This window comes from Ancylobacter sp. 3268, from assembly GCF_031456575.1.
In the GTDB taxonomy this organism is placed as follows: Bacteria; Pseudomonadota; Alphaproteobacteria; order Rhizobiales; family Xanthobacteraceae; genus Ancylobacter.
In genome coordinates, this window is sequence record NZ_JAVDUX010000023.1 from 1 (window position 1) to 57671 (window position 57671).

General features: G+C 62.6%; 50 protein-coding genes, 3 tRNA genes and 1 pseudogene. 27 read left to right on the top strand and 27 right to left on the bottom strand.

Annotated elements, in window-relative coordinates; translation table 11 throughout:
- Positions 1 to 89 precede the first annotated feature (89 nt).
- Both J2X65_RS24225 and J2X65_RS24230 read right to left on the bottom strand, forming a co-directional pair.
- Positions 90 to 1082 carry a helix-turn-helix transcriptional regulator gene (locus J2X65_RS24225; RefSeq protein ID WP_310207146.1) on the bottom strand — a complete coding sequence of 331 codons (993 nt, stop codon included), beginning with the start codon at positions 1080 to 1082 and terminating at the stop codon, positions 90 to 92.
- Positions 1083 to 1736: 654 nt separating this feature from the next.
- Positions 1737 to 1811: transfer RNA gene (locus J2X65_RS24230), tRNA-Thr, on the bottom strand.
- Between the two features lie 298 nt (positions 1812 to 2109).
- Here J2X65_RS24230 and J2X65_RS24235 point away from each other — a divergent pair.
- From J2X65_RS24235 to J2X65_RS24245, 3 genes are all read left to right on the top strand, one after another.
- Positions 2110 to 2304, top strand: coding sequence for a hypothetical protein (locus tag J2X65_RS24235; RefSeq protein WP_310207148.1), 195 nt, complete (start codon positions 2110 to 2112; stop codon positions 2302 to 2304).
- Between the two features lie 150 nt (positions 2305 to 2454).
- A complete protein-coding gene (murA, locus tag J2X65_RS24240; RefSeq protein ID WP_310207150.1) occupies positions 2455 to 3744 on the top strand; it encodes a UDP-N-acetylglucosamine 1-carboxyvinyltransferase in 1290 nt (429 codons plus the stop codon).
- Between the two features lie 101 nt (positions 3745 to 3845).
- Entirely contained in the window at positions 3846 to 4346 is a 501-nt protein-coding gene (locus J2X65_RS24245; RefSeq protein WP_310207153.1) for a DUF2948 family protein, read from the top strand.
- A gap of 84 nt (positions 4347 to 4430) precedes the next feature.
- Here J2X65_RS24245 and J2X65_RS24250 read toward each other — a convergent pair whose 3' ends face one another.
- A complete protein-coding gene (locus J2X65_RS24250; protein WP_310207156.1) occupies positions 4431 to 5357 on the bottom strand; it encodes an SHOCT domain-containing protein in 927 nt (308 codons plus the stop codon).
- 522 nt (positions 5358 to 5879) lie between these two features.
- On the opposite strand from J2X65_RS24250, the gene hisD reads away from it, so the two are divergent.
- The 6 genes from hisD to J2X65_RS24280 all read left to right on the top strand — a co-directional run bounded on the left by hisD (position 5880) and on the right by J2X65_RS24280 (position 9516).
- On the top strand, positions 5880 to 7172 hold the full coding sequence (gene hisD, locus J2X65_RS24255; protein WP_310207161.1) for a histidinol dehydrogenase: 1293 nt from the start codon (positions 5880 to 5882) through the stop codon (positions 7170 to 7172).
- Between the two features lie 10 nt (positions 7173 to 7182).
- The gene (locus J2X65_RS24260) at positions 7183 to 7680 is read left to right on the top strand and encodes a UPF0262 family protein (protein WP_310207164.1); all 498 of its coding nucleotides are present in this window, start codon (positions 7183 to 7185) and stop codon (positions 7678 to 7680) included.
- Between the two features lie 72 nt (positions 7681 to 7752).
- Positions 7753 to 8157, top strand: a complete 405-nt coding sequence (locus J2X65_RS24265; protein WP_310207323.1) for a low molecular weight phosphatase family protein — start codon at positions 7753 to 7755, stop codon at positions 8155 to 8157.
- A gap of 94 nt (positions 8158 to 8251) precedes the next feature.
- The gene (locus J2X65_RS24270; RefSeq protein ID WP_310207166.1) at positions 8252 to 8875 is read left to right on the top strand and encodes a Maf-like protein; all 624 of its coding nucleotides are present in this window, start codon (positions 8252 to 8254) and stop codon (positions 8873 to 8875) included.
- A complete protein-coding gene (yacG, locus tag J2X65_RS24275; RefSeq protein ID WP_310207169.1) occupies positions 8872 to 9087 on the top strand; it encodes a DNA gyrase inhibitor YacG in 216 nt (71 codons plus the stop codon). Before J2X65_RS24270 ends, yacG begins: the two co-directional genes overlap by 4 nt.
- A 353-nt stretch (positions 9088 to 9440) precedes the next feature.
- Positions 9441 to 9516: transfer RNA gene (locus tag J2X65_RS24280), tRNA-Phe, on the top strand.
- A 232-nt stretch (positions 9517 to 9748) separates the two neighbouring features.
- On the opposite strand, the gene J2X65_RS24285 is transcribed toward J2X65_RS24280, so the two are convergent.
- The 5 genes from J2X65_RS24285 to J2X65_RS24305 all read right to left on the bottom strand — a co-directional run bounded on the left by J2X65_RS24285 (position 9749) and on the right by J2X65_RS24305 (position 17160).
- Positions 9749 to 9973, bottom strand: coding sequence for a hypothetical protein (locus tag J2X65_RS24285; protein ID WP_310207173.1), 225 nt, complete (start codon positions 9971 to 9973; stop codon positions 9749 to 9751).
- A 169-nt stretch (positions 9974 to 10142) separates the two neighbouring features.
- The gene (locus J2X65_RS24290; protein ID WP_310207175.1) at positions 10143 to 12572 is read right to left on the bottom strand and encodes an AAA family ATPase; all 2430 of its coding nucleotides are present in this window, start codon (positions 12570 to 12572) and stop codon (positions 10143 to 10145) included.
- Complete coding sequence (locus tag J2X65_RS24295; protein WP_310207178.1) at positions 12569 to 13141, bottom strand: hypothetical protein; 573 nt, start codon at positions 13139 to 13141, stop codon at positions 12569 to 12571. The genes J2X65_RS24290 and J2X65_RS24295 overlap by 4 nt, the downstream gene beginning before the upstream one ends.
- Positions 13138 to 14850, bottom strand: a complete 1713-nt coding sequence (locus tag J2X65_RS24300; RefSeq protein ID WP_310207181.1) for an SIR2 family protein — start codon at positions 14848 to 14850, stop codon at positions 13138 to 13140. Before J2X65_RS24300 ends, J2X65_RS24295 begins: the two co-directional genes overlap by 4 nt.
- 663 nt (positions 14851 to 15513) lie before the next feature.
- Positions 15514 to 17160: an AAA family ATPase gene (locus tag J2X65_RS24305; RefSeq protein ID WP_310207184.1), complete on the bottom strand. Its 1647-nt coding sequence runs from the start codon at positions 17158 to 17160 to the stop codon at positions 15514 to 15516.
- A gap of 411 nt (positions 17161 to 17571) precedes the next feature.
- Here J2X65_RS24305 and J2X65_RS24310 point away from each other — a divergent pair, with 411 nt between their 5' ends.
- Positions 17572 to 18036 (top strand): hypothetical protein, encoded by a 465-nt coding sequence (locus J2X65_RS24310; RefSeq protein ID WP_310207187.1) that lies wholly within the window; start codon positions 17572 to 17574, stop codon positions 18034 to 18036.
- Complete coding sequence (locus tag J2X65_RS24315; RefSeq protein ID WP_310207190.1) at positions 18023 to 18697, top strand: hypothetical protein; 675 nt, start codon at positions 18023 to 18025, stop codon at positions 18695 to 18697. Before J2X65_RS24310 ends, J2X65_RS24315 begins: the two co-directional genes overlap by 14 nt.
- A gap of 351 nt (positions 18698 to 19048) precedes the next feature.
- On the opposite strand, the gene J2X65_RS24320 is transcribed toward J2X65_RS24315, so the two are convergent.
- Positions 19049 to 19276, bottom strand: coding sequence for a helix-turn-helix transcriptional regulator (locus tag J2X65_RS24320; RefSeq protein WP_310207193.1), 228 nt, complete (start codon positions 19274 to 19276; stop codon positions 19049 to 19051).
- An 80-nt stretch (positions 19277 to 19356) separates the two neighbouring features.
- Here J2X65_RS24320 and J2X65_RS24325 point away from each other — a divergent pair, with 80 nt between their 5' ends.
- On the top strand, positions 19357 to 19734 hold the full coding sequence (locus tag J2X65_RS24325; protein WP_310207197.1) for a hypothetical protein: 378 nt from the start codon (positions 19357 to 19359) through the stop codon (positions 19732 to 19734).
- 37 nt (positions 19735 to 19771) lie between these two features.
- Complete coding sequence (locus tag J2X65_RS24330; protein WP_310207200.1) at positions 19772 to 19942, top strand: hypothetical protein; 171 nt, start codon at positions 19772 to 19774, stop codon at positions 19940 to 19942.
- Between the two features lie 73 nt (positions 19943 to 20015).
- Here J2X65_RS24330 and J2X65_RS24335 read toward each other — a convergent pair whose 3' ends face one another.
- The 7 genes from J2X65_RS24335 to J2X65_RS24365 form a co-directional block, all read right to left on the bottom strand.
- Positions 20016 to 20693, bottom strand: coding sequence for a plasmid pRiA4b ORF-3 family protein (locus J2X65_RS24335; protein WP_310207203.1), 678 nt, complete (start codon positions 20691 to 20693; stop codon positions 20016 to 20018).
- Positions 20694 to 20988: 295 nt separating this feature from the next.
- On the bottom strand, positions 20989 to 21855 hold the full coding sequence (locus J2X65_RS24340) for a hypothetical protein (protein WP_310207206.1): 867 nt from the start codon (positions 21853 to 21855) through the stop codon (positions 20989 to 20991).
- Positions 21856 to 22266: 411 nt separating this feature from the next.
- The gene (locus tag J2X65_RS24345; protein WP_310207209.1) at positions 22267 to 24051 is read right to left on the bottom strand and encodes an AAA family ATPase; all 1785 of its coding nucleotides are present in this window, start codon (positions 24049 to 24051) and stop codon (positions 22267 to 22269) included.
- A gap of 168 nt (positions 24052 to 24219) precedes the next feature.
- Entirely contained in the window at positions 24220 to 24492 is a 273-nt protein-coding gene (locus J2X65_RS24350; protein ID WP_310207212.1) for an AlpA family phage regulatory protein, read from the bottom strand.
- 78 nt (positions 24493 to 24570) lie between these two features.
- Positions 24571 to 24969 (bottom strand): hypothetical protein, encoded by a 399-nt coding sequence (locus J2X65_RS24355; protein ID WP_310207215.1) that lies wholly within the window; start codon positions 24967 to 24969, stop codon positions 24571 to 24573.
- A gap of 416 nt (positions 24970 to 25385) precedes the next feature.
- A complete protein-coding gene (locus J2X65_RS24360; protein WP_310207218.1) occupies positions 25386 to 26555 on the bottom strand; it encodes a tyrosine-type recombinase/integrase in 1170 nt (389 codons plus the stop codon).
- A 197-nt stretch (positions 26556 to 26752) separates the two neighbouring features.
- Positions 26753 to 27691, bottom strand: a complete 939-nt coding sequence (locus J2X65_RS24365) for an AEC family transporter (RefSeq protein WP_310207222.1) — start codon at positions 27689 to 27691, stop codon at positions 26753 to 26755.
- Between the two features lie 438 nt (positions 27692 to 28129).
- Between J2X65_RS24365 and J2X65_RS24370 the strand changes: the two genes are divergently transcribed.
- The 8 genes from J2X65_RS24370 to J2X65_RS24405 all read left to right on the top strand — a co-directional run bounded on the left by J2X65_RS24370 (position 28130) and on the right by J2X65_RS24405 (position 35100).
- The gene (locus J2X65_RS24370) at positions 28130 to 28864 is read left to right on the top strand and encodes an alpha/beta hydrolase (RefSeq protein ID WP_404977792.1); all 735 of its coding nucleotides are present in this window, start codon (positions 28130 to 28132) and stop codon (positions 28862 to 28864) included.
- Positions 28865 to 28951: 87 nt separating this feature from the next.
- Positions 28952 to 30634, top strand: a complete 1683-nt coding sequence (gene mdcA / locus J2X65_RS24375) for a malonate decarboxylase subunit alpha (RefSeq protein ID WP_310207229.1) — start codon at positions 28952 to 28954, stop codon at positions 30632 to 30634.
- Between the two features lie 10 nt (positions 30635 to 30644).
- Positions 30645 to 30962, top strand: coding sequence for a malonate decarboxylase acyl carrier protein (gene mdcC / locus J2X65_RS24380; protein WP_310207232.1), 318 nt, complete (start codon positions 30645 to 30647; stop codon positions 30960 to 30962).
- Positions 30955 to 31884: a biotin-independent malonate decarboxylase subunit beta gene (locus J2X65_RS24385; protein WP_310207234.1), complete on the top strand. Its 930-nt coding sequence runs from the start codon at positions 30955 to 30957 to the stop codon at positions 31882 to 31884. The genes mdcC and J2X65_RS24385 overlap by 8 nt, the downstream gene beginning before the upstream one ends.
- Complete coding sequence (locus J2X65_RS24390; protein ID WP_310207237.1) at positions 31871 to 32602, top strand: biotin-independent malonate decarboxylase subunit gamma; 732 nt, start codon at positions 31871 to 31873, stop codon at positions 32600 to 32602. The genes J2X65_RS24385 and J2X65_RS24390 overlap by 14 nt, the downstream gene beginning before the upstream one ends.
- The gene (mdcG, locus tag J2X65_RS24395) at positions 32595 to 33299 is read left to right on the top strand and encodes a malonate decarboxylase holo-[acyl-carrier-protein] synthase (RefSeq protein WP_310207240.1); all 705 of its coding nucleotides are present in this window, start codon (positions 32595 to 32597) and stop codon (positions 33297 to 33299) included. Before J2X65_RS24390 ends, mdcG begins: the two co-directional genes overlap by 8 nt.
- Positions 33275 to 34162, top strand: a complete 888-nt coding sequence (mdcB, locus tag J2X65_RS24400) for a triphosphoribosyl-dephospho-CoA synthase MdcB (RefSeq protein ID WP_310207243.1) — start codon at positions 33275 to 33277, stop codon at positions 34160 to 34162. The genes mdcG and mdcB overlap by 25 nt, the downstream gene beginning before the upstream one ends.
- Positions 34159 to 35100: an acyltransferase domain-containing protein gene (locus J2X65_RS24405; protein WP_310207246.1), complete on the top strand. Its 942-nt coding sequence runs from the start codon at positions 34159 to 34161 to the stop codon at positions 35098 to 35100. Before mdcB ends, J2X65_RS24405 begins: the two co-directional genes overlap by 4 nt.
- A 71-nt stretch (positions 35101 to 35171) precedes the next feature.
- Here J2X65_RS24405 and J2X65_RS24410 read toward each other — a convergent pair whose 3' ends face one another.
- The 7 genes from J2X65_RS24410 to J2X65_RS24440 form a co-directional block, all read right to left on the bottom strand.
- Entirely contained in the window at positions 35172 to 35855 is a 684-nt protein-coding gene (locus tag J2X65_RS24410) for a nuclear transport factor 2 family protein (protein ID WP_310207250.1), read from the bottom strand.
- A 158-nt stretch (positions 35856 to 36013) separates the two neighbouring features.
- On the bottom strand, positions 36014 to 38902 hold the full coding sequence (locus tag J2X65_RS24415) for a winged helix-turn-helix domain-containing protein (RefSeq protein WP_310207253.1): 2889 nt from the start codon (positions 38900 to 38902) through the stop codon (positions 36014 to 36016).
- A 60-nt stretch (positions 38903 to 38962) separates the two neighbouring features.
- Complete coding sequence (locus J2X65_RS24420; RefSeq protein ID WP_310207257.1) at positions 38963 to 40168, bottom strand: HlyD family secretion protein; 1206 nt, start codon at positions 40166 to 40168, stop codon at positions 38963 to 38965.
- Between the two features lie 9 nt (positions 40169 to 40177).
- Positions 40178 to 40381 carry a DUF1656 domain-containing protein gene (locus tag J2X65_RS24425; RefSeq protein WP_310207260.1) on the bottom strand — a complete coding sequence of 68 codons (204 nt, stop codon included), beginning with the start codon at positions 40379 to 40381 and terminating at the stop codon, positions 40178 to 40180.
- On the bottom strand, positions 40378 to 42345 hold the full coding sequence (locus J2X65_RS24430; RefSeq protein WP_310207263.1) for an FUSC family protein: 1968 nt from the start codon (positions 42343 to 42345) through the stop codon (positions 40378 to 40380). The genes J2X65_RS24425 and J2X65_RS24430 overlap by 4 nt, the downstream gene beginning before the upstream one ends.
- A 56-nt stretch (positions 42346 to 42401) precedes the next feature.
- Positions 42402 to 43289, bottom strand: a complete 888-nt coding sequence (locus J2X65_RS24435; protein ID WP_310207266.1) for a HAMP domain-containing sensor histidine kinase — start codon at positions 43287 to 43289, stop codon at positions 42402 to 42404.
- 110 nt (positions 43290 to 43399) lie between these two features.
- On the bottom strand, positions 43400 to 44695 hold the full coding sequence (locus J2X65_RS24440; protein ID WP_310207269.1) for an MFS transporter: 1296 nt from the start codon (positions 44693 to 44695) through the stop codon (positions 43400 to 43402).
- A gap of 739 nt (positions 44696 to 45434) precedes the next feature.
- Here J2X65_RS24440 and J2X65_RS24445 point away from each other — a divergent pair.
- Together J2X65_RS24445 and J2X65_RS24450 are read left to right on the top strand one after the other, a co-directional pair.
- Positions 45435 to 45558, top strand: a tRNA-OTHER gene (locus J2X65_RS24445).
- Positions 45559 to 45734: 176 nt separating this feature from the next.
- Complete coding sequence (locus J2X65_RS24450) at positions 45735 to 46013, top strand: Arm DNA-binding domain-containing protein (protein ID WP_310207272.1); 279 nt, start codon at positions 45735 to 45737, stop codon at positions 46011 to 46013.
- Here J2X65_RS24450 and J2X65_RS24455 read toward each other — a convergent pair.
- The 4 genes and pseudogenes from J2X65_RS24455 to J2X65_RS24470 all read right to left on the bottom strand — a co-directional run.
- Positions 45997 to 46505, bottom strand: a pseudogene (locus J2X65_RS24455) (transposase); the annotation flags it as partial. The gene J2X65_RS24450 and the pseudogene J2X65_RS24455 overlap by 17 nt on opposite strands.
- 133 nt (positions 46506 to 46638) lie before the next feature.
- Positions 46639 to 50070, bottom strand: a complete 3432-nt coding sequence (locus tag J2X65_RS24460) for a DEAD/DEAH box helicase family protein (RefSeq protein WP_310207275.1) — start codon at positions 50068 to 50070, stop codon at positions 46639 to 46641.
- A 9-nt stretch (positions 50071 to 50079) separates the two neighbouring features.
- A complete protein-coding gene (locus tag J2X65_RS24465) occupies positions 50080 to 51255 on the bottom strand; it encodes a restriction endonuclease subunit S (RefSeq protein ID WP_310207278.1) in 1176 nt (391 codons plus the stop codon).
- Positions 51252 to 52787 carry a class I SAM-dependent DNA methyltransferase gene (locus J2X65_RS24470; protein WP_310207281.1) on the bottom strand — a complete coding sequence of 512 codons (1536 nt, stop codon included), beginning with the start codon at positions 52785 to 52787 and terminating at the stop codon, positions 51252 to 51254. Before J2X65_RS24470 ends, J2X65_RS24465 begins: the two co-directional genes overlap by 4 nt.
- A gap of 537 nt (positions 52788 to 53324) precedes the next feature.
- Between J2X65_RS24470 and J2X65_RS24475 the strand changes: the two genes are divergently transcribed.
- From J2X65_RS24475 to J2X65_RS24490, 4 genes are read left to right on the top strand one after another with little or no spacing between them, the layout of a single operon-like run.
- Positions 53325 to 55436 carry a catalase gene (locus J2X65_RS24475; RefSeq protein WP_310207284.1) on the top strand — a complete coding sequence of 704 codons (2112 nt, stop codon included), beginning with the start codon at positions 53325 to 53327 and terminating at the stop codon, positions 55434 to 55436.
- Positions 55437 to 55446: 10 nt separating this feature from the next.
- Complete coding sequence (locus J2X65_RS24480) at positions 55447 to 56055, top strand: isochorismatase family cysteine hydrolase (RefSeq protein WP_310207287.1); 609 nt, start codon at positions 55447 to 55449, stop codon at positions 56053 to 56055.
- 15 nt (positions 56056 to 56070) lie between these two features.
- Entirely contained in the window at positions 56071 to 56703 is a 633-nt protein-coding gene (locus tag J2X65_RS24485) for a DUF6766 family protein (protein WP_310207290.1), read from the top strand.
- 35 nt (positions 56704 to 56738) lie between these two features.
- Positions 56739 to 57632 carry an SDR family oxidoreductase gene (locus tag J2X65_RS24490; protein WP_310207294.1) on the top strand — a complete coding sequence of 298 codons (894 nt, stop codon included), beginning with the start codon at positions 56739 to 56741 and terminating at the stop codon, positions 57630 to 57632.
- Positions 57633 to 57671: the final 39 nt, after the last annotated feature.

The window sequence follows — 57671 nt, forward strand, 5'->3', positions numbered from 1 at the left end:
AACGCCACGCCGACCTCTATCGCGCTTTCCTCACAATCGCCGCCGCCATCATCGCTTTCAGGGCCCGCACGAGGTTTTGTTAGGCGCTCTTAGTCCGTGGATGGCCGCGCCTGGTGCGGCGCGTAGCCGAACAGCGCGCGGAACTCGGCGGCAAAGCGGCCGAGATTGCTGAAATGCAGAGCCACCGCCGCTTCCGTCACGTTGCGGTAATGGCCGGTGCGCAGCCGGGCCTCGGCCGCCTCGAGGCGCAGCTTCTTCGCCATGCCCATCGGCGTGGTGCCGAGATGCTTGCGGAAGACCAGCTGCAACTGGCGCGGGCTGCAGCCGGCGCCGATGGCGATGGCCTCCAGGGTCAGCGGCCGCTCCAGATTGGCGTGGATGTAGTCCAGCGCCCGATTGACATGCTGCGGCTGCCCGCCCTGGCTGGCCCGCCGCAGCTGGTCGCTCAGCGAATGCGGCACATGCAGCAGCAGCAGGCTGGTCATCACATCCTGATATTGCCGCATCAGCAGGTCGCGCACCCGCGGCGGGGTGGTCTTCGGCAGGGCGCCGATATCCTCGATAACCCGCTGCGCCAGATGCCGCAGGCCATGGCCGGGGTGCCGTTCCGAGAGGAGCTGCGCCTCGAAGCTCGGGCCATCGGCCGGCAGGTGGAAATGGCGAGCGAGCACGTCGATGATCAGCTCGGTCGGAAAGCTGAGGAACAGCGTCGACGAGCCAAAGCCGCGCCAGATCTGGCTGCCCGGCCGGTAGGGCGTGACCAGCATCTCGTTCTCGGCCATCACCAGCCGTCGGCTGCCGGGTGGCTCCAGCATCAGTCCCTTGGCCAGGGTAAAGCCGACCACCGCCAGCGCCTCCGGCGCCGCCCCCGGCTGGTGGTCGGTGCGCGACCAGCCATTGTAATGACGCTCGGTCTCGATCAGGCGGATCGCGCCGACCTGCCGGGCCAGCAATGTCATGCTCACCGGCTCGCCGTCGGCCGGCTCGATATGCCGCGTTTCCCATGGGAACAACGTGTCGAGGGCGTCGCTCACGGGATCAAGGCCGGAAATATGCTGCGGGTCGGGGTCAGCTACGGTCATGCCCGCCCTCCGGCGCGTCGGCCCGCCGCCCGGGCGCTCTCCCGCGCAGGCACGACGCCTCCGCGCCGCCTGCCCTTGCGGAACCGCAGATCGCTCGCGTCAGGCATGGCGCGGGCAGCCGCAGTCGCCACTCGGCTACGATCGCGCCCCTTTCCGGAATGATCGCCGCGCCGCTGCGGCAGGAACCGACGCTGTCCACTCCTTGCGGGCAGCCGCGCCGGATAACGCACCCTACGCACCACTTCTCCTTCGGGGCGACCGTTCGGCGAGGCGGGAAAGCGAGCTTCGCGCGCCTACGCCGGTTTCGACGCCCGAAGACCACCGGCCGCATCGCCGATGGTCTGCTTTGGAGAGGTATTATCGCAAGGTCGCCCTGGGAATACAGCCTGATTCTTGCAGCTGGTCCTCACCTCGCGTTCTTGTGCTCGCCGCTTCCCGGCGACGACCGGCGGCCTCCGCGCCCGCGCCCCGCCCGCGTGCCAGGGCGACATGCACGATGATGCCGGCTCAGGCGCTGCGGGCTTCCACGCAGGAAGTACCGTTGCTCCGACACCGGATGTTTTCACGCCACGGTCCGTCGCCTCGCGCGGAACCAAAGCCGGTCTAACGGTGAAATGGATTTTCTAAAGATTTGAACTTTGCTTCCGGATGAACTGGTGCTGCGAGAGAGGATTGAACTCTCGACCTCTCCCTTACCAAGGGAGTGCTCTACCACTGAGCTACCGCAGCCCATCGGGGAGGTGGCTCCCCGAAAGCGGGGCGACGTTTGCCACAGCCGGCCCCCGGGCGCAAGCCCGGTATGCGGTCATTCACACCCCATATGCCGCCCCTCCCCAACTCCGCCGCCCCCAACCCGCTTCCGCCGCGCCGGCCCGAGCTTGCCGCCTCACCCCTCCTCCAGGCCCTGTCACGACACCCCGTGCCTCCAGCGGGCCAAGCGTCGGCGCCCCGCCCCGATGCCGACTGGACAGCGCCGCCCCGGCGATGCGAAACACGGCGGCGATCCGTTGCCGTGGGAATGATGCCGATGCGCCGCAAGGACGATGCCGAAGCCGAGGAGCGCGCCCGGCGCCTCGCTGCCGCGCTGCGGGAAAATCTCAAGCGCCGCAAGGCACAATCCCGCGGCCGCGATGCCGCCGGCCCGCCCGCGCCGCCCTCCGATACCCCCGCCGGCTCGGACGCGCCCTCCCCGCTATCCCCCGCCGGCGAGGCGGAGGACTGACGCCGGCCTCCGGCGAATTGTCTCGCCGCCCGCCACGCGCTATGGCTGACGATCGACGCGGGGGCCGCAGCGTGAATCGCGCGCTCCCTCATGAGAACCACGGCCGCAGCGAGCGCACCGCGCAACGCCCGGCGAGGGAGCACGACATAGATGGACCGCATCCGCATCGTCGGCGGCAACCCGCTCAACGGGTCGATCCCGATCTCCGGCGCCAAGAACGCCGCGCTGCCGCTGATGATCGCCGGCCTGCTCACCGATGAGAAGCTGGTGCTGGAGAATGTGCCGCGCCTTGCCGATGTCGCGCTGCTGCAGCGCATCCTCGGCAATCACGGCATCGACATCACGGTGAACGGCAAGCGCCGCGGCGACGATGCCTATGCCGGCCAGACGCTGGAAATCGATGCCCGCGTCATCGTCGACACCACCGCCCCCTATGATCTCGTCTCGCGCATGCGGGCGAGCTTCTGGGTCATCGGCCCGCTGCTGGCCCGCATGGGGCAGGCCAAGGTGTCGCTGCCGGGCGGCTGCGCCATCGGCACCAGGCCGGTGGATTTCCATCTCGACGCGCTGCGCGCGCTCGGCGCCGAGATCGAGATCGACGCCGGCTATGTCCTCGCCCGCGCGCCGAAAGGGCTGAAGGGCGCGCGCATCGTGTTCCCCAAAGTATCGGTCGGCGCCACCCACACCGCGATCATGGCGGCGAGCCTGGCCGATGGCGAGACCCTCCTGGAGAACGCCGCCTGCGAGCCGGAGGTCGTCGATCTCGCCGATTGCATCAACGCCATGGGCGGGCGCATCGAGGGCCAGGGGAGCCCCACCGTGCGCATCCTCGGCGTGCCGCGGCTGAAGGGGGCCCGCCACGCCGTGCTGCCCGACCGCATCGAGACCGGCACCTATGCGATGGCGGTGGCGATGACCGGCGGCGACGTGCTGCTGTCCGGCGCCCGCGCTCATCTCCTCGATTCGGCGCTCGACACGCTGCGCCAGGCCGGGGCGGAGCTCACCGTCTCCAATGAAGGCCTTCGGGTGAAGCGCAACGGCGCCGGCATTTCGCCGGTCGAGGTGTCGACGGCTCCGTTCCCCGGCTTCCCGACCGACCTGCAGGCGCAGCTGATGGCGCTCACCACCCGCGCCGCCGGCACCTCGAAGATCACCGAGACGATCTTCGAGAACCGCTTCATGCATGTGCAGGAGCTGGCCCGGCTCGGCGCCCGGATCCACCTCGACGGCGACACCGCCACCATCGAGGGCGTGGAGCGTCTCACCGGCGCCCCGGTGATGGCGACCGACCTGCGCGCCTCGGTGTCGCTGGTCATCGGCGCGCTGGCGGCCGAGGGCGAGAGCATGATCCACCGCGTCTATCATCTCGACCGCGGCTTCGAGCGGCTGGAGGAGAAGCTCTCCGCCTGCGGGGCGCAGATCGAGCGGATCGCCGGCTGAGCCCGACCTCGCGCCGGGCTGGCCGCGTGAAGCCGCTACCCACTTGAAGCCGGCGGGGGGCGGCGCCATCTGTGCGCCGTGAGCCACACGGAGAACGAGAAATGGGCAGCGGCCTCAAGCTGATTGCGCTCGACGACGAAGATCTCGCCGTCGTGTCGGTGCATCTCCAGGATGCGGTTGTGACGGTCGGCGACATGACCTTCAAGCCTGCCGACCGCCGTTTCGTCATGCTGGCGAGCCGCTTCGACTGGGAAGCCGCGGTGCAGAAGGAGCTGCTGGCGGAAGGTGCGGGCGCGGGCTCCGCCCCACTCGATCTCGGCCCCTCCGGCAAGGCGCCGTCGGGCTGCGTGCGCCGCCGCGCCGGCATCCGTTTCGAGCATGTGCTGGCGGCGCGGGTGCGCGGCATCGATCTGAAGCGCAAGCGCGACGTGCTGAACCTGCTGCTCGTCACCTTCGAGCCCACCAATTCCCCATCCGGCACCGTCACCTTCACCTTCTCCGGTGGCGGCCAGCTTCAGCTCACGGTGGATTGCCTCGAAGCCGGCGTCGAGGATCTCGGCCCCGCCTGGGACGCCAGGGGCACGCCCTGCCACGACGCCTGATGCGACAGGGCGGCCACGCCCCGCCGTCAGGTCCCGTCGCGGCGTCTCGGCACCTCATCCGGCGTCGGCGCTTCCGATATGCCTTTACAGGCGCGCCAGCAGCTCGGTCTTCTTGGCGAGGAACTCCGCTTCGGTGAGGATGTCCTTTTTCCGTAGCTCTCCCAGCCGTTCCAGCTTGTCGAAGATGTCGTCATGGCCGGCGGGCGGCACCGGCCGCGACGGGGCCGATGCCGCGGCTTCGCCCTCCGCGGGAGACGTTCGCGCCGCAGCTCCGGGCAGCGCAGAGGACGGCACGCTGACCTCCGAGGATGCCGGGGGCGCCGGGGCGGCGATGTCGGCAATCGTCGGCGTGCTGGCCGTATCTGCTGCCGCGAGGGCGGTCGCTTCGGGTGCCGCAGCAACGGCTCCGGGCTGCGGCAGGTCGGCCGGCACGGCCACGCGCTCCGCTTCGTCCGCCATCGCCGGCACCCGACGGAGCGAGGCGAGATCGACCTGCCCGAACTGGCTGGAGAAGCTCAGATTATAGCCGCCGCCCTGCTGCTGGGACACGCCGGAAATCATGTGCTGGTCGGTGTCGTAGACGGTGAGCTCGCCATGCTGGCTGATCACCAGCCGTCGATCGGAGGGGAAGAAGGCGTAGCGCATGTCGTTCTGCGCGCCGGTGGTGCTGGGGTTGCCGAGCCCCTCGGGCCACCAGCGGTAACCGCCGCTGAACCAGCCGCCGCCTCCCGTCACCGGCGGCGGCTGCCGGGCGGCGAGATCGGACAGTTCATGGCACAGCCGGTCGACCTTGGCCTTGAGCCCGTTGTTGAACATGTCGCCGATCATCAGCATGCCGCCGAACGACCACTGCCCCATGCCGCCGAGTTCGGGATGGCTGAATTGCGCCATGCGGCCGCCGCCGGCGCAAATGGCGTTGAACAGCGTGCGCGCCGCATCCGTGCTCACCCCGTTGGCCGCGGCGATCTGGCTTAGCTCCTGCTCGGTCGACGAGGCGTCGGTCATGGTCATGTTCATTCCTGATCCAGAGGAAGCGAAGCGCCGGCGGCAACGCCCGAGCCATCACGCGTTCGGCTTTATCCCACGTTTGCGACGGAGGAGCCATGCAGCCGGCACATTGCCTGCTCATGAGCAGCGGGCTGCCCATTTTCGGCGGCTGCCCATGAGCGGCGGCGGCGGCGCAGGCCGGTATAACCGCCAGCCGTTGGGACGCGACGGGGGCGGTGGCGAATCCGAGCCGGCCATATGGACCGGCCGGCTTTTCGCGCCCGGTTGCCGCGGCCATCAGGGAAAGGCCGGGACACCCCGGCAAGGCGCCCGCCACGGCGGCAATGTTGAATGCCCCGCCTGGTGTGCATCACATATCGAAGCACGAAAGCCAATCCCTGCCAGAATGCGGGGAGGCCGCGTTCGACAGCCAGATGGTCCGGCATCACAATCGTCCGGCAGGGAAAGGCACGTATTGCCATCCCGGCGGGCGATTGCGATAGGACGGGCGTTGATTGTCTGGCCCACGCTTGCAGGACCTTGCTCATGCCGCTCCACCTCGACATTCGCTCGCCCGACTTTGCGGAACGCTTCGAGGCCTTCCTCGGCACCAAGCGGGAGGTGTCGGAGGATGTGAGCCGGGCGGTCGCCGACATCATCGCCGAGGTTCGAGCCCGCGGCGACGCGGCGCTGATCGACTATTCGCGGCGCTTCGACCGTATCGACCTCGCCGAGGCCGGCATCCGCGTCACGGAAGACGAGATCGACGCCGCTCTCGCCATCGCCGATCCGAAGACGCTGGAGGCACTTTCCCTCGCCCATGAGCGCATCCGCTCGCACCACGCCCGCCAGCTGCCTTCGAGCGGCCGCTATGTCGATGCCATCGGCGTCGAGCTCGGCCATCGCTGGACACCGGTGGATGCGGTCGGGCTGTATGTGCCGGGCGGCACCGCCGCCTACCCCTCTTCTGTGCTGATGAATGCGGTGCCGGCCAAGGTTGCCGGCGTCGATCGCCTCGCCATGGTGGTGCCGGCGCCGGATGGCGTGCTCAATCCTCTGGTGCTGGCGGCCGCCCGCCTTGCCGGTGTCGATGAGGTCTACCGGGTCGGTGGCGCCCAGGCGGTGGCCGCCCTCGCCTATGGGACGCAGACCATCGCTCCGGTGGCCAAGATCGTCGGGCCGGGCAATGCCTATGTCGCCGCCGCCAAGCGGCAGGTGTTCGGCACGGTGGGCATCGACATGATCGCCGGCCCTTCGGAAGTGCTGGTGATCGCCGATGGCGAGCAGAACCCGGATTGGATCGCCGCCGACCTGCTGGCGCAGGCGGAACACGATACCGCCGCGCAGTCGATTCTGCTCACCGACAGCCCGGCGCTGGCGCACGCGGTGGAGGCTGCGGTCGAGCGTCAGCTCGCCACCCTGCCCCGGCGCGACATCGCCGCCGCCAGTTGGGCCGATTTCGGCCTCATCATACATCTCACCGCACTCACCGACGCTCCGGCGCTGGCCAACCGGGTCGCCCCCGAGCATCTCGAGATCCTGTGCGCCGATGACGAGGGCCTGGCGGCGCAGATCCGTCACGCCGGGGCGATCTTCCTCGGCGCCCATACGCCGGAAGCCATTGGCGATTATGTCGGCGGCTCCAATCACGTGCTGCCCACCGCCCGCTCCGCCCGCTTCTCCTCCGGGCTCGGCGTTCTCGATTTCATGAAGCGCACCTCCATCCTCAAATGCGGACCCGACCAGCTGCGCGCCCTCGGCCCGGCCGCCATCGCCATTGGCGAGGCGGAAGGCCTCGGCGCCCATGCCCGCTCGGTTGCCATCCGCCTAAACCTTTGAGATATCAGGCATGGTGGACAGCGAAGACCCTCATGCCGATACGCGCCGCCTGGTGGCGGTGCGGCTCGATCCGGCCTCGATCGGTCGCTCCACCCGCGACATCGAGCACGAGCGCGCCATCGCCATCTACGACCTGATCGACGAGAACAGCTTCGCGCCGCTCGGCGATCCGCACCCCGGTCCCTATGCCCTGGTGGTGTCGCTCGCCGACAACCGTCTGGTGCTGGACATTACCCGCCAGGACGGCGAGCCGGTGGTTTCGCATCACCTGTCTCTCAGCCCGCTGCGGCGGGTGGTGAAGGACTATTTCCTTGTCTGCGAAAGCTATTATGACGCCATCCGCCGCGCGAGCCCCTCGCAGATCGAGGCGATCGACATGGGTCGCCGCGGCCTCCACAACGAGGGTTCCGAGCTGCTGCGCGAGCGGTTGAAGGATAAGGTCGCCTGCGACTTCACCACCGCGCGACGGCTGTTCACCCTCGTCTGCGCCTTGCACTGGAAGGGCTGAGCGGTGGTGGAAACCGTGCAGCCTTCCTTTGGCCCAGTACGCAGCAAGGCGCGCCCGCAGGCGGTGTTGTTCATGTGCGGACAGAACAGCGTGCGCTCGCCCATGGCCGCCGCACTGACCCGCCACCTGTTCGGACGCTCCATCTATGTCGGCTCGGCCGGGGTGATCAAAGGCGAGATCGACCCGTTCGTTACCGCCGCCATTGAGGAGATCGGGCTGGACATCAGCCGTCACCGGCCGCAGACGCTCGAAGAACTTGAGGAGAATGAAGGACTTGCGTTCGATCTCGTCATCACTCTTTCTCCCGATGCACATCACCGGGCCTTGGAGTTGACCCGCAGCAACGCCCTCGACGTCGAATACTGGCCGACACCGGATCCAACCCTCACCACCGGCAATCGCGAACAATGTCTCGATGCCTACCGCACGGTACGCGACGAGTTGGAGACGCGTATCCGTGCGCGTTTCCGGCCATGAGAGGCGCTTGCGGGCGTTCACATGGACGCGGGTTTCCAGTAGCGTGCCGGCCGTTCGGACCGTCGGATTCTCCGGCGGAACAAGGAGTTCCCGCGTGAGTCCCCGCCCCGCCTTGGTTCTGGCCTCCGCCTCGCCGCGCCGTCTGGCCCTGCTCGCCCAGGCCGGCATCGAGCCCGACGCGCTGCTGCCGGCCGACATCGACGAAGCCCCCGAGCGCGCCGAGTTGCCGCGCCGGCTGGCCTTGCGCCTGGCCCGCCAGAAGCTGGACGCCGCCGATGCCAGGCGTCGCGCGACCGGCGAATATGACGGCGCCTTTCTGCTGGCGGCCGACACCGTGGTCGGCGTCGGACGGCGCATTCTGCCAAAGCCCGATCTGGGCGAGGAGGCGGAGGACTGCCTGCACCTGCTCTCCGGCCGCGCGCATCGCGTCTATACCGGCGTGGCGCTGATGACGCCGAAGGGCGGGGTGCGCACGCGGCTGGTGGAAACGCGGGTGCGCTTCAAGCGTCTGGCAGGCGAGGAGATCGACGCCTACATTGCCTCGCGTGAGTGGCTCGGCAAGGCCGGCGGCTACGCAATCCAAGGCCTCGCCGGCACCTTCGTGGTCAAGATGGTCGGCTCCTACACCAATGTCGTCGGCTTGCCGCTCGCCGAGACGGTCGCTTTGCTCGCCGGCGAGCGTTTCCCGGTCCATGAGCGTTGGGGTAATCCGAAGTGACGGACGAGCCGATCGACAAGGCTGGAGCAAAGCCCTGCCCCATCTGCGGCAAGCCGCCTGTTACCCGCTATCGGCCGTTTTGCTCCAGCCGCTGTGCCGATGTCGACCTGCACCGCTGGCTATCCGGCAGCTATTCCATACCCGGTGACGCCGCTGAGGATGAGGACGGCGAAGAAATACCGCTGGCGCCCAGGCCGCCGAAGGCGCGCTGAGTCTTGTCATCGGCGAAAGCGCACCCGACTTGAAAAGCGGTCTACTCAGCCGACGAGGCCAGCCATTAACAGCAGTCCTCGTGCCGATCTGCGCGAACGGAACCGACCTTTCATTGATGCGGCTCCTCCGCGCTTTTCGCACGGCAAAGCCGCCCCGCACCCCATCCATGGGTGTTACGCATGACGATCTGCTTCCGCGTGCGTTGCAAAAAGCCGTTTCAAAAATTGGGGTTAGCCAACGGCGAGCGCGAATTGGGGATAGCTTGATTTTTCCTTCGCCCCTTATGGACATGCCGAGAGCGAGACTCTATAAACCGCCCCGCTCCGCACGGTTTGACGCCGTTGCCGGCTACGCCCAGGTAGCTCAGTTGGTAGAGCATGCGACTGAAAATCGCAGTGTCGGCGGTTCGACTCCGTCCCTGGGCACCATTTTTTCAATAAGAGCAATAACTTAGGCGCGTCAACGGGATGCTGCGCAAGCGCACCCTGAGCCTTGGGTTGCGCCGGGGTGCTGAAAGTCGTGCGCTTGAATGAAACGGGGTGTATCGGACTGAAGGAGTCGAGCTCGCCCGGTAATCCTCAAAATTCCCTCCGTATGAATTTTGAACACGAGAAAGGGCGAGGATCTCTCCCCGCCCTGCGCTCTTCACATCTACCGCGTTCACTCAGCTAGCGCTGCTCTCGCCTGCTTCTCGGCTTCGGAGCCTTTCGGCCACTCCCAAGCACCACGCGGCTTATGGGTCTTCGCGAGCTCGGGGTATTTCTTCGGCTCTCGGGAAGCGATGCGCAGCTTCTCGCGTGCAAGACGCGGATCGAGCTTGAGCTCTTCGCAGATCGCCTTGAGACTCACCATGGCACTTGGGTCGGCAACGGCTTTGATGATCATGATCGTCCCTCCTTCTCGGACGATCAGTTCAATAAGACCCTACCATCCGGGCTGTCAGGAAAAATCCCATCGCATCTGGCGACGCGTGAGCACCATTTCCGGACCGCGGGATCGCTCCCGTTTCCGGACCTTTGGCAGGCCGTTCCCTTCGAGACTACTCCGACTGCCCCTACGCTGCGACAGCCTGGTCCGGCTCGAATACCGTCAAGGCCCAAGGCGCGGTCGTCATACCGTCCGCAGTCCGGCCGAGTTCTATGGTGATGAGGCGGTCGCCGTTGAACGCCGGGCTCAATTCGAGCGCGAGATAGTCGAACAACTGACGATCATGGACTGCGAGGAAGACCTGCCTGCCCTGATGCTTGAGAGTCCGAAGGAGCGCCGCAAACTGCACGATGTGGACGTCGTCCATGCTTTGGACCGGGTCGTCGATGATCAGCCATGGAAGCAAGGGCTTGGCCGAAAGGTTGAGCGCCAGGAAGAGAGTCAAGGCGGCGGTGTTGAGGTTGCCCGCGCTTAACATAGATCGCGGGTTCCCACCCTTTCCGCCAGAGCGGTAGAGCGTTTCTAGCACGGCCTCGACTTTACCCGACCCAGCCTCAGGCACTGCAAACGCTGGGACAAACTCCTCATCGGGCGCAAGTCGGATGAAAAGCTCACGCCAGACGCTATTCAGTTCGTCATTGAAGACCTGGCGCACCTTTTCGGTCCGCAATACCTGAGCCCTACCAGCGAGTTCGCGTACAGCGGTGATCCTGCGATCCGCCTCCTCCCGCTGCTTCGTCAAAAGACTCTGCTCCTCGGTGACCTCCCTTAATTCGGCCTCCGCGTCGGCGACATTTTGACCGGCGTCTGACAGCACCTCGAACGTCGTCTCGATTGCCCCTAATTTCTCAAGCCGCTCCTCAGCAGCCGCAATTTCACGCTGGACGAATTCGGTCAGATCGGACAGGACGACTTGGAGCGGAGTGTCGTCAGGCGACCTAGGGCGGCCGAGTTCGTCTGCGTGGCGCGTAAGCTCAGCGCGCAATCCGCTCAGGCCTGACCGCCGAGAGTTGAGCGTCGATAAGGTGCCGGCAGCACTCTGGGCCTGACGCTGGAGCGAACTTCCATCCCCTGCCGTTGCCTGCAGCGTGCCCAGACTCGTCCGCCACTCCACGAATTGAGCTAGATCGATCTTGTTCGCATCCCGTTGGTCAACCGTCAGCTGCCGGGATGCGAGTTCGCCTCGGCGCCGCTCAGCTTGGGCGACGGCACCTGAAGTTGTCGAGCGATCGCGGACAAGCCCCTGGACCCTGCTGGCGGCGGCAACAAGCCGCTGAATTTCCTCAGACACGTGTGAGCCCAACGGGGTATCGGATATTTCTCGATAGTCCCGACCACACACAGGGCAGTTCTCGTCGTCGATATAATTCGAGATCGCCGTCAGCGCCTGGGCGAGCTCCTGATTAGCGCCTTTGTCCTGTTCAAGTTCGACGTCAATGTTCTTCACCCGGGCGTTACCCTGTCTGATGGCCTCGTCGACCTCGCCCAACTCCTTCACCGTGGCGGCGTCGGACAACTCGACGGTTTGCAGCCGCTCCACTTCTCGATTGACCGCCTTTGCTGCACGATCATGGGTAGCGGCTGGATTACTCGCAGCATCCGGCAGATCTGGAAACCGTGTCCGGATAGCCGCGAAGAGATCGTGCAGCATTTTGCCGGGACCGGCCTGCCACCTCTCCAACGCTGCTCGCGCCGTACTGGCCGCCGCCTCCGCCTGTTCGACTTGCCCCCCGATGTCGGCGGATAGGGCGGACGCAAGCTGGCTTGCAGCGGCGCTAAGATCGCGGCGCCGGCGAGCCAGTTCCTGAAGGCGCGATTCGAGGCCATCCCTCTCACCACCTAACTCGTCCGCGAAAGCGTCGGCGGTAAGAGGCGTCTCCGGAGGGACGAACCCTTCAAGCAAGATTCGTAGCTCGCGCTCCACCTCAACAACCGCGGCGCGCGCATCCATCGCCGCCATCTGCGCAGCGGTCACCCTAGTGTTCAGCGTCCCTGCCCCAGAACGCGCCGCGGTATAAAGCGGCGCGGGCGCCCGCAGTCGGCGAACATCGCCGCTGGCGTGCAAGCCGTCGATAAGGGAGTCTAGAGGTTCGAGCCCAAGAAGTTCTTTCACGAAGCGCGTCAGTGGCGAGTCCGACCGGCGGCTGTCCTGGTGTTCGTAGATCTCCAGTAGGCGCCCAAGTGCGGCCTGCGGCAGATAGCACCGCTCGGTGAAGAAGCGAGACAGACCGTCCGTCAGCAAGCCGGTTCCCGTAATTCCCGTCTCGTTCCCGATCAACTCGGCTCGCGGATCCTTGAGGCCTTCGCCCTCAAGGACTACACGGCACTTTCCACCGCTGCTCTTCTTATGCGGTAGGTACTTCAAATAGTCGGGATCGAAACGGCCGAGCGACGCCACGGCCCCGGTCAAACCAAGCTCGATCGCGGATAGGAGGCTGGTCTTTCCTGTTCCGTTCGGTCCGTGAATGAGAACGGCGGGCGCGTCGAGCGAAATACGCTGCGGCCCGCGGATGCTGCGGAAGTCTTCGACGAGGATGGACGACAGGCGGATACTCATGGCGCATCATCCATGTCAGGCTCGTCGGTCTGAGCGAACGGCTCCTCCACCAGCTCGGCAAAACGAGCACCGACAGCCGGCGCACCGGCTCTCGCAAGGTCGATCAGTTCATGGGTGAGAGGGTCGGCGCCGGCCCGGAGCTGTTCGAGGCTATCGAGCCCTCGCGCCTCAACGGGTTCTGGAAGACTGAGCGGCAAGAGGACAGCGAGCCAGTTCCCCAAGCTCGCCTCGTCCGCGGACTCGCCAACCGGCAACACGCGGGCATATCGAGACAGTGCAGTGATCGATTTCGACTCGGGCCTCGGGCCCACGACGATGAGCGTGAGCGGCCGACGCGATCGAACCACGTCCAACGCGCGACCCACGCCTTCCACGGTTCGTTGGAGATCACGTGCGGACTGGACGGTGGTGTCTCCCACGACGACCAGATCAGGCGATGGGGGCACGCCGACGAATGCGGCCGGAACGTCAAAGGCCAGACCGGCGATCTGCAAAGGCAGTGGCATGCGCCGAAACTTGGCAGTCTCCAGCGCCTTGGCGACACGCTCAACAGGGGTCGTCGTGGTCAAAGCGCCGCCTCCGTCTTGAAGCGCTGCAGGAGATCATCGAGACTCATGGCGCCGTCCTTGATCGACGATACGCTCAATTCCCGCAGTTGTAGTCGCCCCGTTCGACCAGGGGCGCTTGTGGGATGGCGAGCCCCTTTGACAGGAGTCGCGAAGCTATGCACGACCACCGCGTCATCATCATCGCTGACGTGACCTTCAGCGAACATCTGGGCGGCGGCGTGCGCACTCGCCGCGAAAAAGACCTGCGACGACCTCGCTCCTCGGGCCACCGACAAGGCGCCGGTTTTCACGTTTGCCGCATCGCCGACGCCGCAGCTCCAATGTCCTTGAACCTCGCCGCGCCCCACCAGCGCCAACCCGAGCGCGAGCTCGACCAGCCCCTCTGAATCAAGGTTTGGCGCTGCCAGTGTTCGGGCGATCCCGACGTCCGTTAGAGGCGCGTAGACGCCCTCGTCCGGTCCCGCAATGCGACCGCGGCGGAACAACCGCATAGCCCTTCCAAACATGGTCAGTGCAGCGGTCATAAATGCCTCGTGCTGGTTCACGATCGCGCCTCCAGCGACTAGGTCACGCAACTTGGCGAGCCCCAGACGGAGTTCGTCGCGATCCGCTGCAGGCAAGCCAGCGGCCGCAGTGTCGATCATCGATGCGAGCTTGGCACACACAATGTGGAGCCAAAGCGCCGGCAAGAGCGCGTTCGCATAAGCCCGGACCAACGAGGCGGCGTGAATCGCCGGTGACTGGGTTGGATAGTCGTTACGGTAGAAGTTATGGAGGAGATTGCGTTGACGTGCACGAACTTGGTCCTCCGACACGATCACTGCCGGGGGATGGGTTGGAAAGGTCGCAGGAAGCTGCGTGTTCGCATCGACGAACACGCTTTGGATGTTGGTGTCCTGGGCGGACAAGCCAAGCATGAGCGTGGCCTTGGAGATGGCCAGGTCGACAAGCTTGGCGGCGATAACCCTGTTTTCGGGTTTCGCGGCCCAACCGTCGATCTGCGACTGGCGGGCGACAATTTTCGGCCGATAGGCGGTTTCGTTCTGGCCAGCCAGGAGCGCGCAGCCGTGAAACTTGTAGAGCCTCGCGCGACGAAGATTGTTTTGCACGTCAGTTGGTAGAACACGAACCTGCAAGACTGCGGAATTGGCTCCGTCGAGAATCTGCATCGCCTTCTCGATCAGATCGTCCCAGTTGGCGCTTGCACAGTCCGAAGCCACCCCCTCCATAATGAGGGCCGCAAGACCGAGATGTTCAGGTCCCGGGGTTGTTGCCGGATCGGCGTACCGAGCCACCACACTAACGCCGTTCCACACCAGATAGTCAGGCAACTCGGTCGCGGGAAATTGTTCCAGCATGACGCTGTAACGGTCGACCAACTGCTGTTTGATCTGCTCGATCAGAGGCCAGTTGGTGACCGAAATACCATAGTCGAGCGTTCCACGCTGGGCGTCGTCGAGCGTCACGAGAGCCAGGATCTCGTTAAGGCTGGCGCGAAAGGCGCAGGCCCCGTTCGTTGGATCCACGCGGGAGCGGACGTGTTCGAGGACGGCTTCGACAACGCCCTCCAGGCCGGGAAGCTTGCCCATCGACACGCCCGCACCAAGCCATACGGCGTAGCGATCATCGGCAACCCCGTCTGCAAACTCGTGCAGAGGCCCGTCGAGCAAGCCGAGGGTATCCAAAACTGTAATGTCCCAAGCAGCCACGGCTGAACAGACTCACGCTCTTTGATTGCTGCGACACATTCGGATGTATCTCCCCCCTCGGCCAAGGCCGAAGGTGCTACACTGGGTTGCAATGCTCAAGCTGGCGCGAACCTGGCGGCCACGGTCCTTCTCCAACCTCGACCGCTCCAAGGCGAGATGACTAATCGCAGTGCTCAACTCTCTGGCCGCGTGCAGATATTAGGACCACGCCGCTTGCCAAGGATTGCATTGTATCGTCGACTTGCCGGATGCGTCGCCTGTACCGTCCCACTGGTCGATAAAGGCGGCATCTCGACCACCGTCGTTCGATAAAAGAAAGGTGTGGACTGGTCGATTGAGGATCTCCGCGGCGATCGCTGCGGCAAGGTCCAGGAACGCCTTCCAACCCAATCTGCTATGTCGCAGCTCAATTCGCTGATAGCTTTCCCAATCGTGGCTATCTCCTCCCTTAGGGGCGGTCTAGACCGTCAAGCTGCGTTGGTAACTGCGATACTCCAACTTTCATTCCTGTGCGCCATAAGCGGAAATTCACCGCGGCTATCAAGAATGACCGGTTTGGGGCCGATTGCGGACCGGCGGCTTCCGGGAAATCGATCCGGGATAGCGGTCATTCACTTTCCAACTAAGGATCTGTTTTAAGTCTAGGTCGAGCTGGCGGCACGCTTACGCGTTGATCACAGTCGATAGAGGAGCAAGCTTCAGAAGCAGCTTGTTGCGCAACGTCTCGTCCGAAGATATTCGAGCGACAGCCGCCGTCTCAAAGTCGGCGCGGCCTTGGAACTTCAGCGCCTTCGCTATGGCGCCGAGGATGCCCGAATGCCGGACCGGGTAGCGGGCTATGATGCCGTGAAGGTCCTGTGCGGCTAGCATTGCTTCGAAACGCGCGAGCTCTGCCGGATAGGCGGATTGTCCACTGATCTGGATGGTCGGCGAAGTTGCCGCGATGAGTTCTTCCCGCTTCGGCATCTGGGCCAGAAGCGCGTCGCGCACTTGCCGCTCAGCGAGCCGCCCTGCCAGATGCTCTGCCGTCCCTGGCTTTTCCGCAGCGGCGATTCCCTCAGCAAGAACATCGGCAAGAAAGCACGCCATCAATTCGGTCTGCTTCTCTTCATCCGCCTCATGCGTCGCCGCCTGTCTCGTGGCGACAGCAGCCAGGACCTCGGCGTCATAGTAGAGCGACTCCACCGAGAAGAACGGGAGCGGATAGATACTCTCTGCTTGAAAATTGATGATAGACTGGTCGGCCATGCCGTCATTGTCGATCAGGCCAAATGCTTCGGTGTGATGCAGACCGGTTGTCGATCGGACGCCGACCACCGCAAGCTGCACGTCCTTGCAGCTGCCTTTGGGCCTGATCGAGACCTTCGGAAACAGAACAGAGTACATCGGGACGTCAAGGCTGCTGGCGGCCCCTTCGGTGAAAAGAACGCGACGCCGTGAACCAAGGATGTCGGTGACGAGCCCCTCGGGAAGGTCGTCCGTCCGATCAACGATGTCGAAGTCCCAATGCTTCACCTGCCCGTCGGTGTGCCAGGTGACCGACCGCACGATGCACACGCGTGACTTGGCGATCGATGTTGGTAAATCCAGTTCATGGGTGCTGATGACAAACTCGCAGTCAGGACGCGACTTGATAAGCGTCGAGATCAGGGGCGTGATGATCAAACGATGAAGGTGCAACTCAGGCTCGTCAATCAGGAAGACCACGCCAGGCTTTGCCGATATCACCTCCGCGATCAGGATGAGCGCGATACGCTCTCCATCGGACATCCGCGCGTAGCTGAAGATATTTCCGCCCGACATCGCCTTAAGTTCGTTGTCAGCTATGAACATCTGGACAGAAATGTTGGCTTGCTGAAGGATCTGGTTAACCCTGTCGAGAGGGGACTCTTTCGCTTGCAATTTGGCAATTGCGGCCGCCGTTTCGACCGGGTCTGAATTCACCGCGATCGTGTTCGCGAAATCGTTCTTATATTGATGTTCCGCCGCCGTCAGGTCGTGGATTGCCTTCTCGTTTCGTTGATTGCCGGAATGGTTCCTCCACCGGGCTTCGGCCTGATTGTCCCATACTCCCAGATTTGTCGTGAGATCCCTTCGACTGTTGGGCGTGAGCGACAGGCTCTCACCGTCGAAAAGGGCAGTCCTGCTCCCAGGCAGGTAGATGGTATTCAGCTGGGACGTCTGTCGGAGCCGGTTCATGAGGGCGGATTTGCCCGTCCCGTTGCGACCGACGATAAAAAGGGGATGGCCGGAATCGACCGTGAGAGAAAGGGTCAATTCTGCCGGACCCGGCACGGAAAAATTGGTCACGCACACCCCCAGTATAATACCTTGTAATATAGGCGCGGGCGAGGCCTTGTGGAAGGCAGGGGGTCGCGCGTCTGTCCAATTTCCATCGTAGCCAGCCCTGAATGACCGGTGCGAGGGCGCAAAGCAGACGTCGCTGCTAGGATCGTCGAAGGGCAGGAATGGGTCAGTGACACTGTTAACCAATTGATCGCCGGGCTAGACGTCAGATCTCCATTTGCTCCGGTAGGCTCAAAGCATTGTTAGCCTCGATGCCGAGGCAACGAACGATGCTTTCGAGCTTGGTTGTGACTAAGAAGAAGCTGGCAGACGCAACGCAATCTCCCCAATGGATGCAGCCCGGTCAAAGCCAGCTGCTGCCCTTTGCTCGCCGGATTGCAAGCTAGAGCTGAAAGTGCGTCCTTCGTCGGCTCCGTGATCCTGCAACGTCTGTTCATCTTGACCTTGCTCGATCCGGTCGTCGATTGTGGGTATATGGACAACGATGATATCCAACAGTTGATTACGGAACTGCGGAGAATGCTGGTCGATAATGGCTTCGGCTGGGTCGTCGACGAGGCTGAGACAGAGCTCTATCCCACGGTGGCGCTCAGAACGCGCGCGCTCGCACTCATCGACGCGACAGAAGGTGTAACGGTAAATCTCGCGGAAATCGAACTCAGGACGCTGGATGTGCTTGAAGTCGAGGGCGTCGAGTTCAAGCCGGATGAGGAAGACCGGCCGGACGGAGGCGTGCTTGTGGATCAAGCCTCCGGAGTCGAAGCAATTCGAAGCGCGGACCGGCTCCGCGGTGCAGAGCGGCGTGCGAAGCTCAAGCAGTTGGCCGAGCAGCGCTTCGCCTTCCAGGTACTGAGGAGGCGGCTCGATGGCGACGAGTAGCTTCCTTACCGATGTGGAAGCCGCCCTCGGGATGGCAGTCACCTTGGACTACGCTAGCAAGGCCCAGCAGCATGACCTCTACGAAGCTTATGTTCTGACGCTGCTCCTCCAGGCGGCGCATAATGAAGGATGGACCGTTGAGCTACGCGACGGATTGGGTTCAACGGTGACTTCGGCCGTCTTCCGGCTCGGTCCGGGGCGGCTGCCATCTCGTGGCTACACGTTCGCCCACATGTCGAAGTCAGGCAAGCCCGATCTCGAGGCCCACCTCGGCGTGAAAGTCTCGGGAAGAACTCCCATTGGGGTTTCGCCGGCAACAGGATCTGGGCGCCTGCTTCACGAGTTTGATCTTCTCGTGCTACCGGCTACCGATGCGAACGCCTGCCGTACAGGCAACGCCGACCCCGGCCACTCAGTCGTCGTGGTGCATGCGGAGATGAAGTACTTCGGCGGCAAGCTGCCGCTCCCCGTGGGTCGCGCCTCGGTGGGCATGGTGGTGGAATGCGCTCTGACAGGAAAGTCAGTGCTGGTGACCAACCAACTTGGCTACACGGTGCAAGATTTGGTTGAGCATCACGGCGTGACGTTTCGTTACCGCGTTCTACCGGGCAACCCGAAAGCGGAGTATCACCTCGTGCAGCGTTTTCGGTCGCTCCTATAGCCGTCGGGACGGGTCAGCCGATCGGGCGTTATCCGAACTCCTAGCCGCCCGCTGTCATCATCCTCCAGACAGATGCCAGTCGTGCTGCCTCCGACGCACAGTAAGCGCCCTCCAGTCGTCTGGACAAGTCATCGCCATGCTTGAAACGAGCGGATTTCACTGCTCCAACCCGCAGCATTCTGCGTGATGGAACCTCGAAGCCGCCCGTCGGCAGACACCCCTATTCATGACATAGGAACATGGTGGGCGGATCCATAACCAGACATCTCAAAGGTCACCTAAGAGTCAACTACTGCCGCTAGGCGCACCGTATGCGGTGGGTCCGCGCCACTCCTGTTACTTGGCCCGGGGTCAAGACTGTGTCGGCGCATCCGGGCGAGCGACGAGTTCGCAGACATCGACACCCAGCGCTTGAGCAATGCGGTCGAGGACCAGCACCGAGGGATTGCGCTTTCCTCCCTCGACACCGCTGAGATAGGTCTGATGAATGCGCGCAAGGTGGGCGAGCTCCTCCTGCGACAGCCCCTTCCCTCGCCGTATCCTCTGCAAATTGCGGCCGATCCGCTGGCGCACGTCCATGCCGCCATGGACAGGTCTAGACCTCCCTCATGACCATAGATTATGAGTCATATTCAGAGTCTCACACACCCTGAATGGCCATGGATATACACACCTCAGAACCGCTACCGTGGACCGAGCGAACCGCTCTGCCGAACGTGCCCGGCGTTTATCAGATCTGGAAGGACGGTGAGGTCGTCTATATCGGCCGGACTTGGGGCCTCGAAGGTCTGCGAGGAAGGTTGGCTGGCTTTCACCGATCAGCGACCACAGGGCAGAAGGCCCACTCCGGAGGCCAGACGTATTTTGCCACGTACGGGGCGATCGACCCTGCATCCATAACCGTGCGCTACCACGTTCCGATGGTACTTCTGCGGACGGCGGAGGTGCTCAACACCTACATCCTTTACGTCGAACGTCGCTGGATTTGGGAATTCGTGCAGCGCGTCGGTACCCTCCCCGCCTGCAACAGCGAATGAAATCAACGAGTTCGAGAGCCGTTGCCTTGAGGGGAACTTGCCAGTCAGCACCCACCTCTCGCCAGACAAGGCTTACCCGCATACGGCTCGCATCTTCGACGGCATCAAGGAAGCGTTAGCAGCGGGGAATGTGGCGGCGCGGGCTGATGACACAATCGCCGCAACCGGCTCGAATTTCCTCGGCGCCAACATTTTGGTAGGGATGTAGCCGGCGGCGTCGCCGCGGCCGCCAGCGGCGATTTTTGGCCAACTGCCCCCCTCGGCAACGCGAGAATGCCCTCCTAATCGACATGAGAGCGATCCCTTAGCACCATGCCACCGGCAAAGCCCACGCCGGGAGGCTCAATTGACTCGCCCCCGGCTCTTCGCGAAGGCAGCCTTGCCCAGGGCGCGACGGCGGGCGAGCTTTGCGATACCGGCGCGGATGGCGTCTTCGTCAAGGTGGGCCGGATCGAAGGGACCGCCATGCCAGCGCATGAGCTCATATGCTGCTCGTGGTCGGGATCGGCGATGGCATCAAGGAAGAGTTCGAAGCCGGGGATGCCGCCGACATCCTCAGGCGGTGCACGGCCAGCACCCTCAAGGTAGCGGGGATAATCCATGGCGGGATCGGCCGCGGCAGTGGCCTCGACCGTGATCGTGTGCCGCCAATCGTCACCGAAGTCGTAGGTGTAGCCGAACTCGGCGATGCCGCGGTCGCTCAGGCCGCCGAGCTTCATCGCCTTGGCGAAGTTCGTCTTGTCGCGCAGGCCGTCCCATTCCGGATTGGGAATGGCGAAGCGCTGCCCATCAGCACGGAACTCGAACAGGTGATAACCCCTGAACGGCATCACCGCCTGGATGACATCGTGCACGGCTCTGAGCGTGGCGGTGAGCGGAACCTCGACACGTCGCCAGATGGAAGGCTGCCAGTCGTCGAGCTCGACCTTCAGGCGCACGATGCGATCGACATAGGTCATGTCGCGAAACTCCCACGCCAATCTCCGGACGCCCACCCTACGACTACAGCCCATAGCATCGAGCAGGCAAGCTGCGTCAGGACGCCCAGGACGCCCGGCATCGCCGCTCCGGCAGGTGACAGCCGGCACGGACACCTCGGCCCTCAGCGAGGCTCTCACGCGATCCTGGACGCCCTCGGCGAGCGATTTTCGCCGGCCTCGAGCACCCGAGACAGAAGCCACAGGAGGAGACCGCTTGCCGCGGCTTGCCTATTTCACACGAACAGGACGATCATTTATCGCAGTGTCGGTGCCGTCACGCGGTGGAGATGCCTTCGAGATCGGTATCCCCGCCTGCTCGATTCGCAGCAGCACCCGCGGGAAATACCCGTAGCGCCTCCCCTGTCTCTTCCCGCCCGTTCAGGCTGAGGAGCGCCCACTGCGCGGGCTGAATAATCCGCCGCGGCGGCAAGATGATCCACCCGTCGTCGGCGTCCCCGACAGCCACAAAGTCATCGGCTGCCACACAAAGCGCGGTGAGGGCGCAAACAAGGGCGGCTCGGTCGTCGTGGTTGACGAGGCCGGCCGGGTCCATGACCAACCGTCTCCCCGGCAGCAGGTACTCCACGAGCCCGCGCAGGCCGCCGCCGATGGCGAGATGGTGAAAGAACGTGTCGGACCTGTCACCTCGACGGGCGGCAAGTCGCACGGGGTCGTCGACCATCATCCCGAGGAACGCGCTCGGAAACGCCTCGACGACGGCTCGCGGGTCGATCGGCACGCCATGGCGCGCGGCCTCTACATCCGCATGATGAAGGACGTGGCGAACGCACTCGTTGGCATGGAGGTTTAGCAGCTTGCCCACCGGCGCGCTTGACTGGCCGGGCTTGCCGATCAGCGGCTGCAGGCGGCGCGTCAGCATGCGCTCGGCCGTCCTATAGCGGCCGATGATATCGAAGCCCCGCCGGAGCGGACCGTCGAACGCTGCGGCGACAACTCGGTGCCCGCCGGCGATCTGAGCGATGATGCCCTCGCGCTCCGGCTCCGCGGCCCGGAAGCGCGCGATTTCCCATGAGATGGTGTCGCCGGACCAGTCGAGCCGGCAGATCGCGCTCGACCTCCGCGTCGGCGAGCACCCCACATCAACGCCGATGACGGAACCGCACGGCTGCATCAATCTCATGCTCAGCTCTCTTGAAGGGCATCCCCTGCCGGGCAGTTCCGCATCCCGATGAAGCCGGCCAGTGTCAGCGGACGCCGGCGATTAGGTGGGGGCTGCCAGCAGCATTGCCGCCGCCGTCAGCGGCCATTTTTAGCCGCCTATAGCGCCTCCGCAAGACGCCATATCCATCCATTGCAAATGCTCGGCCCCCACGCCCCGTCACCGCAGGACTATGAAGTTATCGATCGGCAAGGCGCCCCAGAAGCAGCAGCTAGATTAAGATCATACAAAATTCAAGAGAACTAAAAAACTCATAAATTGAATCGTCGCACAAATGCCGACACGATAATTATTAAATCGAAAAGAAAAAGCCGCTGGCGTAAACCAGCGGCAATTCATTTAATAATTGTTGTGTACGAATTTTTGCGATGATCACTCCCGGCTATCATCCCCCGAGATCCATTTCGCGGCCTTGCCGCGTCCGACCTGGACGATCTTCCCTTCGCGCGCGAGATCGGCACGGACGAGATTCATCGTGGACTTCGAGGCTATGGCCCGCGCTTCAGCCGCTGCCTGGATCGTCTCCCATGCCACCGGCTTGTCCGATAGCATCTCCTGCACCAAGGCGATCGCGGCGTCGCGCTCCGCGCTTGGCCGCCCCACAGGCCCCCTCTCCACCCGACAAACGTCTGCATCTGTAGCCGGGCTCGTGTCGACAGCGCGCAGGATTGGCACTTCATTCTTGCCGCCGCCGACCCGCTCGAACAATATTGTCGGCCCCTTCTCACTGCCGTTCGCCTTGCCGTGGGCGAGCGCCAGCCGCTCCGGGTCGTCGGGATCGTTGCCCATGAACAGCGCCGAGCGGATCGTCGCCATGAAGCCAATCGAGCCGACCACGCGATAGAGCGGCATCCCCCCGCTCTGCTTGTTCAAGTGCGCGAGGCCGAGAATAGCCGCGCCTGTCTCTTCTGCCAGCTCGGTGAGGCGGCCGAGGAACTCGCCCACCTCGTTCTGGCGGTGCATGTCGCGCGCGCCGCCCATGTAGGCCGAAAGCGTGTCGATCACGACGAGGTCAGGCCTCCATTCGCGCATGAACGCTGCCATTGCCTCAATGCGCTCGTCCGTCAACGATCTGAACTTTTGCATTATATGCAAATTGTCGATGTCGAAGCCCGCCTTCTCCAGCCGGGGAAGGCTTACCCGAGCCCAATTATCCTCGGCGGACAGCAGAAGCACTCGGCGCCCGGACGCTCGCTTCCCGCTCAACGGCAACCGCCGACCGCTCGTCACCCGCGCGATGAGCTGGGCGACCAGCAGCGACTTTCCCTTGCCCGGGTCGCCAGCGAGCAAGGTGACCGCATGCCGAGGAATATAAGGGTACCAGAGAAACTCTAGCGGCAGGGATTCTCGAATGGTCGGAGGGCCGAACAAGTCAGCGCTCTCGGTGTCGTACCGTCCGGCGCTTGCCACCAGTGCGGCAACCTCGGAATCCGGCACCGGCGTCTCGCAGGCTGTTCGATTAACCTCCTGAAGGATGGACTGGAGCATATCCTGATCAACATGCCGCCGCAGGCTGCATGCGATTTTGAAGAGGGTGTCGTTACGCGCTCCCTCGAAGATTTTAGTATGCGCTGCGCGCGCGGTGGCAGGAGAGCGGCGCCGCAACTGCTCAATTCCAGCCGGCAGCGGCGCTGCCTCCTGCGGCCCCATCGTCGCCCAACGGTATCTTTTACCACCTGCCCCCAAGCTCGGCGGCACCAGGACATAGCGATCCGCGCCGGTGAGAACGTCGGCCTGAGGTAGCTTGAAGGTTTTTCCAGAAAGCCCACCGAGATAATGAGAATGACTGCCTCGAGGAGTCCTGACCTTGATCGTCCGCGGAAATCGCTGATCCGCAATGAGCTGACGCCCCTCGGGTCCATCGATGTCAATGACCGTCAGGTCGTCGAGCGTGATCGCGAGGTTCCCGTTCGGCACCTTTCTAAATGCTCGCCTCACGAGCTTCATATCCGTGGTAGCGCTATGCGCTCCATGCGAGAAGAACTCAGAGACAGGATGCTTGAAGGCCTTACATTTTGGTTTTCTGCAGGTGCATTTGCTATCTTCATCCACACCGTGGATCACGACGACCTTTAGACCGGCGGCGATATAGGCCTCTGCCGCCTTCAAGGGATCATCGGAGCGCATTTGCTCCAAAAGTTGAAACTCTTTCAGCATTTCCATATTCCTTGAAAGTAAAAGGGCCGAGCGATACCCGCCCGGCCCTTGTTGGGTAATGTTGAGACGCCGCGATTAGACCGATGCATAGCGGCGGGCTGTCCCGCGCGACCTGATTGCCGCGCCGGCTGTTTCGTCAGTCATGCAACGAGATTTTTGCCGTTCCGCTCAGGCGTAGTCGGCGTAGTGGTGATGAGCACGCTCAGCGCGCCGCTCTTCGATCCAGGTCAGGATCTCCGCGCGATCCCAGCACACGCGCGTGCCGCCGATACGGATGCGGCGGGGAAAGCGCCCACGCTGCTCATTACGGAGCCACGTGACGTTGCTACCGGGAATGCCGAGTGCTTTAACCTCGGCGCGCGACAAAAGCAGTTTGCCGGGCGCCTCTGAAGAGGCGCCTTGTATGGTTGGTGGCGGAGGTCCGCGCATCTCTTTCTCCATGCTTGTGTTTCCAGCTGTGGGCTGGATGCGGAGAGAAAAGCAGACAGGCGGATCAGCGTCGTCTGAGATAGCGACGATTTAATTCTCAGACACCTCGCCGTACTCGGCATACAGCTTTGACATCAGCCTGAGGCCCTCAGACCGGCTTGGCATGTGCGAAGCAGGATTGATTGAGATCTGTGCGTCTTGGACCTTATCGAGCAAAGCCTGCTGCGTTTCCGGCAGACCCACGGTCTCAATGTGCTCGCGCGCGATGCGCTCAAGCATCAGCCAATCGTTCGGGGATGGTTTCGATTTCCAGGCGCGCGCTGAGTCAAGCGCCTCAACCAACTTTGGCGCATCCGTTTCTGCATGCCATGTCGGCCCAATTCCAGCATCGTGGATGCTGATCCGGCTGCGTCTTGTATCTATCCGCAAATAATCATGAAGGCGGGTTTCGCTAGAAATTTCCCTTGAAGCCCCGAAATCATCAGCCAACCACGCCGGAACTTGAGAGCGAGCAATCAATTTGTGGAGATACGAATCAACAACTGATCTACGAAATCTCATCCCTCGGCGAAATGCGCGCATTCCCTCGCGCGTAGACGTTCCATCAGATGGGACAAGCTCTCTCGCGAGTGCCTCGGCTCTCACAAAGCTTGGAAACTTTTCTTTGAAGCGACCAACGGGGAGCTCTACCCATGCCCACCGACCGGGAAGAGGCATAATCCCACTATATTGCCGGCTACAGTCAGATTGATCCGCCATGTCGCGTCGCAATCACTCTTCAACGAACGCCAAACGTCGTCAAATTTTGATTTTGTTCCGCCTGTGGAGCTTTTCTTTGGCTTGTCGGATTGACCGCTCATGATTATGCCACATGTACAATCAGCATGAGTCGGCGATGAATTCCGCTAAGCGGCAAGGTCAGCGGCCTTCCTTTCTGGCGAGACGATCTGCTCGACATGCTCGGCCCACTTCACCAGCGCGGCGCGCTTCTCCTGCGTGTACGCATGGCGATTATAGACGGCAGCTACGCCAGAGACGATGCCGCTCTTGTGGTTCAGCACCGCCTCGATGATGTGCGGCTGCACGCCCATCATCGCCATGCGGGTGGCGACGGTGCGCCGGATGTCATGCAAGCGCCAGTCGTCAGCACCAGAGGCCTTCTCGAGGCGCGCCTTCAACCGGCCGAAGCCGGAGACCGGCGTGCGTCCGGTGGTGGTAAACACGAAGTCCGACCCGGCGAAGCGTGGGAGGCTCTGGAGAATCAAGACTGCCAAGGGTGCCAACGGCACGACGTGTTGCGTGGCATTCTTGGCGCGCGATGCCGGAATCGTCCAGACACCCTGGGTGAGGTCGACCTCTGACCAGCGCATGCCGGCCACCTCCCCTCGCCGCTGCCCGGTCAGCACGATCAGCTTTGCGAAAGGCTCGAAAGGAAAGCTCTCGCCCTCCGCCGCTCGCCAGCAGGCGACGATCTCATCGTCGCTCAGCACGCGGTCACGCGACACCTCCTTCGCCGGAGCCTTCAACGCGGCGATTGGATTGGTCTCGATCGTGCCGCGGTCGAGACACCAGGCGAACAGCTTCTTGATCGCTGCGAGCGCCCGGTTCGCGCCGGCGCCCATGCCTGAGGCGATGAGTTCATCGACGACCTTCACAACATCGCCGCGCCGGATATCCGTGATCGGCTTGTCATAGAGGTTGGCGAACTTGGTCAGCACCCGCTCGGTCGGCTTCCAGCTGCGATTGCGCGGCTTAGCGTAGAGCTCGATGAACTGCGGCACGACATCGCCGAGAGTCAGCCGGACCTCCGACTCTTCCTCGAAGGTGCCGAGCTGGATCTGGCGCAACATCTCTCGCGTCTTGTCGCGGGCGTCGGCGATGCTCAGCACCGGATAGGTGCCGACCTTGATGCGACGCGCCCGGTCCTTCACGGTCACGGCGAGGTACCAGACCTTGGCGCCGGTGGTCGACACGCGGATCATCAGTCCGCCGACGACATCGTCGCGGACTTCGTACCGCTTCATAGGCGCGGGCGGCAGGCTATCGAGGTATTTGGGCGTCAGTTTCTTGCGCATAGCGCGTACGATGACACCAAAAGCGTAGGTCCGTCAGGGTACGAGTTGGAGTGCAACGCGAAGAGGTGAGACCTTTTGCACCGCGAAGCTCCCTACCTCAGCGTCAGCGAAATCAGAAGGCCAGAAAGTATAAAGTTAGTAATTTAAATTACCAAACATTTTTGATCGAAATTCAGCTAAATATCATCTCATTTTGTTCAGTAGAGCAGAGCTATGACTGCTCCAGTCGTGATAGCGCTCACAAGGGTACTCGCGAGAACCATCGAGCCAAGCACTCCTGAATTGAGACGGTAGTTCACAGCGAACAGGATACCGAAGAAGCCGGATGGAATTGTCGCGAGCAGGACAATCGTCTTTGCAACATCGTTGGCAACCGGAAGCAGGAGTACGGCGCCAGCCGCCAGAAGCGGCCGGACGACATCTGCTGTTAGGGTGGCGCCGACAATCCTGCGGTCAAGAGTGAAGGGTTGCGAGGAAAGTACCAGCCCTGTCAGGAACAACGCTACGCTAGCGGCACCCTGCCCAAGAAGCATCAGGCTTTCCCTGACGATATTATCGATTCCGATGCCGAACAAAGATAAAAGAACACCAAGCAACGGAGCGATAACTATCGGCTTGCTAACGGCCCGCTTAAGCGAATGAATGATGCGAGCGCCGTTAGGAGTACCATCTGCTTGCGAGGCACTCATCTCCGCGATGAGCAGACCAAGCGGACTCACCGTCAGCGACCCGGCCGCAAGAAGGACCGCCACAGGCACGGTACCATCCGGTCCAAGAACGGCGCCTGCGATCGGAAGCCCGACCCCGGCAAGGTTGGGAAAGGCGATCGTAAGTGCTTGCATTGCAGCGTCGGCAGGGTCCGTGGTCCAACAATGGCGAGCAAATACGTACCATGCGAAGAAAATAACCAACATCAGCCCAGAAAATATGAAGAACAGTGGCAATTGGTTCAGCAATTCCGCAGCCGGAGCGGAGGCCATCGCCACAAATATCGAAGCCGGAAGGGCGAACTCCATAACGAGGGCGTTGAGGCTATTCACCTTCTGATTGTCGATTCTCTGGCGTGCACCAGCAGCGTACCCGATGGCGATGACGAAGAATATCGGCGCCAGCGCCTGGAGGATTACACCGATCATCGTTTCAAGCCTCAGCCACAGCGCCCATACGTCTAGCTACGCGTGCTGTGTGAGCAGAAGGGAATAGCCGATCGAGCGCCGGCTCGGCAGATGCCCCCCCGTCGCACCACGGTTGACATCCACTATAGTCTGATCAGCGGGCAACGCCCGCAAATAATTGTAAACAATTCATACTACAAGATGCATCATCTTCTCGACGTGCTTCAGCCCACACACATTGCATGGAAGGGCTCGCGTTACATGACAAATAGACTTCAAACCCTGCAGGATGCAGACGCCTACTTCCTCCAGATTTTCAACTTTTAACTTAACGGCCCTATGGATCAGTCAGTAGTGATGTTGCGAGCGGAGGATCAGCTCAGGCCGAACCTGTTACCGGAGGTATCAATGTCATTCTTGCTTTCTCGCCCCGCGAGTATCCTCGTAACGCTCGCCATCATGGCTGCTCCCCTCGGGGCCGTTGCCGAACCCGTTCGCAATATCGTCCTTGTTCATGGAGCCTGGGTCGATGCGTCAGGCTGGAAGCCTATCTACGAAATTCTGACGAGCAGGGGCTACCGCGTATCGATGGTCCAGGAACCCGAGACCTCGTTCGCTGAGGACGTCGCGGCCGCACAACGCGTTCTCGACATGCAGGATGGCCCTGCAATTCTGGTCGGCCACTCCTACGGCGGCTCGATCATCACCGAAGCGGGGGTGCATCCGAAGGTGGCCGGCCTCGTCTATGTCGCCGCCCATGCCCCCGATATCGGAGAGGACGAGGGCGAACTCGGCAACAAGACGCCGAGCGTGCTGGCGAAGACCGAGGGGGCGATCAAGTTGACGCCCGACGGCTACACCTACCTCAATCCCGAACTGTTCTCGAAGCTGTTCGCGCCCGACCTGCCGAAGGAACGCGCCGCATTCGCGGCGCGCTCACAGGTGCTTGCGAAGAAGGAGGTGTTCAGCACCCCGCTAACTGCCGCCGCGTGGAAGAAGAAACCGAGCTGGGGCGTCGTCGCCGGGAACGACCAAATCATCAATCCTGACCTTGAGCGCTTTTACTACGAGCGTGCCAAAGCACCCTTCATCGTCATCGAGGGGGCCAGCCACTCGGTCTATGAATCTCATCCAGCGCGCGTCGCTGAGGTTATCGAGAAGGCGGCGCACAAAGTCGGAGAGGCGGCTCCCTGACCGTCTGCCGAGACATGCAACTTGCGCAAACTGAAGTATCGTCGCCTGTGGCGACGATGTTTCCCGCTGAGGTGAACGAGGCCGGCAATGAGCATCCGATCAGGTAGTCCTGCAGAGCGAACATGGGATCTCCAGCGGCAATCGCACGACGAGCGCGTTTCCGCTGCAAGCTCTTATTCCAGGGGAAAGATGGTCTCGCCCAAGGACACGACCAAGCTTCTGGAGGCCGTCATCCGCCCTGGCGACCGGGTGTGCCTCGAAGGCGACAACCAGAAGCAGGCGGACTTCCTCGCCGCCAGCCTCGCCGCCGTCGACCCGAAGCTCGTCAGCAATCTGCACATCGTGCAGTCCGGCGTGGTGCTGGCCGAACATCTCGATCTGTTCGAGACCGGCATCGCTAAGCGGCTCGACTTCTCCTATTCCGGCCCGCAGGGCGGCGCCATCGCCCGCGCGCTCAAGGCCGGCAAAATCGAGCTCGGCGCGGTCCATACCTATCTCGAACTGTTCTCGCGCTACTTCGTCGACCTCACCCCGCATGTGGCGCTCACGGTGGCGCGCTGCGCCGACCGCGACGGCAACCTCTATATGGGTCCGAACACCGAAGACTCGCCGGTGGTCATCGAGGCGACGGCCTTCAAGCAGGGCATCGTCGTCGCGCAGGTGAACGAACTCGTCGACAAGGTACCGCGAGTCGATGTGCCCGGCGACCGTGTCGACTTCGTCGTCGTCGCGCCCGAGCACTTCTACATTGAACCACTGTTCACCCGTGACCCTGCGCAAATCACCGAGACGCAGATTCTCGGTGCCATGCTGGCGATCAAGGGCATCTACGCCCCGTATGGCGTGAAGCGGCTCAATCATGGCATTGGGTTCAACACTGCGGCCATCGAGCTGATCCTGCCGACCTTCGCTGAGCGGCTGGGGCTGAAGGGCAAGATTGCCACCCATTTCGCGCTGAACCCGCATCCCACATTGATCCCGGCCATCGAGTCAGGCTGGGTAGAGCAAATCCACAGTTTCGGCTCTGAAGTCGGCATGGACGGCTATATGCGCGCACGGCCGGACGTCTTCTTCACCGGCCGCGACGGTTCGATGGGATCGAACCGCATGTACTGCCAGTCGGCCGGCCTCTACGCGACCGACCTGTTCATCGGCTCCACGCTGCAAATCGACCTCGCCGGCAATTCCTCGACATTCACCAGGGACCGCGTCGCGGGCTTCGGCGGCGCACCCAACATGGGCTCCGACCCCCGTGGCCGCCGCCACGCCAGCGATCCGTGGCTTCAGGCCGGGCGCGAGGCGGCGGGCGGTTCCGGCGCCGATCCTCGGGCTTTGCCGCGCGGGCGAAAGCTGGTGGTGCAGATCGTCGAGACCTTCGGCGACAAAATGAGCCCCACCTTCGTGGAGAGCCTTGACGGCATCGAGCTGGCCAGATCGCTCGATCTCGCTTTGCCGCCGGTGATGATCTATGGCGACGACGTCTCCCACATCGTCACCGAGGAAGGCATCGCCAACCTGCTGTTCTGTCGCACGCCCTATGAGCGCGAACAGGCAATTCGCGGCATCGCCGGCTACACCGATGTCGGCCGCGCACGCGACACCAGGGCGGTGGAGGAACTGCGGGCTCGCAAGGTGATCCAGCGCCCCGAGGATCTCGGCATCGATCCACTCGACGCCAGCCGAAACCTTCTTGCCGCGCGCTCCATCAAGGAGCTGATGCACTGGTCGGGCAATCTCTACGATCCGCCTGCCAAGTTCCGGAACTGGTGAGGAGATTGCCATGGAAAACCTGAAGTTCCATCACAAGACCCGCTCTGCCGCGCCCGGCTCGTCTCCGAACGCCATCGTAGGCGTCGTTGCCTCTGGCAATCTCGAAGTACTACTCGAACGTGTTCTGGCCGACACCGATTGCACGGTGGAGATCGCCACGCCGGTCAGCGGCTTCGACGATGTTTGGAAAGCGGTCATCGACGATTTCGTCGAGCGCGCATCGCCGGGCGGGCTTCGCATCTCCATCAACGATGGGGGCGCCCGCCCCGACACGGTGATGCTGCGCCTGATGCAGGGCGTTCGGACCATGGAGACCGACCATGAGTGACGTCAACCGTCCCGCTATCGACGCCGCCAGCTGGTTCCTCTCCACCGCCCGCGAACGCATCGCCGGCCTGCTTGAGGCGGGCAGCTTCACCGAGTTCCTGCCACCGACGGAGAGGGTGCGTAGCCCGCACCTCGTTCTGTTCGACCTGCCCGCCGCCTTCGACGATGGCATAATCATCGGACGCGGCCGGCTGGGCGGCGAGGACGTATTCATCGCCGCGCAGGAAGGCCAGTTCATGGGCGGCACCTTCGCCGAAGTGAGCGGGGCCAAGCTTGTCGGCCTGCTGCGCGCGGCGCGCGACAACGAGAAGCTGCCGCGTACCATCCTGCTGCTGCTCGACAGCGGCGGCGTGCGGTTGCAAGAGGCCAATGCCGGCGAGCTCGCCGTCGGCGAGACGATGCGCGCCATTGTCGAGGCCCGTGCCGCCGGTGTCAGGGTGATCGCCCTCGTCGGCGGCAGGGCGGGCTGCTTCGGTGGTGCCGGCCTCACTGCGGCCACCTGCTCGGCCATCGCCATCTCCGGTCAGGGCCGCATTGGCGTCACCGGCCCCGAGGTGATCGAGACCAATAAGGGCGTCGAGGAATTCGACTCGCAGAACAAGGCGCTGGTCTGGAGCGTCACGGGTGGGCGCGCGCGCCGGCTGATCGGCGGTGCCGACGCCTATGCCGATGACAGTATCATCAGCTTCCGTGCTGCCGCGCTGATGCTGATGCGCGAGCCCCCCGCCTTCGATCTCGCGACGCTGCAGGCCGAGCATGCCCGGCTCGCTGGGCGGGCAGAAAAGCTTGGCGCCTGCAGCACCGCCACCGACATGTGGACGGCGCTGGGCATTCCCGATCCGCAGAACATTACCGACATGGATGACGACGCTTTCCGGGCGGTCGCGGCCGGCGTGCAGGGGATTGATCATGACGCTCGCTGAGATTCTCCACAGCCTGTTTCCTGCCGGTCACGACATCCCCGCCCGGACGGACCACCTCATCATCGGCACCGGCAAACGCGCCGATGGCAGCGTCGTCGAGGTGATCGGCATCGCCGACGGCGCACCGCTCGGTATCGCCGGCCTCGTGCCTCTCGCGGCGCGGGTGCTGGAGATCGTGGCGGCGGGCAACAAGGCGCCGATTCTCGTCCTCGTCGACACGCAGGGCCAGCTGATGTCCCGTCATGATGAGATGCTGGGCCTCAACGAATATCTCTCCCACCTCGCCAAATGCCTGCATCTGGCGAGCCTCAGCGGCCATCGGACCGTCGCGCTGAATTATGGGCAGGCTGCCGCCGGCGCCTTCCTCGCCACAGCGGGCGCGACCGACGTCCTCGTCGGCCTGCCCGGCGCCGAGCCAGCGGTGATGGACCTGCCATCCATGGCGCGTGTGACCAAGCTGCCCGAGGAGAAGCTCACCGAGCTGTCGAAGACCACGCCGGTTTTCGCGCCGGGCCTGGCTTCCATGAGCGCGGTCGGCGCGGTGGCGCAGATCTGGGATCCTTCCAGCCCGCTCGGACCACAATTCGAGGCGACGTTGGCCGGCCTGCCGGCTCAAGACACGCGCGATGTCCTCGGTGCCGAGCGCGGTGGCCGGCCGGTGGCTGCTGGCATCGCCCGGCGCGTTGCCGATCAGGCCAGCGGAGACCACTATGCCTGACGACCGGCTCGGGTCGCGTGGCTTGGGGCCGCATGGTTTGGCACGGCATGAGTTGCTGCGCGTCACCGTGGCGGGGTGGCGCGACACCCTCGCCGCTGCGCCCGGCCTCGACGGGCTCGCCGAAGAGCCACGCCGTCTGGTCGAGGAGTGGGCCACGCGCGCATGGCCGCTCATCGTCCGGCGCGCCGGTGAGGGGGAGGCGGCAGGTGTCTCTGTCGGTCTGCCGCTGCCTCCCTCCCTCGGCAAGCTGAGGCTCGCCTTCGTACTAGCTCCAGGGGATATTGCAGGCCACCTTCACCGCGTGCCGCTCGGCGAGGCGATCACGAGTGCGCCCAAGGAGATGCGAACGCAACTCGACATCATCATCGCGCTCGGCAGGCGCCTCTCGCTGGCGCCTTCGGTCTTCGGTGCCTTGCTGTGGCAGCACGTCACCGGCCTCGCCTATCTACGACCCGGATCGGATATCGATCTGCTCTGGCCTGTGAAGGACGCCGGCGTGCTGACCGATTTGCTGACCGGTCTCGCCGCTATCGACACCGCTGGTCCGGCCCGGCTCGACGGTGAGATCATCCTGCCCGGCGGCGAGGGTATAAACTGGCGCGAACTCCACGCCGCGCGCAGCGGGCCGAATGATCAGGTGCTGGTCAAATCCACGGACGGAGCGGAACTGAGATGCGCACAACGCCTGTTTGCGTGATCGCAGCGACGGATTGCGCCGCACTGAGCCTCGTCGCGCGCACCCACGCGGATGCCGCGCATATCGGCCGGCTGGCCGCTGATGCTCTGACGGCTGAGCTCGATGCCTGGCCGAAGCCCGGCCTCGTCAGTCCTCGCGACAGTGGCAGCCACGACGACATGGATTATGCCACCTTTCAGCGCAGCATCGTCGCGCTGCGTCCATTCTATGCCGATCTCGCCTCGGCAGGCGCGACGAACGCGCCGATGGACGAGCTTCGGCGGATCGGCCGGCTCGCCGAAGACGCCATGCTGGTGGCGACAGGTGGCGTGAACACGCATCGCGGCGCCATCTTCGCGCTCGGCCTGCTCTGCGCTGGGGCTGGCGCAGCGGTCGCGGAAGGCCGGCCGCCCTCGGCCGACCAGCTCACGCGCATCGTCTCCGAGCGCTGGGCGCGTGACATAGTTCGTGGCCCGATCCCGTTGAACAGCCACGGTAGCGGTGCGTTGCGCCGTTTCGGCGCCGGCGGCGCGCGCGCCGAGGCGGCTGCCGGCTTCCCGCACGCCCGCACGATCGGCCTGCCGGCACTGCGGGTAGGCCGGACGCTGGCGGACGAGGAGGCCGCGCGGGTGCACGCCTTCTTCGCGTTGCTGGCGCACATGGAGGACACCAATCTGCTCCATCGCGGCGGGGCCGAGGGCCTCGATGATGCCCGGCGCGAAGCACGGGAATTCCTGCTGGCCGGCGGGGTTGGCCAAGCGGCGTGGCTCGATCATGCCTTGGCCGTCCACCGCCGCTTCGTGGCGCGGCGGCTCAGTCCCGGTGGGTCGGCGGATCTGCTTGCTGTGACGATCTTCCTCGACGCAATCGAGCGTCAGCCGTGAGCGGCACGGCGATTCTGTGCTCCGGACAGGGCAACCAGAACCCTGCGATGTTCGACCTCATCGCCGATGAGCCTGCTGCAGCTCCGATTTTCGCCGCGGCGAGCCGGGAGCTTGGCGGCCGGGATGTGCGTGACATCGTGCGGCAGGGCGGTGAGGCCATCCATGGCAACAATGTCGCACAGCTGCTATGTTGCACTGCGACGCTTGCAGCATGGGCCGTCATCAGCCCTTCGGTCCCTCGGCCGTTGGTCATTGCGGGCTATAGCGCTGGAGAACTGCCGGCCTGGGCCGTCGCTGGACTGGTCGACGCTCCGACCGCGTTCGACCTCGTGACGCAGCGCGCGGCGCTGATGGATGACGAGACACACCAACTCTCCGGCCTCGCGGCCATTGTCGGCCTGTCGCGCGGCTCCATCGACAGCCTCTGCAGCACCTATGGACTCGATGTCGCCATTATCAACGGCCCGACTCATTTCATCGTCGGCGGCGGCGCTTCGGGCATTGACTCCGCCCTCACGGAGGCACGACAGCGCGGTGCCAGCCATGCCGTGCGCCTGCCGATCCAGGTCGCGTCGCACACGCCGGCTCTCACCGCCGCAAGCCGCCAGTTTCTTGATGTGCTGCGCGAGAGAGTTCCCGCCGATGTTGGCGTCCCGGCCGGCATCCGGCTGATCGGCGGCGTCGATGGCGCTCCCGTTGGCGATACCGCAAAAGGCGTCATTCGGCTCGCTGCGCAGATCTCGACCACCGTCAATTGGGCGGCCTGCATGGAGGCATGCCGCGCTGCCCGCCCGAGCCACGTGCTCGAACTTGGTCCCGGGAATGCGCTTGCCCGGATGATGAGCGAGGCAGCGCCTGACATACCGAGCCGCAGCGTCGCCGACTTCAAGTCTGTTAGCGGCATTGACCAATGGCTGGCAACCGTCCGGCGGCTGTAAGATCGCGCGAGACGACCGGTCGAAATACTTCGCCCCACCGACGCGTTGACCAACTGCGAGCGTACCCGACGCTACGTCTGCACATTCTGCAGTATGATGAGCTGAGCGATGCCATTGCCACTCAAGGAGAAATAGAGAGTGAGGATCAAAGGATCTGGCAAGCCCATCATGTCGAACTTCCCCGTGGCACTGACGGAAACCACGACACGTTGCTCCTGAGTGAATAAGCGCAGAATGTGAAATCCCAATTGACGATCTATAATAGAACGACGCGCCCAGATGGATATATCTTCTCTGCCGATATATTCGACAAATTCGTCATTTACTAATGCATCGTCAGTGAAAATACGTAGTATGGATGATAAATCTCCTATATTTGTCGCCACAACAAACTCACGAACATATTCTGGGACATTTTTAAATTCTATTGTCTCTATACTTAGGTTATAGACTGATGTTTCGGTGTAGAGGACCTTCCAATAAAGAGGTCCGTCGATCCGACCATTTTGACAATGGATGAGGATGACAAGCCTCAAACCGTCGCTGACCGGCTCGCGGTGCATCACGCGTAAGGAGCGAATGCCATTGGAGAGTAGCTGGTCTACCCAATGACGGAGATCTCTGGACGGAGGTCCGTGGCTTTTGTCTTCAATGACATGATCCGCAGCGAACGCGGCAAGGATGCCTTCGCGACTGCCCGATCGGACAGCGTTGAGGAGCGACTGGACTGCGAGAGGAAAGCCTGGATCCGACATGTGTGTTCTGAACGAAAGATATCCCGGCCCAGCGCCGATCGTCTTGACGATATTCGACCAAAGCCCGGGATTCTCGTTCAGAACTGCAAATTCATGTAAGGTTTACACTGCTCCGGGAGGTAACCGCTTCATCGCCAGGCTGGAAATGCTAGCGACCGTCAGATCCTGCGACTGTCGAAGGTCGAGAATGGCCGTCCTGCAGCCGGATCGAGCGAACCCAAGATATCATACGCCAGACGGATGTCCCGATCGGGAAGCTCGGCTGGGAAAGCAGACAGGGCCTGCCGCAGTCGCTGCGTGGCCTCCTTTGAGCGCCCGATTTCGGTCCAAAGCCGCGCCAGAGGTATCGTCGAACGTAGAATCCAGCCGGGCGCGCATTGTCGGGCTGCAAGGTCGAGCGAAGTAAGTAGGTCTTGTTCGATGGAGTCGATATTTCGCGGATCGGCATTCAATCGAATAGCCGCCCGTGCTCTGTACAGATCAGGCAAAATATATAATTCACCACTCGCATCGACTTGAGAGAAGGCTTTTTCCAACGTCGCAAGCGCCTCATCGATAAGGCCATTAGCCGCAAGTGCTTCGGCGAGCGCTCTACGAAAACTCGATGCGAGAATGAGATATCGTTCGTCGTGTAGCATCATCAGGGATGCGCGAAGATCGGCGATTCCGCTCTCAAGCTCACCCGCATGAACTGATATCTCGCCACGCAAGCCGACGCCGACAGCATTGAAGGGGGCGAGAGAATGAGTAGTGGCGCAGGAGATGAGGCCCTCCATCCGGGCAGCAGCCGCTGGATAGTTTCCGCGCCAGATATCTATGGTCGTCGAGTAGATAAGGGCCAAGCAAAGTGCGAGCGGATGCCGTCGAGCCTCAGCTTCAGCGAACGCCTGGGCGGCAATACTCTCGGCGTTGTCCGGGAAACCACGGATCCAAAGCGTGCGTGCGTAGAAACAGAGGTTTCGGACACGCTGACCGATGCCGTAGGGAGCCAGGTAGGAAACGACGGCTGGAGCGCTTGAGCGATGCAGCGCGGCCTCGCAGCGCGTCTGCGCCGCGAATTGCTCTCCGAGCGCATGGAATGACGTTCCCATTGTCCAATCCGCGACCACTCGCTGGGCCTCGTGACCACTCGCTGTTGCAATAGACTCGACCTTTTCGGCAATGCGCATGGCCGCTCGAAATTCCCCCCCACGAGTTAGAAAAATGTGCTGCCAGGAAAGAAGCCGCAACTCATCGTGCATATTTCCCAGTTCCTGGGCGAGTTCTATCGCCCGTTGAAGTGAACGCGCGACATCTGCTTGGTTTCCCCGTGTAAACATGGCGCCGACAATGAAGCCCTCCAGCAAGGCGACTTCCGTAGGCGAACCTAGAACTGTGTCATCCAACTCGGCGAGCGCCCTTTCGGACCATTGCAGACACTCGGTGAGGCGCGCGTGGCGTCGGAATGTAATTGCCGCACGCGTGGCAAGCGAAATCGCCAGCGAGTGATGCGCGGAATCGGAAAAGCTCCAATCGAGCGCGGCGCGCAGATTGGCGATGACTGATGACACGTCGGAGAAGGCGCTCTCGCCTTGAGGTTGGCAAATCGTGTCGCGGCAGAACACGGCATGGCGGCGCGCAATCAGGGCATGCTCGCCACTCTCCTCCAGTTTTACCGCTGCATAGGACCGGGTAATATCAAGCAACCGATAGTGACCGCCCGGGTGGCCGGATACGGTAGAAACGAGCGACTTATCAGTCAGGCTTGATATAGAACCCGAGATCTGCATAGCGGAGAGCCCCGCATCGGCAAGAACCCCCTGGGCTGCTGCCAGCGAAAATGCCCCGACAAAAATCGACAGGCGGGCCAGTACACGCCGATCGTCATCAGAAAGCAGATTGTTGCTCCAGTCCACCATGGCCAGCATTGTCCGATGGCGAGGCAGTGCATTCCGCCGTCCCTGCCACAGCAGCTTGAACCGATGGTCAAGAAGATCTGCTGTGCCGGCTATGCCGTGAGTGGCGACCCGGCCTGCCGCAATCTCGATGGCAAGGGCAATGCCATCCATGCGGCGACAAATCGAGGTCACGATCGGCACTTCTTCATCGCTCAGTGCGTCCCAGTACCCTCCGGCTGCGGCTCGCTCCATAAAAAGGCGGACTGCCGGCGACGACATCGCGACCTCGGCGGTGAGATTTGCTTCTGCGGGAGGAAGGTCAAGCGGTGCCAGCGGATGTATCCACTCGCCTTCCGCGCGAAGCGCTTCGCGGCTCGTGACAAGAATGTGAAGATCGGGTGCAGCTTGGAATAGATCCTCGGTCAAGGACGACACCGAGTTGACGACATGCTCGCAATTGTCGAGCACCAAAAGGATTTTCTTGTCGCGGAGAAACGCGAGAAGGCCGGGCAATACGCTTTCGCTCTGGGAAATTAGCCCCACGGCAGTAGCGGCAGCCTGTTCGACAAGCTCGCCTTTAGTGAGCGTACTGAAATCAACAAAGGCAACCGCTCCATCGAATCGGTCCTTCAGCGCATGCGCTACGGCAAGCGCGACCGTCGTTTTGCCAATGCCGCCAGTACCTATCAGGGTTATGAAGCGCTTGGCGACCAACCGCTCCGTCAGTTCCAGCACCACGCCCTCGCGACCCACCATCCGTGCAAGAGGCGGAGGAATGTTACCGGGAAGCGGTGGATCGACAGGACTGAAAATTGGCCGATCTTCAGTCGATGTTTGCTTGGAAACGGCCGCGACGAACGAGTAGCCACGTCTAGGAATGGTCTGGATGTAGAGGGCGTCGGCCCGACCATCTCCCAGAGCCTTGCGCAGATTGGCGACATGCACGCGCAGATTTGCTTCTTCCACGACAAGGCCAGACCACACGCGATCGACAATCTCGCGTTGTGAAACGACTTCGCCAGCCTGCTCGATAAGAAGCATCAAGATGTCAAAAGCACGTCCCCCTAATGGAACTTCCGTTCCGTCACGATAAAGAGCGCGCTGGAGCACCTTCAAACGATAGGGCCCGAAGCCAAGAACGTCGGCGGTATCCCACCGAGGGGGTGCCATTGATCCGATCTTTCTCAGGGAGCGAAAGGATCGGGAATGTACCTTTTCGAACTTCCTCTCTCAACGAGTTTCCGACGTAAGGGGCGAAGCATCCAGCGCCGGGACCAGGCCAGGAGCGATCTGCTCGGGCGCTGGAATCGACGGCTCGACAGGCACGGCAAGAGCTTCCCTTCCGACCTCCGTAACGGGTCCCGCTTGCTGACAGTGAGGCGACGGCGTAGCAGGGCCGTAGACGAAATTGCGGATCTCCATGGCCGCCGTCGTCAGCAGGGTATCGAGGCTTCTGTCGGCGACACCCTCCTTGCCGCCAATCGTGACAGTGGCGGTCATGCCTGATACAAGAGGAACGCCCTGTGGGACCTTGTCGATGGCGATGCGAACCGGCACGCGTTGGGCTAGGCGGACCCATGTGTAGATGGGGTTGACGTTGGGCAGTCCCTGAACACCCTGTCCCGCATTTGCGACGCTGATGCCGCGCGTGATGGTCTCGACATGCCCCTCAACGGGTTCGGCGTACCCAATCAATTGCGCTTCGGCCCGATCTCCCACGCAAATTCGCGCCATCTTGGTTTCTTCGAAATAACCGTCCACCCAGAAGCTGTCGGAATCGATGACAGCGATGTTGCTTTGCCCTTGCACCGCGTAATCTCCGACTCGCAGCAGAAGGTTGGTAACGTAGCCGTTGACCGGACTGAGGACCTGTGTCCTTTTGAGATTGAGATCCGCCTGCCGAAGCTGCTGCCCGGCTCCTTCGTAAGCGGCCTTTGCTTCGAGCGCGGCGCCAAGGAAAACCTGTTGCTCCTCGGGCGTGGTGGCATCTGATGAAAGATGCTGGCGTCTCTGGGATTGCGCTTGTTTCACCTGGAGGTCGGCAGCGAGGCGGTCGAGCTGCGACTTGGCGGTTTCTTGCGCCACCTGGAAGTCAAACGGATCGATCACATACAGCACGTCGCCTTTATGCACGAACTGGTTGTCGGCGACCTTGATCTCAATGATCTGACCGGACACTTGCGGTGCCACGTTGGCAACCTGCACCCGCACCGAGCCGTTTCGCGTCCATGGCGAGCTTACATAATATTGCCACGTCAGTATTGCAATGACGAGCGCGATAGCCACGCAAGCGAAGGTTGCGACATATCGAGCGACTTCGTGCAGTCTGTGCCGTACGTTGCCGCCCGGCACGTCTTGGAGCAGGGCGGAATTCGGGTCGCCGGACCCCAGATCGTCTTGAACTACGGCGGGGGCCATGTCGCGTTGATATCCCATGATACGCTCCTATGCGAGCATGGTCAGCACGCCGAAGATCGAGACGTAGAGGCTCAATTCGACGAGTGGCGGGTTGCTGACGTGGTTGAGGAAGCCGATGCGATGAAGCAAGGGGCGCAACAATAGCGCTACGAAAAGCGTCACCAGCGCGTAGCGCAATATCGGGGCAAGCAAAACGCCTCCGATGACGAAATCATGGAAGCCATATGTCATGGTTCACCTTTGGTGGCGGCCTGTGCGCGCACGTCGTTTATGGAAAATGTAAGGCTCGCGTCGACGAAAGCTGCGGCAAGGCGCTGGAGCGCGGGATCTCGGAGCATGTTGTTTATGTTGAGGGCCTGCGCGACGGCGAGGAGAGACACTGCATCCGGGTGTTTCAGTGCGCAGCGAGCCTCCTGCAGCAGCGCGGCAGACCCTGTTTCGACGAAACGATCCAGACATTGGTCGCAGATGCGTAACGCTGAAACTTCATCGAAGCGATGCAGACTCCAGGTCATTGCGTCACGGCCTTCCGACGTTGCTTCTGCGAGGTCGACGATCTGACCCACTCGCACCGCGTCGCGGAAGCCCAGTTCTCGCACGTTCAGCTCTCTCGCTGGCACGAGGGTGGGGCCAGTCCGGTGCCTCCTGATGTCCCGGTCTGCCTCGTACAGCAATTGCGCAAGCTTCTGTGGCTTCGTCCGGCTCGGGATCAGATACTGGATGGCGAATAGGAGTAGGGCCGCTACACAGACGAACGTGCAAGCGAAGACGAACTCTTGTGGGTCATAGCTCTGCGGATTGCTGGGCGCGAACACCGCGATCATGAAAATGAGATTGGTGCGCGCAAGCGTGGCGATGACGGGACTCGCTTTCGTCATCAGCAGACCGAGCCCGATGACGAAGGGAGCCATGCCGAGAGCCAGCTGCGGGAAGCCAGTGGCTCCATCGAGCACGACAAACTCTAATAGGCCCGCGAGCAAACAGCCCATTGGCGCTGCTATCAGCGCGACGGTGGCAAAGGCCCGGCGGTCCGGGGCCGTCGCCGAGAGACCGATCAGAATGCCGACAAAAGCCAGGCAGATCTCTGCGGCGGGCCAGTCCAGCACTCGAAGTGCCAGAGCGGCCACGCCAAAGCTCAACGCACCCGCCACCCCGTTCTCAAACGCGAGCCTGCGCGAGGCGTACATGGGTGCGCGCAGATTGTGTTGCGGAAATCGGGTTTGCCTGAGGGCACCAAGATCGTCGCTGCACGCGCGGTCGGCTATCAACAACCGTTCATGGGCTAGCCGACAGGTGAGTGCCGCGAGTTCGGAGGTTCCCTCCGGCACGAGCGCTGTCGGCTCGCACCCGCTGACCCTGGGCGTCTGGAGGTCTGAGCGGGCGGTGTCTTTCCGAAGCGTGACGGCTTCGACATTGCCGAGCCGCGGCAGGCGCTGCAGTCCGCGCGCGGCGGCCAGCAGTGAGACCAAGTTTACCATCGCAGCCTGCGCTGCGCTGCGCCGCGCCCTGCCATTACTGGATTCCGCCCCGAGACTGGCGACATCCGGCCGGAGCGCTGCGATGTCGCGCAGTAGATGGAGCGCTTCTTCATCCGCGGCCGTGCCGTTGCCGCAGGCGCTTCGACTGTAGGCCCGGACGCGGGCATGGAGTTCGCGGAGCTGCCGCGCGATCTTCGGGTGAAAATCTGGTGCTCCAAGAAGATCGTTGACGAAGGCTAGGGCGAGGATGCCGATGACGATGGCTGCGCCTCGCGCCGTCGCTGCGTCGAAGACGTTCTGAGGTGTATCGATGTTCTGCAATGCGATGAACGATACGGTGACCGCGCCGAGCGATGCAGCATAAGCCCGATTGCCGTCGAACATCCCCGCGGCATACACGCAAGCTCCGATCCACAGCGCGAATGCGATGAGCAACAGAAGTCCCGACTGTGTGAATACCCCAGTAATTACGAATGTGGCGATGATTCCTAACGTGGTCGCGATCAGACGGAAGCCGGCTTTCTCCAGGCCCTGTCCCCGTGTGGGTAGCGAAAGGATCGCAACGGTCAGCGCGGCCGACGATGGTGCCTCGAGCTCGAGCCAAAACGAGGCGTAGAGCGCCAGGACTAGCGCCAGCCACACGCGACAGGCGAACATCCAGGAGGACAGGCCGAATCCCGCGAAGGAACCAGGTTGTCGGATGACGTCAGCGTTCACGGTAGGCTCCTTCTCAGCTGCATGGCCTCAAATCGAAATCGCGAACGCTGCGTTGTTCAGCAGACGTCAACTACTGACGAGGGAGCGTGACGACGCTCACCAGGCGCCTGCGAAGACGGCAGGATGATGTGGAAGGTCGCCCCAGCCTCGTCGTTGCGTACGGCGCGGATACTACCTCCATGCATCTCGATGATCCGCCGGCACAGCGACAGGACGATGCCCGTGCCGTCGGCCTTGGTCGTGAAGAACGGCTCGAACAGCTGATCCGGGTCCGCAGCGTCGAAGCCGCCACCATTGTCGGCAAAGCTGATGTGAAGTGCCCCCGCATCTCGGCACCGCGTCATTATTGACATCTCACGCTCGACGCTCGTGCCATCCATGGCATGGAATGCATTACGCAGAAGGTTCAGCATGACCTGCCGCAACAACACGGTGTCGACCTCAACCCACGCTCCTGCGGGATCAAGATCGGTTTCAACTCGGATGGCTCCATGGCGACGTTCAGGCTCAATCGCCGCCAAGGCCGAGGAAATTTCGCCGTTAAGGTCGACCCGAACCTTCTGAAGGGGCTCGTCCAGGAACAGACTGCGCAACTGCCGCACGATCTCCGCGAGACGTCGCGCCTCGCGAACGATCATGTCGACGTTGGCGCGGACCTCGTGCAAAACGGGCGCGTCGGCCCGAAGCCAGTTGAGGCATGCTTCACCACTGAGGGCTATGGACGCCACCGGTTGCATCAACTCATGCGAGACCGCGGCGGTCCAATCGGACGCACGCCCTGTTCTGTCGAACCGCCCGCAGGGCGCCGACCTGCTCGTTCTCGCCAACTCGAACTCGGCTGCAGTCCCGTGATCGGCATAGTAATGCATCCGACCGAAGTGCGCGCCGGTCTCGCCTGGGAACGGAAGGGGCTCGACCGGAGGTTGAGTTACATTGGCGCGCATGTCCTTTCCCCCTGACTTGATCCATCGGAGCAAGGATGACGTGCCGCGACGGCACGAGCGAGTTTAGACTCGCAAAGAACTGCAAAAATCGCAGGTCGGCCGCGACGGGATCATGTCGTACGAAGCAGTCGCCGATAGCTCGGCAGCGCCGAAGCGAAGGCCGCAAAGGCCACAGGGCTTGCCATGAGAGCCAGAGTACTCATTCCCGCTGCAAGTGCCGAGGGACCTACATGCCACCTCTCGGCAATGAGCGCGACCATGAGGGGGCCGAGACCGAAGCCAGCCAGATTGGTCATCAGCATGATTAGGGCAACGAAACGGGCTCGCATACGCCCTGGCACGCTCCTCTGGATGATGAGTGTCGTCAGTGTGATCTTCGACATCACGCCGACAAGGCCGGGAACCAGGCACAAGGCGACCATTGCCGGCCCGGTTGCCAGCGGCAGGAGCGCGAAACACGCCATCGAGGCGGCGGAAGCCACTAAAAGCAGCAGCAGTGCATCATTCCGCCCGCGCCGTTCCAGCCACGCACCGACCATAGGTACCCCGAGCGCACCTGCTATGCTCGACGGAATCCCTATCAGGCCAACGAAAAAGCCCGCATCGGCAGGAGACAGCCCATGCTGCCGTATCATCACTGTTGGCAGCCAACCGATAATGCCAAAGCTTACCAGGCTGATGAGCCCCCCGGCAAAGATGATGACGGGATACAGTCGCCACTCAGCCAGGAGATGGCGGGTGAAGTTGGCCGCGGATTGTGCCGGCACAACATCTTCCGTTCGCGCAGGATCCGGAATGCAGATGCCGAAAAGCAGACCCAGTACAATTCCGGGCAGTCCGACGACCAGCATCGTCGCCCGCCAGGAACTCAGTGCCTCTGGGACGACAAGCGCCGCCAATTTTATGGCGAAGCCACCAATGAAGTACGAGCCGGTTGCCATCAGGACACCTGTGGTCAGATAGACGCTGGTTGGCAGGTGACGTTTGTGCCGGGGGAAGAGGTCCGCGATCATCGAGACCGCTGCTGGCGACAGAACGGCCTCCCCGATCGCAATCCCCATGCGGAAGATGAGCAGCCACGTGTAATTCGGCACGAAGGCACACAATGCCGTCGACGCGCTCCACAGTACTACCCCTGAGACCAGAATTGCCTTTCGACGGCCGCTATCTATGAGATAGGCTGCGGGAAGCCCCATAAGCGAATATGCCAACCCGAAGACCGTTCCATAAAGCAGCCCCATCTCGATGTCCGAGGCGGAGAGTTCTTCAGCGATCGGCTGGACGAGAAGTCCGACAATCGTTCGATCGACGAATGACAGCACAAAGAAAATGCTGAGAAAGCCGGTAACAAACCATCCCCATCTGGCAGACGTGGCGGGATATACTAGCGGTGTCGCGATCGACATAGCTGCGTGCCTCGATCTTTGGTTCAGGCCTTCGTTCTCTCCACGGACTCCATGTGGAAGCGAAACTCTGGCCTCAAGGACATTGTCGGGGCCGCCGGCCTAATACCAATCGGCCGAACATGCTGTGTTCGTGCGGACCTGAAAAGCTGCGAGACGGGGATTGCCAAAGCGTGCCACTAAAGGCGGTCAATCCTCCTTATATCTGACCGCTTAACGTTGCTTTGCAATTTTGAACTATCACATCATATATCACCATCGGCATATCTCCCCCGCACAATCGTCGACATCCACGGTGGTCTCTTGGGCAGGCCTCGCGCTCATCGAGGCGAAGCGGTCGGTTCGAATCGGCCAGCAGGGAGACTGGCTCGTGATCCGCGCCCCCGACGTTCAAGCCGACCTCGAAGGGCTCGGTGTGACCGTCGTCATCGCCACCGACAAGGTTCTCCTGGCCGCGGGCGCGGCTCCTCCGTAAACGATGGTAGCCGAGGACAATAAAAAGCTGGCGTGCTTTTTCATGCGAAAGAGCTCGCCAGTGGCTGAAATCCCCATCCGGAACAGCCTCTGGCGGCATCATGGCGCAATCCTTGCCGAGCTTCAGAAAGTAGCTGACTTGAAGGACGCCGCGTAGCGACGCCACAGGTGGAGCGGCGCTTCTGTGGTCCAGCACTGGGTTTTATATGGGTGCTGCAAAGCGCGCGCTTGAATGACACGACATGCGTTGACATGGAATAGATTGGATAGCGGAGTTTCTTGAAATCACTACACTAGATGTATAGGGTAGAACGAACTGAAACGGACTGAATATAAATCAAGTAAAACTGAAAATCGCAGTGTCGGCGGTTCGACTCCGTCCCTGGGCACCATTTCCCGCTCGGCGTCGCCCGCTGAAGCTCAAAATCCCAAGAAAATCCGATAGTTACGCTGAGTTTGGCACCCGCTGAGGCTAACGGCGGCTCGTTGGCATTCGCCGAATTTGTTGGCATCTTTGTTGGCACAGCCGAATGCCAACAGATCACGATGCCAACACCGCAGGTGCCAAATGCCCTTGACTGACATTGCCGTCCGCACCGCAAAGGCCATCGACAAGCCCATCAAACTGTCAGATGGCGGCGGCCTGCACCTGCTCGTGACACCGACCGGTAGCAAGCCCTGGCGTATGGCCTATCAATTCGATGGCAAGCAGAAGCAGCTCGCTTTCGGCGCCTACCCGGAGGTCTCGCTGAAGGAAGCTCGCACGCGGCGGGATCAAGCCAAGCAAAAGCTGGCCACCGGGGATGATCCCGGCGTTGTCTCGAAGCTTGGGTTCGCTTCTGGTTGATCACCCAGCCCTCCCGGCGCAGCAGCACCTGCACGCGCCGGTAGCCATAGCGCACTCGGGTTTCGCAGATCGTCTTGATGCGGGGCGCCAATGGGGCCTGGTCGGGTCGGCAGGACTGGTAGTGGTAGGTGGACCGGTCGAATTCCAGAGCCGCACGGGCCCGGCGGATCGACACCTGCCATTCGCCACACATCATGCCGACGAGCTCGCGCTTGCGACCAGGCCTCAGATTTTTCGGCGGACGATATCCTGCAGCATCTCCCGGTCCAGGGAGAGGTCGGCAACGAGTTTGCGCAGCTTCGTGTTCTCATCCTCGAGTTGTTTCAGCCGCCTCATCTCGAGCGGGGCCAGCCCCTCATATTTCTTCTTCCAGTTGAAATAGGTCGCCTGGCTGATCCCGGCCCGCCGGCAGATATCCGCCACCGGCACACCGTCCGCTCCCTGCTTCAGGATGAACGCCTTCTGGGCGTCCGGGAACTTCGATGCCTTCATCGTCTTCCACTCCTCCCAGCCCGGGGATTTTGACGCGGAAAACTCCAGCTTTAAACGGTCCAGTTTTCGGGGATCAGATCAGTCACCGGCACGTCCGCCATCTCGCGCAACATCATGAAGTTGACGTACTCTCTCAATGAGATCCGCCAACCGCACTGGCGTTTATCTCTTTGATTACAGCCACCAGGCGCTTTGCACGATCGAAGGTGAAAACCTGCTCCGGCCCGCTTGGCGCCAAATCGGTGAACGGGCTTTCATACAGCAGCGCCGGCTCCATGACGCCCTTCTCGGTCAGGTGCTCGATGACCATTTCGAGAAACTCGATCTGCTGAGCCGTGAGGGCGTTATCGCCCAGGAACTCCCCGAAGGCGTCCGCGACGGCACCTCGGTCGAGCCCGACCAGCGAGCGGATGAACGCCCCGAAGCCGTGAGCGAGTTCTGCCGCCTTCTCGACATGCTCGCGGGCGCCGACACCCGCATCGAGCAGCATCTGCTCCAGTTGCGCGATATCGCTGGCAGTCAGCGGCTTGCCGTGCCGGAGCTTGGCAATGGCGATGTGGTCCTCATGCTCGCGCAGGAAATGCCGGGCCTTGCGTTTGAACCGCATGAAATCCACCTCGCCCACTTCGGGCAGGTCGATCTCGGCACCCGGGCCCAGCTCGTCGGTGAAATCGGTATAGACGATCCTGCGCCGCTCCTTCTCGATGTGCTGCACCAGGCCGCGAAGCCTAAGCCGCACCAGTTCGAGCAGAGGCACCGTGACGTCGTTCCACCAGTCGTCGGACAGGATGTCGAGGATCAGCCGATGCTGGGCGGCGATGATCGGGATCGCGGTCTGCTCGTCGAGCGCCGAGGCGATCTCGACCAGTTGCTTCCTCAGCCGTTCGAAGCTCCTCGAGCCTTTCAGAAGGGCCAGCTCAAGGCCGAACATCAACAAATCGAAACGCTTGGCCTCCTCGGGCTCGCCCTTCACCTCGCTTGGGAGCGGCGCGACCTCTTCGAGCAGTTCGCCGCGCATGGCGTCGCTCAGTTCGGTCCAGGCGTCTGCGGATCGGTATTTCTCGACGATACGGCGCTTGCTCCGCACGATGAAATTGTCGAGGTTCATGCGGGCGACATAGGTGCGCAGCGCGTCCAGCGCCTCGTCGCGGATGGTCCGTTCATCGAAAGGTTTGCCGTCGCCGGCGTCATAGCCGTCCTGATCCGGCTCCGCCATGCCGGCAGTGTCCAGCCGACATTTGTCGTCCAGCGCGCGGACGAGATCGAACCGGGCAGCGAAGAGACGCTCATTGAGGCTCTTCGCATTGCGGCCCGCATCCGGCTGCGGGTTCTGGCGGAAGAATTCGAGGTTCTGGCAATAGTCGAAGACGCGGAAGAACTCCTTGTCCTGCCCGGGGCCGTAGAGATCGGGACACAGCCGCGTGCCGCGCCCGAGGATCTGCCAGAACTTGGTCTTCGAGCGGATCAGCTTGAACAGGACGAGGTTGACCACCTCCGGAACGTCGATGCCAGTGTCGAGCATGTCGACGGAGATGGCGATATGCGGATCGCCGTCCTTCTTCGAGAAGTCGTCGATCAGGCTCTGGGCATATTCGGTCTTGAAGGTGATGACCCGGGCGAAATGGCCGGCCAGATGCGGATAGGCCCGGTTGAACCGCTGCTCGATGAATTCCGCATGGCTCTGGTTCTTGGCGAAGACGATGGTCTTGCCGAGGCGATCACCGCCAGCGACCTTCAGCCCGTCGGTCATAACATGCGCCAGCACCTTGTCGACCGTGTCGGCGTTGAACAGCCACTTGTTGACCGCCTCGGCATTGACGCTGTCGGGCGGGTCGCCATGCTCCTCGTCCCATTCGAGCATGTCCCACTGCTCTTTCTCCGCCTCGGAGAGCTCGTCATAGCGGATGCCCTCGCGCTGGAACTTGAGCGGGACGGAGACCGAGCGCGGCGGCACGAGATATTCGTCCTCCACCGCCTTGTCGAGCGAATAGGCGTCGGTCGGCACGCCGTTCTCGAGGTCGAACAGGCCGTAGGTGTTGCGGTCGAGCTCGTCCTTCGGCGTCGCGGTGAGGCCGACCAGCAGGCTGTCGAAATAGTCGAAGATCGCGCCGTAGCGCTGGTAGACCGAGCGATGCGCCTCGTCGATGATGACGAGGTCGAAATGGCCCGGGCCGAAGCGCGCCGCGCCGCCGGAGCGCTCGTCGATCAGGTTCATCATGGTGGGATAGGTGGAGAGGAAGACGCGGCCGATGGCGCTCTTCTCCGTCACCAGATTGACCGGCGAGGCGTCCGGCAGATGCGCCTTGAAGGCCCTGACGGCCTGGTTGACCAGCGCCACGCGGTCGGCGAGGAACAGCACACGCTTCACCCAGCCAGCCCGCATCAAGAGGTCGACCAGGGCGATGACCGTGCGGGTCTTGCCGGCGCCGGTGGCCATGACCAGCAGGCTCTTGCGCTGCCGGTTCGCTTCGAAGGCCTCGGCGACGCGGGAGATGGCGCGGGTCTGGTAGTAGCGGCCGGCGATCTTCCTGTTGACGGGGAGAGAGGCGATCGGGCTGCGGCTCGCCCGCCGCTGGATGAGCAGTTGCAGCTCGTCCTTCTTGTAGAAGCCGGAGACGGCGCGCGGCGGATAGGCAAGATCGTCCCAGATCCAGTGCTCGTAGCCGTTCGAGGTGAAGATGACCGGCCGTTGCCCGAACTGCCGTTCTAGGCAATCGGCATAGAGCTTCGCCTGCTGCTGGCCGGCGCGCGGATCGCGCCGGGTGCGCTTGGCCTCGATCAGGCCCAGCGGCTTGCCGTCGTCGCCCCAGAGCACATAGTCGACGAAGCCGCGGCCCTCGCTGTTCGGCATGCCGTCGACCGGAAACTCGCGGTCGCGCGGGCTGTCGAGCGTCCAGCCGGCCTCCTTGAGCAGCAGGTCGATATAGAGGTCGCGGGTCTGCGCCTCGGAATAATCGTGATGGTCCGGCCGCGCCTCGTTCTCGCGGCGGACGGCGGCGATCTCGGCGCGCAGGCGCTGCAGCTCGGCGTCGAGAGCGGCCTTGTCGCGCAGCATGGCCTCGAAGGCGGCGTCGCGTGCCTCCATCTCGCCCTTGAGGCGGGTGAGTTCGGAGAAGGCGCGCTTCACCAGATCGGTCTTGCGGCTTAGATGCGCGGGATCGAAGGCCAGCCCGTCCGCCGGCCGCTGGCGCCGCGCATAGCTGCGCGCCAGCCAGAAGCAGAGATGGAACAGCTCGCGCACGGCACTCGCCGCTTCCGTCGCGCGGGTCTCGCGGCTCTCATGGACGGCCTGGTTGCCGATCTTGATGATGACGCGGGCCTTGGCGAACACCGCTTCGCCGGCAATGCGCTGGAAGCTCGGCTCGTGGATCAGGGCGGAGATGTTGCTCTGATAGGGGAACTTCAGGCCGGGATCGTGCTGGTAGGCCCATTGCACGGCGAGTTCCACCGTGCGCCGTGCATAGAAGGCCGCCGCCCGCGGATCGCCCTCCGCCAATGCCTCCGCCCGCTTCGCGCTGTCGAAGATCTCGGGGAACTCGGCGGCGAGGAAGGCGAAGTTGGACATGCGGGCGACCTAGAGCTGGCCGGAGAAGGCGCGGTGCTGGAGGGAGGAGAAGAGGGAGTCTAGAATTGCCCCTTGATTGTTACACTTTGCCAATCTCGCTGCAATCGTCTGAACTTTAGTAACAAACCGATTTTGAATGTCCATATCCACATCGGGAATTTCAAAGGACCGAATCTGTTCAAAATTTAGCCCTGGCTTGGTCTGACCATACTGCCACTTTGCAATTTGCTGTTGACCTGCCGCAGAACTCAAAAAGAAAGAAAGAAACTCTGAACTAATTTTCGAGATTATTGGCCTCAGTATCGCAACGTGCTGACTGACGTACGACCTCGACTGTTCATCCTTTAAAGCTGCTACCCGGCCAATACGAGATCCGGTGATCGTCAGCAACACGTCGCCGGACTGAGTGCGTGTGCGGCGTGCTTCCGCGTTATCTGGCGCTTGAACATAGACAATATCTTCGTTCCCTAGGAAATTCATTTGAACGTCCAGAGATCGGATGAAGCGGTCGCCAGTTTCGGCATAATAACGGGACCAATTGCGACCCCCGCTGGTTACAAATGACAAGCAGTCACCCAACGCGATGGTGCGATTGGAAGCCTGCGTTGCAACCTCTTCGATTAACACCGAGCCGATGCTGTCGAGCAGCGTGATGGCCTGGCGGCGCTTCTGGCGCAGCTGATCGGCCTTATCCAGGATCGTCGCAATCCGCTTCTGCTCGTCGAGGGGGGGAACATGGAAAAGAATTTTATCAAGGTTTTTTCGCGAAATGCGGTTCCGCGTAGTTCCTGAAGACCAGTTGCCCACTTCATTCCGAAAGCTCGGAGAATTAATCATGTGGCAGAGCCAAGGCGTAAAAACCTGATCGTCGGCAGGTCTGACAATTGCAACGTCAACCACGGTGACCGCCTGCTGGCCGATGCCCGGATAGATACAAGCCCGCCCCAGCGGGTCCGGCATGCGAGCGATCAAGATGTCACCCTGCTGCAAGAAGGTGCACCTCAATTGTCGAGCCTTGTCGGACGTGAGAAAGCGCGAAGACTTGTTGATGAAATAGCCGTCTCCCACGTCGGCCAATTGGATCAATCGCACGTCGCCAGATGGATCTTGATCTTTGCTTTCTACCCAATCGCCATCGGTAAAAATGCCTTTATTTCCTACAATGTCGCTGAGGTTCGCTTTCACAGCATCGCCTCCAGTTCCTTCAGCCCCGCGGCGATCTCGTCTTCCAGCGCCAGCAGCTCGGCGATGATCTCCTTGGGCGGGCGATGCTCGGCCGCCTCGTGCACCACTTCCTTGTAGCGATTGAGCGACAAATCGTAGTCGGCCGCCGCGATCTCCTCGCGCGTCACGGTGAAGCTCTGGCCGCTGCGCGGGTTGGCGCGCTCGGCGCCGGCGCGCTGCTTCCAGCGCGCCACCACGTCCGGCAGGTTGTTCCTCGCATGCTCTTCCGCGCCGAGCGCCACCCTGGGCACCGGGCCGAATTTCTCCTCCGGCACCAGCGTCTGGCGCTTGTCGTCGAGGCTCATGCCGTCGGCCTGCACGTCGTAGAACCAGACGTGATCGGTGCCGCCGGAATTGGTCTTGGTGAAGAACACGATGGCGGTGGAGACGCCGGCATAGGGCCGGAACACGCCGGAGGGCAGCTTGACGATGGCGTCGAGCTTGTGGCCGTCCACCAGCATCCGGCGGATCGCCCTGTGCGCCGTCGACGAGCCGAACAGCACCCCGTCCGGCACGATCACCGCCGCCCGCCCGCCGGGCTTCAGGAGCTTCAGGAACAGCGCCATGAACAGCAGCTCGGTCTTCTTGGTCTTGACGATGGCGAGCAGGTCGCTGGCGGTGGTCTCATAGTCCAGCGAGCCGGCGAAGGGCGGATTGGCGAGGATCAGCGAATAGCGGTCGGCGTCGTCGCCATGGCTGGAGGACAGCGAATCCCGATAGCGGATGTCGGCCGCCTCGACGCCGTGCAGCTGCATGTTCATCGAGCCGATGCGCAGCATGGTCTGGTCGAAATCGTAGCCGTGGAACATGCCGTGATGGAAATGCCGGTTCAGCGCGGCGTCGCGGAACAGGCCCTTGTGATGCGCGCGCAGATATTCGCCGGCGGCGACCAGAAAGCCGCAAGTGCCGCTCGCGGGATCGCAGATCACGTCCTGCGGCGTCGGCGCCGTCAGCTCCACCATCAGCTTGATGATGTGGCGCGGCGTGCGGAACTGGCCGTTCTGGCCGGCGCTGGCGATCTTGCCGAGCATGTATTCATAGAGATCGCCCTTGGTGTCGCGATCCACCAGCGGGATGTCGGCGAGCATGCCGACCACCTTGTCCAACAGGCCCGGCGTCGGGATGGTGAAGCGCGCGCCCTTCATGTGCTCGGCATGGGCGGTGCCTTCTTGCGCCATCTCGCGCAGAAAGGGAAAGACATGCTCGCCGACGATGGCGAACATCTCGGCCGGCTCCTCGTTCTGGAAGCGCGACCAGCGCATCCGCTCATAGGCCATGCCCCTGGCGTTCGCCCCTTCCGGGAAGATGCGGCGCTCCATCGGCAGGCCGAGCGTGTTGGCCTTGTTCTCCTCGCGGGTCTGCTCCTCGTCGAGCCCGCGGATGAAGAGGAGATAGGTCAGTTGCTCGATCACCTCGATGGGATTGGCGATGCCACCGGCCCAGAAGGCATCCCAGATGGCATCGATCTTGGCTCTCAGTTCACCCGTCAGCACGCGCGCAATTCCAGTTCGACTCTTGAAGGTCGGCCCAGACTAGCGAGCACGCTGGTCCCGAGGAAGTGAGGGAGAGGGGTGATCGGACGCGGTCCCCGTCTCGTTGTTCCATGCGCCAGCGTTGCTACCACGTCACATGACGGTGTCTGGGACCTAGTGGACGCGCACAGGCGCACCCTGAGCCTCGGATTGCGCCGGGGATCGAGAGTCGTGCGCTCGAAAGGATGTGCCGGAGTGAAGCCGTCGAATGCAGTTCTTCGGCTCTCGGGATGGCAGCGGCTCGGCAATGGCTTTGATGATCATGATCGTCCTGCTTCTGGGTCGATCCGTTCAATGAGATCCGGCCAAGCGGCCTTTCAGGCATAATGCGGCGCGACGCTGGATCGCGGACACTCCTCCCCATTCCTGAACGAGGCGGCAGCGCAAGCTGGGTCGACAGTGCTCGAACGACTCGGACGCAACGAAAGACGGCTCCCAAGGTTAGTGCAGCGATGCGGAGCGCGCCGGACGCCTCGCACGCTTAGGGAGCTAACCGCGATGGCACGCAAGACCAAGGAATCCCCAGCTGCAGCCACGAGGATTCACGATCAAACCCTCATTCGCGGCAATGGCGGCGAATTGCACCAATTGGCCGAAGGCGACACTCCCGTCTTGACCACGGCGCAGGGAGGGCCGGTCTCGGACGACCAGAACACCCTGAAAGTCGGCGCGCGCGGGCCGAGCCTGATCGAGGACTTCCACTTCCGTGAGAAGATCTTCCACTTCGATCATGAGCGTATCCCCGAGCGCGTCGTTCATGCGCGCGGCTACGGTGCGCATGGCTATTTCGAGACCTATGAATCGCTCGCCGCATATACCCGCGCCGACCTGTTCCAGCGGGCCGGCGAGAAGACGCCGGCCTTCGTGCGTTTCTCCACCGTCGCGGGCTCGAAAGGATCGTTCGATCTCGCCCGCGACGTGCGCGGCTTCGCGGTGAAGATCTACACCCGGGAAGGCAACTGGGATCTCGTCGGCAACAACATTCCGGTGTTCTTCATTCAGGACGCCATCAAGTTTCCCGACGTCATCCACTCGGTAAAGCCGGAACCCGATCGCGCCTTCCCGCAGGCCCAGTCGGCACATGACAATTTCTGGGACTTCATCTCGCTCACTCCGGAATCCATGCACATGATCATGTGGGTCATGTCCGACCGGGCGATCCCGCGCTCCTACCGCTTCATGGAAGGGTTTGGCGTCCACACCTTCCGCTTCCTGAACGCTGAGGACGAATCCACCTTCGTCAAGTTCATCTGGAAGCCGAAGCTCGGCCTGCAGTCGGTGTTGTGGAACGAGGCGGTTAAAATCAACGGTGCCGATCCCGATTTCCACCGCCGCGACCTGTGGCAGGCCATCCAGTCCGGCAACTTCCCGGAATGGGAACTCAACGTGCAGCTGTTCGACCAGGCCTTCGCCGACAGCTTCGACTTTGACGTGCTCGACCCGACCAAGCTCATTCCCGAAGAGATCCTCAAGCCGATCCCGGTCGGCCGGCTGGTTCTCGATCGCATGCCCGACAATTTCTTCGCCGAGACCGAGCAGGTGGCGTTCATGACGCAGAACGTGCCGCCGGGCATCGACTTCTCGAACGATCCGCTGCTTCAGGGACGGAACTTTTCCTATCTCGACACCCAGCTGAAGCGGCTTGGCAGCCCGAACTTCACCCATATTCCGATCAACGCGCCGAAATGCCCGTTCGCGCATTTCCAGCAGGACGGCCACATGGCGATGCGCAACCCGGTCGGGCGCACCAATTACCAGCCCAACTCGCGTGGCGAAGGCCCGCGCGAGGATCCCGTCCGCGGCTTTCGTTCGTTCCGCGAAGAGGTCGCTGCGCCCAAGATGCGCCTGCGGCCGGAGAGCTTCGCCGATCACTACAGCCAGGCCCGGCAGTTCTACAATAGCCAGACCGGTCCAGAGCAGAAGCACATTGCCATGGCACTCACCTTCGAACTCAGCAAGGTCGAGGAGCCGGTGATCCGTGAGCGGATGGTGGCGCATCTTCTGAACGTCGACGAGGCGCTCGGCGCAGCGGTGGCCGACAAGCTAGGCATGGAAAAGTTGCCGAAGCCCGCCGATGCGGCCGTTCCGCCGCGCGACGACCTGCCTGCATCTCCCGCGCTCAGCATCATCGAAAACGGTCCGGCAAGCTTCGCCGGTCGCAAGCTCGGCGTGCTCGTGAGCAATGGCTGTGATGGCGATGTGCTCACCGCCCTTCAGGCCGCCTTCGCCAAGGAGAAGGCGATTGTCGAGTTGATCGCGCCCAAGGTGGGCGGGGTCGAGACTAAGGACGGCACCAAGATCCCAGCCCACCATATGATCGACGGCGGACCTTCCGTCCTGTTCGACGCCGTGGCGTTGGTGCTTTCGGAAGAAGGCGCGGACCGCTTGCTGCGGGAGGCGACGGCGCGCGACTTCGTGGCTGACGCCTTCGCCCATTGCAAGTTCATCGGCTTTACGCCCGCCGCCGCGCCTCTGCTCGCCAAGGCCGGCATTGCCCCTGATGCCGACGAGGGGCTCACCGTATTGGAGGGCAGCGCATCGGTGTCCGCCTTTGTCGAGCAATGCCGCAAGCTGCGCCTGTGGGCGCGGGAAGCGAGCGTTAAACTCTGAGGAAGTTGCGATGGCCGCCCAGGGACTTGTCCATGGACCGCTTGGCGCTACCTGCCTCCATCTATGCGTCGACATGCAACGGCTGTTCGGGCCCGGCTACCCATGGGCGGTTCCACGGCTGGAGAAGGTCCTGCCCGCGATAGAAGCCTTATGCGCCCACCGGCCGGAACGGACTGTCTTCACACGGTTCATCCCGGCCGCGCGGGCCGGAGAAGGTCGCGGCGCTTGGGCGCGTTACTACCGCCGCTGGGCATCCGCCACGCTTGAGGAGATCGGCGCGGACGCCATCCGGCTGGTACCGGCTCTGGAACGTTTCGTTCCACCGGCAGGCGTGATCGACAAGCGCGTCTATTCGCCCTGGTTGGAAGGCCGGCTCGACGGGCTGCTCGCGCCGGCCGAGGTCGATACGGTCGTCATCACCGGCGGCGAGACCGATGTCTGTGTCCTCGCCACGGCGCTTGGCGCCATCGACCGGGGATTCCGGGTCATTCTGGTGGCGGATGCGCTGTGCAGTTCGTCCGACGAAACACACGACGCGCTGATGGAGCTCTATCTCAACCGCTTCAGCGAGCAGATCGAGGTGGCGAACACCGAGGAAGTGCTCGACGGCTGGCGTTAGCTCGGGGGAGACCTCATGCGGACTTTCTTGCGCAACAACGGACTGTCGCTGGCTCTCGGCGCAATGTTCCTCGTCTCCGTTGCCGGGATGGTGCTGGCCGGCCAGGCCGCCTTCAACAAAGAACTTGCCGAGCACAGGCAGGCTGCCATGAGCCTCATGGCCTATCTGGCCACGGGCGAGTTTCTGTCGGCGCTCTTCGAGAACTGGGAGAGCGAGTTCCTGCAGATGGCGACCTATGTCGTGTTCACCGCCATGCTGTTCCAGCGCGGCTCAGCGGAATCGCGAGATCCCGATGAGCCCTTCAGGCCCGACGACAGGGTGCCATGGCGCGCCCGCCATCCGCTGGCGGCATGGCTCTATGCCCACTCGCTCGGCCTTGCCCTGGCGCTGCTGTTCATTGCGTCGTTCCTGCTGCACTGGTGGTTCAGCATGGTCGCCGCCAATGCCCAGGCGCTCCGCCATGGCAGCGAGATCGAGACGATGTGGAGCCATTTGCGCGATCCGCAGTTGTGGTTCGAGTCGTTCCAGAACTGGCAGTCGGAATTCCTGTCGACCTTCGTGCTGGTCGTGCTGTCGATCTTCCTGCGCCATCAGGGCTCACCGGAATCCAAGCCCGTCGCTGCGACCAACTCGGAGACCGGCGACTGATCCACCGCCACCTCGACTTCAAAGGAGAGGCCACCATGACCGATCGCCTGAAAATGCAAGACCCACGCAAACAGTACCCGGCTCCCCCCTTTCCCGAGCAGCCGCAGCCCATGCCCGGGCTCGCTCGGAAGATGGATCCCACGCCGGACCATGGTGAGGAGAGCTATAGCGGATCGAATAAGCTGGTGGGGCGTAAGGCGCTAGTGACGGGCGGCGATTCCGGCATCGGCCGGGCCGCGGCCATCGCCTTCGCGCGCGAAGGCGCCGATGTCGCCATCTCCTATTTGCCCGATGAAGAGGCGGACGCGAAACAGGTCATCGCCCTGATCGAAGCGGAAGGACGCAAGGCCGTCGCACTTCCCGGCGACGTCAAGGAGGAAGCTTGGTGCCGCGAACTGGTCGATAGGGCCGTCGCCGAGCTGGGTGGGCTCGATATCCTAGTGATCAACGCCGCACGACAGCAGTACCGCGAAGCCGTCGAGGAGCTGTCGACGGCTGACTTCGACAGAACGATGAAAACCAACCTGTATGCGCTGCACTGGATCGCACAGGCGGCCGTTCCGCATCTGCCGGCTGGGGCTTCCGTCATCACCACCGCCTCGATCCAGGCCTACCAGCCCTCACCGATCCTGCTCGATTACGCCACGACCAAGGCCGGTATCGTCGCCTACACCAAGGCGCTCGCCAAACAGCTCATCGAAAAGGGCATCCGCGCCAACGTGGTCGCCCCCGGTCCGTTCTGGACTGCGTTGCAACCGAGCGGTGGCCAGCCGAACGAAAAGGTGCAGTCCTTCGGCAAGGACAGCGATTTCGGCCGCCCGGGGCAGCCGGTCGAGCTCTCGCCGATCTATGTGCTCCTCGCCTCGCAGGAAGCCAGCTTCATCAATGGCGAGGTATATGGCGTCACCGGCGGCAAGGGCATTGCCTGACATAGGGGCTGCGGCATAGGCGAAGGAGCATTTCAGCAA

Excerpts from the sequence above, each read along its gene's own strand:
- J2X65_RS24450 (WP_310207272.1), top strand. The coding sequence starts at position 45,735 with ATGCCCTTGACTGACATTGCCGTCCGCACCGCAAAGGCCATCGACAAG.
- J2X65_RS24345 (WP_310207209.1), bottom strand. The coding sequence starts at position 24,051 with ATGCTGAAAGAGTTTCAACTTTTGGAGCAAATGCGCTCCGATGATCCC.
- J2X65_RS24460 (WP_310207275.1), bottom strand. The coding sequence starts at position 50,070 with ATGTCCAACTTCGCCTTCCTCGCCGCCGAGTTCCCCGAGATCTTCGAC.
- J2X65_RS24325 (WP_310207197.1), top strand. The coding sequence starts at position 19,357 with ATGGATATACACACCTCAGAACCGCTACCGTGGACCGAGCGAACCGCT.
- J2X65_RS24235 (WP_310207148.1), top strand. The coding sequence starts at position 2,110 with ATGCGCCGCAAGGACGATGCCGAAGCCGAGGAGCGCGCCCGGCGCCTC.
- J2X65_RS24320 (WP_310207193.1), bottom strand. The coding sequence starts at position 19,276 with ATGGACGTGCGCCAGCGGATCGGCCGCAATTTGCAGAGGATACGGCGA.
- J2X65_RS24410 (WP_310207250.1), bottom strand. The coding sequence starts at position 35,855 with ATGTCGGATCCAGGCTTTCCTCTCGCAGTCCAGTCGCTCCTCAACGCT.
- J2X65_RS24480 (WP_310207287.1), top strand. The coding sequence starts at position 55,447 with ATGGCCGCCCAGGGACTTGTCCATGGACCGCTTGGCGCTACCTGCCTC.
- J2X65_RS24225 (WP_310207146.1), bottom strand. The coding sequence starts at position 1,082 with ATGACCGTAGCTGACCCCGACCCGCAGCATATTTCCGGCCTTGATCCC.
- hisD (WP_310207161.1), top strand. The coding sequence starts at position 5,880 with ATGCCGCTCCACCTCGACATTCGCTCGCCCGACTTTGCGGAACGCTTC.
- J2X65_RS24490 (WP_310207294.1), top strand. The coding sequence starts at position 56,739 with ATGACCGATCGCCTGAAAATGCAAGACCCACGCAAACAGTACCCGGCT.
- J2X65_RS24485 (WP_310207290.1), top strand. The coding sequence starts at position 56,071 with ATGCGGACTTTCTTGCGCAACAACGGACTGTCGCTGGCTCTCGGCGCA.
- J2X65_RS24420 (WP_310207257.1), bottom strand. The coding sequence starts at position 40,168 with ATGGGATATCAACGCGACATGGCCCCCGCCGTAGTTCAAGACGATCTG.
- mdcA (WP_310207229.1), top strand. The coding sequence starts at position 28,952 with ATGAGCATCCGATCAGGTAGTCCTGCAGAGCGAACATGGGATCTCCAG.
- J2X65_RS24435 (WP_310207266.1), bottom strand. The coding sequence starts at position 43,289 with ATGCGCGCCAATGTAACTCAACCTCCGGTCGAGCCCCTTCCGTTCCCA.
- J2X65_RS24350 (WP_310207212.1), bottom strand. The coding sequence starts at position 24,492 with ATGGAGAAAGAGATGCGCGGACCTCCGCCACCAACCATACAAGGCGCC.
- J2X65_RS24265 (WP_310207323.1), top strand. The coding sequence starts at position 7,753 with ATGTGCGGACAGAACAGCGTGCGCTCGCCCATGGCCGCCGCACTGACC.
- J2X65_RS24440 (WP_310207269.1), bottom strand. The coding sequence starts at position 44,695 with ATGTCGATCGCGACACCGCTAGTATATCCCGCCACGTCTGCCAGATGG.
- J2X65_RS24360 (WP_310207218.1), bottom strand. The coding sequence starts at position 26,555 with ATGCGCAAGAAACTGACGCCCAAATACCTCGATAGCCTGCCGCCCGCG.
- J2X65_RS24340 (WP_310207206.1), bottom strand. The coding sequence starts at position 21,855 with ATGAGATTGATGCAGCCGTGCGGTTCCGTCATCGGCGTTGATGTGGGG.
- J2X65_RS24365 (WP_310207222.1), bottom strand. The coding sequence starts at position 27,691 with ATGATCGGTGTAATCCTCCAGGCGCTGGCGCCGATATTCTTCGTCATC.
- murA (WP_310207150.1), top strand. The coding sequence starts at position 2,455 with ATGGACCGCATCCGCATCGTCGGCGGCAACCCGCTCAACGGGTCGATC.
- mdcC (WP_310207232.1), top strand. The coding sequence starts at position 30,645 with ATGGAAAACCTGAAGTTCCATCACAAGACCCGCTCTGCCGCGCCCGGC.
- J2X65_RS24245 (WP_310207153.1), top strand. The coding sequence starts at position 3,846 with ATGGGCAGCGGCCTCAAGCTGATTGCGCTCGACGACGAAGATCTCGCC.
- J2X65_RS24415 (WP_310207253.1), bottom strand. The coding sequence starts at position 38,902 with ATGGCACCCCCTCGGTGGGATACCGCCGACGTTCTTGGCTTCGGGCCC.
- mdcB (WP_310207243.1), top strand. The coding sequence starts at position 33,275 with ATGCGCACAACGCCTGTTTGCGTGATCGCAGCGACGGATTGCGCCGCA.
- J2X65_RS24250 (WP_310207156.1), bottom strand. The coding sequence starts at position 5,357 with ATGACCATGACCGACGCCTCGTCGACCGAGCAGGAGCTAAGCCAGATC.
- J2X65_RS24385 (WP_310207234.1), top strand. The coding sequence starts at position 30,955 with ATGAGTGACGTCAACCGTCCCGCTATCGACGCCGCCAGCTGGTTCCTC.
- J2X65_RS24290 (WP_310207175.1), bottom strand. The coding sequence starts at position 12,572 with ATGAGTATCCGCCTGTCGTCCATCCTCGTCGAAGACTTCCGCAGCATC.
- J2X65_RS24425 (WP_310207260.1), bottom strand. The coding sequence starts at position 40,381 with ATGACATATGGCTTCCATGATTTCGTCATCGGAGGCGTTTTGCTTGCC.
- mdcG (WP_310207240.1), top strand. The coding sequence starts at position 32,595 with ATGCCTGACGACCGGCTCGGGTCGCGTGGCTTGGGGCCGCATGGTTTG.
- J2X65_RS24260 (WP_310207164.1), top strand. The coding sequence starts at position 7,183 with ATGGTGGACAGCGAAGACCCTCATGCCGATACGCGCCGCCTGGTGGCG.
- J2X65_RS24370 (WP_404977792.1), top strand. The coding sequence starts at position 28,130 with ATGGCTGCTCCCCTCGGGGCCGTTGCCGAACCCGTTCGCAATATCGTC.
- J2X65_RS24390 (WP_310207237.1), top strand. The coding sequence starts at position 31,871 with ATGACGCTCGCTGAGATTCTCCACAGCCTGTTTCCTGCCGGTCACGAC.
- J2X65_RS24335 (WP_310207203.1), bottom strand. The coding sequence starts at position 20,693 with ATGACCTATGTCGATCGCATCGTGCGCCTGAAGGTCGAGCTCGACGAC.
- J2X65_RS24285 (WP_310207173.1), bottom strand. The coding sequence starts at position 9,973 with ATGATCATCAAAGCCGTTGCCGACCCAAGTGCCATGGTGAGTCTCAAG.
- J2X65_RS24475 (WP_310207284.1), top strand. The coding sequence starts at position 53,325 with ATGGCACGCAAGACCAAGGAATCCCCAGCTGCAGCCACGAGGATTCAC.
- J2X65_RS24315 (WP_310207190.1), top strand. The coding sequence starts at position 18,023 with ATGGCGACGAGTAGCTTCCTTACCGATGTGGAAGCCGCCCTCGGGATG.